We start from the raw sequence: 56190 nt of genomic DNA on the forward strand, positions 1-56190 counted from the left end.
TCGACTTCGTACCGGCGCAGCAGGTGCACGATCCCGCGCGGCGTGCACGGCAGCGGTGCGGGCTCGTTGAGCACCAGCCGGCCCAGATTGGTCGGGTGCAGACCGTCGGCGTCCTTGCCCGGGTCGATGCGCTCCAGCGCGGCGTTCTCGTCCAGATGCTTGGGCAGCGGCAGCTGCACGATGTAGCCGGTGCATTCGGGGTTGGCGTTGAGCTCGTCGATCGTCGCGTCGAGTTCGGCCTGTCCGATGTCGGCGGGCAGGTCGCGGCGGATCGAGTTGATGCCGACCTTCGCGCAGTCGGAGTGCTTACCGCGCACGTAGGCCTGGGAACCGGGGTCGTCGCCGACCAGGACCGTCCCCAGCCCCGGTGTGCGCCCCTGTTCGGTGAGCGCCGCCACCCGTTCCTTGAGGTCGACGAAGATCTCGTCCCGCGTGGCTTTCCCATCGAGCGTTATCGCACCCACGGCAGCCAGTTTGTCATGCGATTGTGGCAGGCTGCCGGTATGGACACCCAGCCCGATGTGTTCACCCCGGCCAAGCTCGGCCCGGTGACCCTGCGCAACCGCATCATCAAGGCCGCCACGTTCGAGGCGTCGACACCCAACGCGCTGGTCACCGACGACCTGATCCACTACCACCGGCTGCCCGCGGCCGGCGGCGTCGGCATGACCACGGTCGCCTACTGCGCGGTGGCTCCCGGCGGGCGCACCGACGGATGGCAGATCTGGATGCGCCCCGAGGCGATTCCCGGACTGCGCCGCCTCACCGACGCGGTCCATGCGGAGGGCGCGGCGATCAGCGCGCAGATCGGGCACGCCGGCCCGGTCGCCAACTCGCGCACCAACAAGGCCAAGGCGCTGGCGCCGGTGCGGTTCTTCAATCCGCTGTCGATGCGCTTCGCCAAGAAGGCCACGCGGCAGGACATCGCCGACGTCACCGCCGCGCACGCCAACGCCGCTCGCCTGGCGATCGACTCCGGATTCGACGCCGTCGAGGTGCATCTCGGCCACAACTACCTGGCGAGCTCGTTCCTGAGCCCGCTGATCAACAAGCGCAGGGACGAGTACGGCGGATCGCTGGAGAACCGGGCCAAGGTGGCGCGCGGTGTGGTGCGGGCCGTGCGGGACGCGGTCGGCAACCAGATCGCGGTCACCGCGAAACTCAACATGACCGACGGTGTGCGTGCCGGGATCCCGCTCGAGGAATCATTGCAGACCGCCAAGTGGCTCGAGGAGGACGGCGGCCTCGACGCCCTGGAGCTCACCGCGGGCAGCTCGCTGGTCAACCCGCTCTACCTCTTCCACGGCGACGCCCCGGTCAAGGAGTTCGCGAGCGCGTTCAAGCCGCCGCTGAGCTGGGGCATCCGGATGACCGGCAAGAAGTTCTTCCGCGAGTACCCGTACCGCGAGGCGTTCCTGCTGGACAAGGCCAGGAAGTTCCGCGCCGAGCTCACGATGCCGTTGATCCTGTTGGGCGGCATCACCAATCGCGAGACCATGGACCTGGCGATGGCCGAGGGGTTCGAGTTCGTCGCGATGGGCCGCGCCCTGCTCGCCGAACCCGACCTGATCAACCGGATCAAGGCCGAATCGACCCCCGGCTCGGTTCGCTCGGCGTGCACCCACTGCAACAAGTGCATGGCGACCATCTACAGCCACACCCACTGTGTGGTGACCGGCGCCCCCGATTCGCTGCCCGTGCTGGGCTGAACCCCGTGGAGGCGGCCAGCGACGCCATGGTCACCTACCGCTACGTGCGGGTGGGCCTGGTCGCGCTGGTCGTCTTCCTGCTGGTCTCCGTCGGCCTCACCTGGCAGCAGACCTGCCTGCAGAGTTCGATCAGCGCGTTCTTCTACACCCGCACGCACGCGGTGTTCGTCGCCGCGCTGTGCGCCGCGGGCATCTGCCTCATCGCCTATCAGGGCAGCCGGCTCGGCGAGGACGCGCTGCTGAACTTCTCCGGCTTCCTGGCGTTCGTCGTCGCGTTGATCCCGACCGACGCCGAGGGCCTGTGCCGGCCGTGGCTGCCGACCGAGGCCGATCCGTTCGGCGCGGTGGCCAACAACATCGTCGCGCTGTTCACCGCCGCGGCCACCGGGTGCGCCCTGTACCTGGCGTTGCAGCGGTGGCGTGCGCCGCAGCCGGTGCCCACCGCCGAACCCGACGAGTGCGCGTCGGCCGCCTCGGTGTGGAAGCGCATCGCCGCGGTGCTGCTGCGCGTCGAGCCGTGGCTGCCCAAGGCGCTGTTCGCGATCGTCGTCGCCGGTGCGCTGCTGTCGTTGTGGGACTGGTTCCTCGACCGGGCCCACATCATCGCCGCGGTCGCCTTCTTCCTCGGCATCGTGCTGGTGGCCGTCTACCACGCCTGCTACGCCCGCGCCGCCAGCCGGCACCGGCGGGCCCGCTTCTACGCCGCGCTCGCGACATCGATGCTGGCGACCGTCGTGCTCGCGGTGGTGTTCCTGCTGGCCGATGTGAGGTTCGGCGTGTTCATCGTCGAGTTCGCCCTGATCGTGGAGTTCGCCGTGTTCTGGGGCGTGCAGACGTGGGATGTGTGGGACGCCGGCGACCGCTACCCGGCTGCCGCGGTGCCCAGCCTCGCCGACGCGAGCTGATCATGAGCCGGCATCGCCCGCGCTACCTATACAGTTGGTCCCGATGAGCCGACCGTCCCCACCTGCGCTGACCGTTCGGTACGAAGGATCCACCCGCACATTCGCCCCTGGCAACGACGTTGTCATCGGCCGTGATCTGCGGGCCGACGTCCGTATCGCCCACCCCTTGATCTCGCGCGCGCACCTGGTGCTGCGATTCGACCAGGGCCGGTGGGTGGCCATCGACAACGGCAGCCTCAACGGCATGTTCGTCAACGGCAGGCGCGTGCCCGCCGTCGACATCCGCGACGGGCAGAGCCTCAACATCGGCAACCCCGACGGCCCGCAGCTGACGTTCGAGGTCGGCCGCCACCAGGGTTCGGCGGGACGGCCACCGCAGACCACCGCGGTCCCCGTGGCGCGGGCCGCCACCGGGGGCTGGACACCATCGGCGCCCCCGCCACCCCCGGCGCCTCCGATGTCGCGGCCGCAGCCGCGCTATCCGACAGGGGCGCAGCCGCACTATCCGTCCGGGCCGCAGCCACACCATCCGTCCGGCCCGCAGCCGCGCACGCGCCCACCGGCCCCCGGCGCCGCCATGTCGCCGCCGTTGTCGCCGCCGTTGTCGGAGCACGCCGCGCTCGAACCCGTCACCCGGATGGGCCCGACGGCCGCCCCGCGGTCCGGTGACGCCGGCAACCTCGCGACCAGCATGCTCAAGATCCTGCGGCCCGGCCGGGCGCCGGAGGCACCCGCCGGAGCGATCAAGATCGGCCGCGCGAGCGACAACGACATCGTCATCCCCGACGTGCTGGCCTCCCGCCATCACGCCTCGCTGGTTCCCGCGGCCGGCGGCACCGAGATCATCGACGCCCGCAGCATCAACGGCACCTTCGTCAACGGCGCCCGGGTGGAGTCAGCGCTGCTGCGCGACGGCGACGTGGTCACCATCGGCAACATCGACCTGGTCTTCAGCGGCGGCACGCTGGCCCGGCGGACGGAGACCGCCGCCGCCACCGCCACCGGCGGCCTCGACGCGCGCGCCGTCACGTGGACGATCGAGAACAACAAGACGCTGCTGGACAACATCTCGCTGACCGCCCGCCCCGGCACGCTGACCGCGGTCATCGGGCCGTCCGGCGCAGGCAAGTCGACGTTCGCGCGCCTGGTCGCCGGATACACCCATCCCACCGCCGGGTCGGTGACGTTCGAGGGTCACAACATCCACGCGGAGTACGCCTCACTGCGTTCCCGGATCGGGATGGTGCCCCAGGACGACGTCGTCCACGGTCAGCTCACCGTCAAACAGGCGCTGATGTACGCGGCCGAACTGCGGCTGCCGCCGGACACCACCAAAGAGGACCGCGAACAGGTCGTCATGCAGGTCCTCGAGGAACTCGAGATGACCAAGCACCTCGAGACCCGCGTGGACAAACTGTCCGGCGGCCAGCGCAAGCGCGCCTCAGTGGCCCTGGAACTGCTGACCGGCCCGTCACTGCTGATCCTCGACGAACCGACCTCCGGGCTCGACCCCGCCCTGGACCGCCAGGTCATGACCATGCTGCGGCAACTGGCCGACGCGGGCCGCGTCGTGCTGGTGGTCACCCACTCGCTGACCTATCTGGACGTCTGCGACCAGGTGCTGCTGCTGGCGCCGGGCGGCAAGACCGCGTTCTGCGGTCCGCCCAGCGAGATCGGCCGGTCGATGGGGACGACGAACTGGGCCGACATCTTCAGCTCGGTGGCCAGCGATCCGGAGGGTGCCAACCAGCGGTTCCTCGCGCTCAACGGCCCGCCACCGGACCAGCTGGCGACCGAGGACGAACCCAGCAACCTCGGCGAACCCTCGAAGACAAGCCTGCGGCGGCAGTTCTCGACGATCGCGCGGCGCCAGATGCGCCTGATCGTCTCCGACCGCGGCTACTTCGTCTTCCTGGCCCTGCTGCCGTTCATCATGGGTGTGCTGTCGCTGTCGGTGCCCGGCACCGTCGGCTTCGGGGTGCCCGACCCGATGGGCGACGCCCCGAACGAACCCGGCCAGATCCTGGTGCTGCTCAACGTCGGCGCGATCTTCATGGGCACCGCGCTGACGGTCCGCGACCTCATCGGCGAGCGTGCGATCTTCCGGCGCGAACAGGCCGTCGGCCTGTCCACCACGGCGTACCTGCTGGCCAAGGTGTGCATCTACGCGGTGTTCGCGATCCTGCAGTCCACCATCGTCACGGCGATCACCATCGCGGGCAAGGGCGCACCCACCCAGGGGGCGCTGACGTTCCTGAGCCCGACCGCCGAGCTGTTCGTCGTGATGGCCGCCACGACGGTGACCGCGGCGATGGTCGGTCTGGCGCTGTCGGCGCTGGCGAAGTCTAACGAGCAGATCATGCCGCTCCTGGTCGTCGCGGTGATGAGCCAGTTGGTGTTCTCCGGCGGCATGATCCCGGTGACCGACCGGCTGGTGCTCGACCAGCTGTCCTGGATCACGCCTGCCCGCTGGGGATTCGCCGCGTCGGCATCCGCCGTGGACCTGATCAAGCTGGTCCCCGGTCCGCTGACGCCGAAGGATGCGCACTGGGAGCACACCGGATCGGCGTGGTGGTTCGACATGGGCATGCTCGCCCTGCTGAGCGTCGCGTACGTCGGGTTCGTTCGCTGGAAGATCCGGCTCAAGAGCGCTTGATTTCGGATTCAACAAGATTCGGGCAAATTTTCGCGTTCCCGCCATGAGTGTGGTTATGGTGTGTCCCGTGCGCGGCTGACCTGATGATCGAGCGGCCGCCGTGGAAGGGGGCCGAGTGCGGACACACACCGAGTCCCTGGTCCGCCGGGCGTCGTGGGCCACGCCCGACCTCGCGGAGGCGCACGGTCTCCTGCAGGCCGATTACGGCGCCAGCCTGGTGTTGCGCGAGTCGCGGACCGCGGCCCGCCGGCTCAGTGTCGAGCGTCGTCAGACCTCCACGTTCGAATGTCACGATGTGCGGTTGCCCGCCACCCTGCAGTTCGACGTCGAGGACTACGGCGGCGTCGTCATCGCGGCGCTGCAGGCCGGCACGGTGACCGCGAACGGCGACGCCCACGGCGTCTCCTATCGGCGCGGCGACGTGTTCATGTCGAACTTCCCCGGCGCGCGTTACCGGTGCTACGCCGATCACGCCTGGTCGCACACCGTGACGATCCCGGTTCGGGTGCTGGCGCAAGCCGCGGGCGTCGCACCGTCGTCGCTGCGGTTCATGTCGGGCAACCCCGTGAACGCCGCCGCCGCCGCGAAGTGGCTGGCCACGCTCGAGGCCGTCGAGGGGTTGCTCGACGATCCGGACACCGCCAATCCGATCGTGCTGGGCAAGGCCGGCCGCATGCTGGCCGCCCGGGTGCTCGAGGTCTTCCCCGTCACCAGGACACCCGGCACCGAACACCCCGGACGGCTGGTCCCCAACTTCCTGCGCCGGGCCATCGCCTACATGGAGGACCACGCCGGCGCGGACATCAGCGTGGCCGATATCGCCGCCGCGGTCGAGCTCACCCATGACGGGGTGATCTACCTGTTCCGGCGTCACCTCGGAGTGGGTCCGCTGGACCATCTGCGCCGCATCCGCCTCGACCGGGCCCACCGGGACCTGCTCGACGAGGACCCCGAGTCGACGTCGGTGTTCTCGATCGCGGCCCGTTGGGGCTTCCCGCACCTGCCGACGTTCGAGGAGCTCTACTGCGGCTCGTACGGACAGAATCCGCAGGAGACGCTGCACGCCGGCTGACCGGTAGATTCGCAAGGTGGCACGTGCCCTGGGAGCGGTCGGACGCCGCCTGGCCGACGCGCCGGCGACCTTCATGTGGCTGGCCGTCCTCGCGGTCACCACGCGGGTGCAGCGGGCCGCGGGTGGGTCGCGCGCACAGCTGCTGCGCAGCCAGTCGACCAATCTGAACCACCTGTCGGAGGAGCCGACGCGGGTGCTGGCCGCGAGCCTGTTCTGGCTCGACGGCAGGAGGTGGTGGCCGTACGTCCCGCCGTTCGCCGCCGTCCTCGCCCCGGCCGAACGCCGCCTGGGCACCCTCCGGTGGCTCGTCGTGGGCACCGCGGCGCACATCGCCGGCACATATCTCGGGCAGGGGTACCTGCGCCGATCCATCCGCACCGAACAGGCACCGCCACGGCTCGCCGATGCCCACGACGTGGGGGTCAGCTATTTCCTGCTGGGCGTCGCGGGGACGCTGTCGGCGTACCTGCCGCGGCGGCACCGGGTCCGGGTGCGCGCCGCCGGCGTCGCCGTCCTCGCCGCCAACGCGGTCGTCCGGCCCACCTTCACCGAGGTCGGCCACCTGAGCGCCTTCCTCACCGGCCTGGCGCTGAGCCCGCTGGCGATCGACCGTGACCGACACCCGTATCCGGGTACACAGGGACATGCGCGCCACTGAGATCAGGGCCCTCGGCGAGGTCGCCGCCGAGGGCGTCACCGTCCTGCACGACATCGTCCGGGGCATGCACACCGGCATCGCGAGCCGGGTGTTCGCCTCCGTCGGCCCGGCCGCCCGTCCGGTCGAGATGGTCCACGACGTGATCGCCCAGGCGGTCTACACCGCGATCGGCACGACCGGGCAACGCGTGCCCCAGGCGGTCGGCGCCCTGGCGGCGACGCGGTTCGACGACGACACGCCGTTGGATCGGACACCGGCGGTCGCGGAGGCGATCGCGGCGCTCAACGGCATCTACGGCGACGAACTCGCCGCCCGCGGCAACGCGCTGGCCACGACGATGTCGGTGCGGGTCGACGGGCGCAGCGTGGATCCGGCGCCTGCGCCGCTCGCCGAGGCGTTCCCCGATGCGACGAACCGCATCGTCGTCTTCGTGCACGGCCTGTGCCAGACCGAATCGTCGTGGCGCCGGCCCCCGCGTCCGTCCGTCGAGGCGCCCGACCCGCGGCCCTACGGTGCGCGGCTGCGCGACGACCTCGGCTTCACGCCGGTCGACGTGCGGTACAACACCGGCCTGCACATCTCGGACAACGGGCACGCGCTCGACGAACTCCTGGTGTCGCTGACCGAGGCGTGGCCGGTCCCGGTGTCCGACATCGCGTTGGTCGGGCACTCGATGGGCGGGCTGGTGGTGCGCAGCGCCTGCCACTACGGCGACGAGAACGGCGACGACTGGACCCGGCGGGTGCGCCAGGTGGTGTGCCTGGGCTCACCGCACCTGGGCGCCGACCTCGAGAAGGGCGTCAACGCCGCGGCCTGGGCATTGGCCCGCCTCCGCGAGACGCGTGCCCTGGCGGACTTCCTCAATCTGCGCAGCGACGGGATCAAGGATCTACGCTTCGGCGCCTGCCTGGACGACGACTGGGCCGGGGCCGATCCCGACGAGTTCCTGCGCGACCGCTGCAACGAGGTGCCGTTCCTCCCCGGTGCGTCGTACCACTTCGTGGCGACGTCGGCGGCGCCGCGACCGGTCGGCCTCATCCTGGGCGATCACCTGGTCCGGCCGAAAAGCGCATCCGGGCGGGGACGGCATCGCCGGATCCCCTTCGACGCGGACAACGGCCTGGTGATGACGGGTCTGCACCACTTCGACCTGCTCAACCACCCCGAGATCTACGCGCGGCTGGTGCACTGGCTGGGCGTCACCGCAGAGTGACGAGGTCGGACACCGAATCCCGCGGGAGCTCACCGTCGACGACCGCGGTGACCGTCATCTTCTGCAGGGTGATCGACCCGTCGTGGTTGTCGAGGAACGCGGTGTCGGCGGCGTCACGTCCGGTCGCGATGCGCACCATGGACTGCCGGGGCGCCAGGCAGGTGGCGTCCACCACCCGCCACTGTCCGTCGACGTGGGCCTCGGCGACGGCGTGGAAGTCCATCGGACTGCATCCGGGCGCGTAGACCGAGACCAGGCGGGCCGGGACGTTGAGCGCGCGCAGCATCGCGATGACGAGGTGGGCGTAGTCGCGGCAGACGCCCGCTCCGGCCAGCAGGGTGTCCGCGGCCCCGTCGATGGGATCGCTCGATCCGGGAACATAGTCCAGACGCGCGCCCACCCACGACGACACCCGCTCCAGCAGGGCGCCGGAGTCGGTGACGTCACCGAATTCCGTTGCGGCGAAGCCGAAGAACTTGTCGGCCTCCGCGTAACGACTCGGTCGCAGATAGGTGGACAGATCGATGTCGCGGACCTCGGGCGGCCCCGCGAGGCCCCGGATCGTCGCCTCGTAGGACGCTGTCACCGTGCCCCGCGCGGCGGCGAACCTGTGGATGCGGGTGCCGTGTTCGCCGATCAGTTCCCGCGCCTCGACCGGTGAGCCGTCGTGACGGAACGTCAGCACCTCGCTCACGTCAGCGCCCGGATGCGCGGCGAGCGCGATCTGGAACTCGAGCGTGGTGGGTGCGGTGACCTCGATCTCGAGTTCGGCGCCGACGGTGCGGCTCATGGTGTCCCGGGGCATCGGCCCAGTCTGGTGCCGATCGGGTGTGGGCGCAGCGCGAGAGACGGTGACGCGCCGGGTGAATCACACGCGTGTCGACGTGGCGGGATTTGATCGAAGCGGTGTTCGAACGATCACGTCATCACATCCGTTCCTCGGTTCAGCGGACCGCACCGGAGATCGAACCGTTCCCTGACCGTGTCGAGGGCGCGGCGCTGGTGGTCGCGATGCCTGCGGTGGGTCAGCATGAACCTGGCCGTCGCCGCCATCCTGCGCGGCAGCGGGTACCAGCGGTCGAAATCGAGCCCGCACTCCGCGAACACCTTCGCCGGCAGTGCATCGGCCATGAGGCTGAGGTTGTACTGCGCGAGGGTCAACAGCGTGTACGGGAACGCCGTTCGCGACTTGTTCGTCAGGTCCTGTACGTCGAGTTCGTACAAAGGGGTGTCGCGCAGCCGGTCGAGCATCAGCATGTGCGTCATGAAGTACCCCATGAAGGAGCTCAGATGCATTGTCGCCGAGCGTATCTGGATCGACAACACCGACCCTCCCGCGGACGCGTAGGGCTCGTACGGATCATCGCGGTTGGTGACGTAACCGGTGCAGTTCACGATCCAGCTCCCGGGTGCGACGGGGGTGGTCTCACCGCTGCGGAACCTCATCTCGACTCCGTCGCCTCGATCGACGGCGTCGACGAAGTAGTCCATGGTCACCGAGCGCAGACCGTCGGCGATGGTTCGGCACTCGGCCTTCGACAGCACGCCCAGCAGGAAGTTCGCGGTGGCGGGAGTGAGCCACGTGCCGTACCGCGCGCGGTGCCACTGCCACACCTCGTCCTCGTTCGTGCCGTCGAACCGCCGGGACGCCTGAACTCCCAACGTGCTGACGAGGGTTCCGCCGACCCACCTCCGGACGCCGGTGGGGAAGAACGTGTCACGGCACTGGAAGAACGTGCCGCCACCGGCGACCAGGTTGACCTCCCGTCCAGGGCATTGGGTGATCAGCGCGTGGGCGGTGTCCATCGCGGTCTTCCCGCCGCCGATGATCCAGACCGGCGTTGTGCTGTCGGCGATCTCGCCGACGCGCACGTCGCAGTGGTCCGGGGACACCGAGTGCACACGCCCGGTCGAGACCGGCAGCGGATCGTTCGGTGTGATCCGGAAACCGTAGGCCTTCACCAGCTTCGCGGCGTCGATCTCCAGCGAGGCACCGTCGGCCGAGCGGCAGGCGACGCGGACGCGGCCGTCGGCCTCCACGGCGTCGACCATGTCCCAGCCGTAGAACTCGTCGACCCGCACACGCCGGCGGATCTCGTCGAGACAGTGCTGCAGGTGGTCGAGCACCTCGTCCTTGGTCGCGAGGTAGGACCGCTCGCGCCCGAGCGTCCAGGCGATGTCGCCCGCGGTGAACATCCCGTGCGGCTGGTGGAGACGGACGTAGGGGTAGGTGTCGACCCACATTCCGCCGGCACGGCGCCTGCGGTCGACGAGGACGATGCGCTGATCCGGGGCGAGGTGCCGGCTCGCGGCATAGAGCGCGTTGAGGCCGGCCAAGCCGGCACCGACGATGCAGACGTCACAACTCTCGGTCATGAAGACCTCCTCGACGGTCCCAGTATTCGCCGTCCGAGTGTGAGAAAGCCAGAGTCCGTTGAGTCGTCAAGCTCCTCGCCGGGCGAGGATCTTTATTTCGTTTTTGTTCGTCAATATCCGGCAAACGAAACCGCATCGTCATAAGCTTCTCACTGCACGGCGTCTTCAACGGGGAGGAACGGCCATGCGAATTCTGCGACACTGCGCGGCCTTCGGCGCGGCGATGGTGACGGTCGTGCCGTCGTACCTGATCCTCACCGCCCCGCCCGCTTCCGCCGAGTGCACCGAGACCGGTGGAATCACGATGTGTCAGAACGAAGTTCGCCGCGCAGAGACCGGACCTGCCGGTCAGGACCTGTGGTATCCGTACCCTTGCGAGCTCGACTACCTCTGCGACGACGGCGTATCGGTCTTCGACTACGACTCGGACAATGACGTCAGGCCGCCCGACACACCGGGTCGGCCCGACATCGGTCTGCCCGGCCGTCCCGGTGACCGACCCGACCGACCCGACGGGCCGGGAGGCGGCGGAGGCATCGGCGGGCGGTGAAACCCAGCCTCTTCGAGAGGAGTGACATGACGATCAGATTCCGCGCTGTCGGCGCAACGGTCGCGGTCGGCGCGGCCGTCGCTGCGGCGCTCGTGACCGGTGGCGCCACCGCTTCCGCGCAACCGCCACCTCTGCCCCCACCGCCGCCACCGGGCTGCACGGCGGCAGATATGTCCGGCGTCGCGGCGGGTGTCACCGCGGCGACGTCGACTTACCTGTTCACCCACCCGGAGGTCAACGCGTTCTTCACCGGCCTGAAGGGCCTGCCGAGGGAAGAGGTGCGCGCGCGGGTCGCCGAGTACGCCGACGCCAATCCGCAGGTGAGGGCGGACCTCCAGGGTATCCGGCAGCCGATGGTCGACTTCCGGAATCGTTGCGGCGTTGCAGCGCAACCAAACCGGTAACGATGCGGGTGATGCGACGCCGGCTGGCCGTGGGAGCCACCGGCGTTCTCCTGCCCTTCGGCGCACTCGCGTCGGCCGCCCCGGCGCTCGCGGACTGCACGAATGCCGGTGGGGTGACCGTCTGCGCGCAGGGTGACGTGCGCGGCTCCGACACCGGCGGCACGGTCGGCTCCACCGGTCCCTACTACCCGTACCCGTGCGAGTACGACTATTACTGCGACGACTGGGGAGTCGACCTGATCCTCGACGTCGATCCCCCCGGTGGCGATTTGGGCCGGCCGGGCGGGCCCGGCGCCCGGCCGGACAACAGTCTGCCCGGCGGCCGGCCCGGCGGCGGCGGGCGCGGCGGACGCCGCTGAGGCGCTCCCGTCACTCGCCGTGGACGTCGAGTCCCTGCGCCGCGGCGTAGGCCAGCGCCTGTTCGACGTCGATACGGGCGCCGCGCAGTGCGGCGGTGGTCCAGAACGTCGGGTCCACCCGGGCGCCTCGCAAGTCCGCGTTCTCGAGGCGCGCGCTCTGCACACGGACACCCTGGAGGTCTGCTCGTCGCAGCGCCGCCTCGCGCAGGTCCGTGCCCACCAGGTTCGCTTCGCGCAGCCGGCAGTCCGACAGGTCGACGCGGCGCAGATCGCACCCGCCGAGCACCGCGAGCGTCAGATCCACCTCGATCAGCGTCAGCGGGCGCAGCCGGCATTCGGTGAAGACCGAACCCAACATGCTGCAGTGGCGGAAGGTGCTGTGCCACAGGGACGATCGACGGAAGACACAGTTCCGGAACGCGGAACCGACATGCTCGGACTCGGACATGTCGACTCCGCTGAAGTCGCATCCGTCGAACACCACCCGCTCGGTGCGCAGCCGGCTCAGATCCTCGTCGCGGAAGTCCCGGTCGATGAACTCCTCATCGGTCCACTGCGCCACGGTCAGCCCGGCAGCGCGGAAAGACAGTCCAGGGAGTACTCGGTGATCGCGATGAGCGCGGCCTTGGCCGATTCGCGGTTCCTGGCGTCGACGGTGATGACCGGGGTGCGTTCGGACAGGGCCAGCGCCTTTCGCACCGCATCCGTGGGATGTCTTGGCGCGCCGTCGAACTCATTGATGGCGACGAGGAACGGCAGGTTGCGGGCCTCGAAGAAGTCGACAGCGGCGAAGCTGTCCTGCAGCCGGCGCACGTCGACGAGGACGATCGCGCCGATCGCGCCGCGCACCAGGTCGTCCCACATGAACCAGAACCGCCGCTGTCCCGGCGTGCCGAACAGGTACAGCACCAGGTCGTCGCCCAGCGTGATGCGGCCGAAGTCCATCGCGACGGTGGTCGTGCGCTTGTCGGGGGTGGCGTCGAGGCCGTCCACGCCCGCCGAGGCGTTGGTCACCAGCGCCTCGGTGCGCAGCGGCATGATCTCCGACACCGCACCCACGAACGTCGTCTTCCCGGCGCCGAACCCGCCGGAGACGACGATCTTCGTCGCGCTCGAGCGCCGCCTGTCAGAGTGCTCGTAAGCCACGCAGGGTCCTTCCTATGAGTTCGCGGCGTTCGTCGGAGGTCGCCGATTGGTCGAGGGTGGCGTGCACCCGTAGATAACCCTGCGTCACGAGGTCCCCCACAAGCACGCGCGCCACGCCGAGCGGCACCGATAAACGTGCAGCGATCTCCGCCACAGACGGCCGCTGGGCGCAGATCACGAGGATGTCCCCGCGCACGTCGCCGACCGGCCAGCGCGGCGGCCGGGACGAGTCGAGCGTCTCGATGGGCGCTTCCAGAGGGAGGTGGACGCGGGAGTCGGTGCGACCCGCGGTCAGCGTGTAGGGCCGTACCAGGCTGGGTCGGGCGGCGGATTCGGGTTCGTCCACGGCGCACTCACGAGTGCTGAGGGGTACGCCGCTGCGACTGGACCACCGTGCCGACCCGCTCGACGAGGATCGCCATCTCGTAGCCGATCTGCCCGATGTCGCAGGAGCGGGTGGCCAGCGTCGCCAGGTTGGAGCCGTCACCGACCCGCATCAGCAGCAGGTAACCGTTCTCCATCTCGACGACCGACTGCAGCACGTACCCGCCGTCGAACAACTGCGCGGCGCCGGTCGACAGGCTCGCCAGACCGGAGGCGACCGCGGCGAGCTGGTCGGCCCGTTCGACCGGCATGTGCTCGCTGGCGGCCATCAGCAGACCGTCGGCGGACACCAGCACCGCATGGGTGACTCCGGACACGTCGCGGGCGAATCGGGAGACCAACCAGTCGAGCGATTCGCGCTGCGTCGAACGTGCCGGGTAGGTCATTCGAGATCTGTTCCTCTGACTTCTCGGGAGTGGGCGCGGCCGGCGTGCACGCCACCGAAGTGGCTGCTCATGCTGGCCCGGATGGCCTCCGGATCGCGTCGGGGCGGGGCGTCGGCCCCGGCCGCCGATGCTACCTGCTCCTCGGTGTCGTCGCTGCGGTGCGCTCCGCCGCCGCTGCCCGGCACCAGCCGGGCTCCGGGATCGCGTACGGGCAGTCCCTCGTCGGTCCGTTCCCGCACCGGGGCCTCGTCCGCGGCGGCGGCCGCCGACCACCCGTGGTCCCACACCGACTTCCAGTCCAGGTCGGCGCTCTTGCCGAGCTCGGTCGGATCGACCAACCATTCCGAGAGCATCGACTGGTAGATCGCGTCGTCGGCGCCCGCGGTCGGCCTGGCCGCCGGTGCGGGTTCGGGCGCCGGCTCCGATTCGGGGCGCTCGTGCGCGCCGTTGGCGGCGGCCTGTGCCCGGGAGGCGAAGAAGGCGGACGTGTTCGTGGGGGTGGAGACCGGCATTCGCGGGTCGGTCTGCTCCCCCGCGGTGCCGGTGATCCCGCTGGCGCCGGGATGGCGTTGCGGCAGCCCGCCGGCCGCGAGTTCGCTGTGGCCGTTGAGTTCGCGGCCGGCCGGCTCGGGCCGGTGGTGACGCGAGTGCTCGCCGATGTCCTGCCGCGCGGGCGCGGCACCGTACGGTTCGGCAGGCGGCACGGACGTCGGTGCGGCAGTGTCGGTGTGCGCGAGCAGGGAGGCGGGGACGTACACGCCCGCGGTGGTGCCGGAGTCCGGTTCGTCGACGACGGTGCTGCGCAGCCGGACGACGAAACCGTGCTGGGCCGCGAGCCGTCCGACCACGAACAGGCCCATGTGGCGGGCGGTGTACGGGGTGACCTCGCCGCCGGACTGCAGGCGGGCGTTGGCCATCCGCAGATCGGCCTCGGCCATCCCCAGGCCGGTGTCGCTGACCTCGACGACGAGGCCGCCGTTGCCGGTGTGCACGGCCGACACCCGCACCTGCGTGATGGGGGGCGAATACCGCAGCGCGTTGTCGAGCAGCTCGGCGAGCAGGTGCACGAGGTCGCCGGCCGCGGCGCCGATGATGCGGCTGTCGGGCACGGAGGCCGTCACCACGCGGGCGTAGTCCTCCACCTCCGAGGCCGCGGCGTTGATGATCGTCGCGACCGGGACCGGCTCGGCCTGGTCCCGGGGGACCGACGCACCGGAGAGCACCAGCAGGTTGGCGCCGTTGCGGCGCATTCGGGCGGCGAGGTGGTCGAGCCGGAACAGGCTCTGCAGGCGTTCGGGGTCGTCCTCGTCGCGCTCCAGCCGGTCGATCAGCGACAGCTGCTGGTCCACCAGCGAGCGGCTGCGGCGCGACAGCGTCTCGAACATGTCGCTGATCTGCAGCTGCAGCCGCGCCTGCTCCCCGGCCAACAGCACGGCCTGCTCGTGCAGTTCGTCGACGGCGTGCGCGACCTGACCGACCTCCTCGGTGGTGTACACCGGGATCGGGGTGACCGGGGCGGGCTCGGCGCCGGCCCGGACCCGGTCGAGTTCTCCGGGCAGATCCTCGTGGGCGACCTTGAGGGCGCTGTCGCGCAGTCGGCGCAACGGGAGCACCAGCGAACGCGCCACCAACAGCACGAGAATCAGGGCGGCGACGAACACCAGCAGGATCAGCACCGCATCGCGGATCGCGGCGGACCGCTCCGCATCCGCCGCGCTGGTCACCGCCGCCGGGATGGCGTCGGTGGTGTCGGCGATCATGGTGTCCGCGATGCCGGCGGTCACGGCCTGGGACTGCAGCAGTTCGGGGTTGCCGACCAGGACCACGGCGGGGTTGGAGATCAGCGACATGCGCTTGACCATCTCGCTGCGCAGGGTGTTGGCCTCCTCCGAGGCGCCGCCGAGCAGTTCGGCCATCCCGTTCACCGTCGACGGCTCGGTGCCCGCGAGCGTGTTCATCGACGTGCGTAGTTCGGGTTCGGGGACGTCGGCGCCGCGGGTGACGAGCATCTGCTGCATCGCCATCTGACCGCGTGCGCCGATCGCCCGGGAGAGAGCTTCGGCCTGCAACTGGACGCGCTGTTCGTCGCCGCGGGCCGATCCGGTGATCGCCGTCTCGGCGGTCAGCAGCAGCGGCGCATAGGTCATCACCCGCTGGCGCAGGTCGATCGAATTCGCCATGACCTTGTTGACTAGATCCTGCCCGGGATCGAGCAGGTCGGTGACCGCCTGCCGGACGTCGGGTACGACGTCGGTGGCCGCGAGCTGTTGCCGTAACGCCGTCTTGGCGGTGTCGTACTCCGCGAGCGCAGGCTGCGTCTCACGCCCCTCGGTCGCGGCGACGACGGTGGTCTCCAGGGCGTCCATGTAGGCGTTGATGTCCGGGATGAGCTCGGCGCGCTCGGCGGCCAACCGCAGATCACCGGCCTGCCGCAGGTTGCCGGCGATACGCGAGCCGCCGAACACGCCGGCCAGGACCAGCGGGACGAGCACGATCGCGAGCACTTTCCAGCGCACCGGCCAGTTCGCCGGCGACCAGCGCGACGGCCGTTTGGGTGGCGCAGTCATCGGCGCCGGACCGCGTGGCCGGCCCAGGATGCGCGTGTCAGTACTGAAGCGTCATTCATGGAGGTTTCCTGCTGTTCGCACCTGTTTGCGGGACGCGGTATCGCGCCTGGTACGCCTGGCAATTCGACGAGTATGACAGCCGTCAGCTGGGGTTTCCACAATTCTTACTGAACAGACAGAGTTCGTGACCAGACCGATGCGCGTCCGTGTGGTGATCGAGCAAATACCAGCTAAGCGGGCCGCAGGATCGCCACGAGGAAGTCGGAGTCGTCGGCGAAGGGCCGGACATCCCACGTGGACAGCAGCAGATCGCGGACGAAGCCGGCATCCGCTGCGTTGCCGAGGAATTCGTCGAACGCATAGTCGCGGCCGGCGCCGAAGCCGATCACCGCCCGTCCGTCGTCGGCAAGGTGGGCCCGCAACCGGCGCAACACCTGGGTCCTGGTACTCGGCGCGAGGAACGTCATGACGTTTCCGGCCGACACGATGAGGTCGAACGGTTCGGGGACGCCGCGCGCGGGCAGGTCGAGTTCGGCGAGGTCCCCGACGAGCCAGCGCGGGCCGGGATGGTCCTGCTCGGCCGCCTCGATCAGGGCCGGGTCGACGTCGACTCCGACGACCCGGTGCCCGGCCGCGGCCAGATAGCCGCCGACCCGGCCGGGGCCGCAGCCGGCGTCGAGGATGTGGGCGCCGCGCGGCACCATCGCGTCGACGAGTCGGGCCTCGCCGACCAGATCGTCCCCGGCGCGCGCCATCGCCCGGAACCGCTCGATGTACCACCGCGAATGACCGGGATCGGCCGCGACCTTCTGCATCCAGAGACTGGGTTCGGCCATGCGAGCATTATCGCTGTGTTCAAGGTGATGTTCTATTCACCCCGGATCGCGCCCAACACCGGCAACGCCATCCGCATGGTGGCGGGCAGCGGCTGCGCACTGCATCTGGTGCGACCGCTGGGTTTCGACCTCTCCGAGCCCAAGCTGCGCCGCGCCGGGCTGGACTACCACGACCTCGCGTCGGTCACCGTGCACGACGATCTCCGCGCCGCGTGGGATGCGGTGCTGCCCGCGTCGGTCTACGCGTTCACCGCGCACGCCACCCTGTCGTTCGCCGAGATCGCCTACCGGCCGGGCGATGTGCTGATGTTCGGGCCGGAGCCCACCGGGCTCGACGCCGAGACGCTGGCCGACCCGCACATCACCGCGCAGGTGCGGATCCCGATGCTGGCCGGGCGGCGGTCACTGAACCTGTCGAACGCCGCGGCGGTCGCGGTCTATGAGGCGTGGCGCCAGCACGGGTTCACCGGGGCCGTCTAGACCCGCCTCACCACGCGTCCCAGTGGGTGAGCTGCTCGGCGGGAAGGCGCTTGGCCTTCTTGAAGTCGGTGCCCTTGGTGTAGGCGATCGGGAAGAGCCCGGCCTGGCTGTACTTGTCGAACGGGATGCCGAGCAGGTCGGCGGCCTGCTTCTCGCCCTCGCCCAGCAGGTGCAGCGTCGTCCAGGCCGAGCCGAGACCGCGGGAGCGCAACGCCAGCATGAAGCTCCAGGCGGCGGGCAGCAGCGAACCCCAGAACGAGGCGGACATGCCGGCGGGCGCGCCGTCGGGCCGGCCCTCGAGGCAGGGGATCATCATCACCGGTACCTCGTGGAAGTGGTCGTTGAGGTAGCGGGCGGAGTCGCTGACCAGCTCCATGCGCTCACCGCGCACGTCGTCGTAGTCGGGCTTGGGCAGGTCGAGGTAGGCGTTCGCGTTGACGCGGTAGATCTCGGCCAGCGCCTTCTTCTTGTCGGGGTCGGTGACGAAGACCCACTGCCAGCCCTGGGCGTTCGACCCCGTCGGGGCCTGCAGCGCGAGCTCCAGGCACTCCATGATCACCTCGCGCGGCACCGGCTTCTCCAGGTCCAGTCGCTTGCGCACCGAGCGGGTGGTGGTCAGGAGTTCGTCGACAGTCAGGTTGAGGGTCATGGGTCGAGGCTACCGAGTGGTTCACTAGCGGAAATCCCGCGACTTCGAGCCGACCCGCATGTCCAATCTGCCCAGCCGGTCGGCGACGACGGTGACCGCACCGGTGGCGTTCTGCACGATGCCGCGGATCACCATCGCCGGCGCGGTCTGCGCAAGACGCCGCTGACGCGACCAGAGTTGCGGTGAGCACACGACATTGACCATCCCCGTCTCGTCCTCGAGGTTGAGGAACGTCACGCCCTGCGCGGTGGCAGGGCGCTGCCGATGGGTCACCGCCCCGGCCACCAGCACGCGGGTGCCGTCGGGCACCTCCAACAGCCGGGCCGCGGGGACGACGCCCATCGCGTCGAGGTTGTCCCGTAGGAACTGGGTGGGATAGCTGTCCGGGGACACTCCGGTGGCCCACACGTCGGCGGCGGCCAGTTCCAGTTCGCTCATCCCGGGCAGCGACGGGATCTGCCCCGCCGAACCGACACCGGGTAGCCGGTCGGGCCGTTCGGCGGCGGCCGCACCCGCCGCCCACAGCCCCTCACGGCGGGTGATGCCGAAACAGCCCAGCGCACCGGCGGTCGCCAACGCCTCGGTCTGCGGCACCGACAGCTGCACCCGGCCGGTCAGGTCGAGCAGATCAGCGAACGGCCCGTTGGCTTTTCGTTCCTCGACGATACGCTCGGCGAGGTCGTCACCGATGTGGCGGACCGCGGCGAGCCCCAGCCGCACCTCGGTCCCGGCGTTCTCCAGCGTCGCGCGGGCCAGGCTGGCATTGACATCCGGGCCGTGCACACTGACGCCGTGCCTGCGCGCATCGGCCACCAGCGACTGCGGTGAGTAGAAACCCATCGGCTGCGCCCGCAGCAGCGCCGCGCAGAACGCCGCCGGGTGATGCAGTTTGAACCACGACGAATAGAACACCAGCGACGCGAAGCTCAGCGAATGGCTCTCGGGGAAGCCGAAGTTCGCGAACGCCTCCAGCTTCTCGTAGATCCGGTCGGCCACCTCGCCGGTGATGCCGTGGCGCTGACGCATCCCGTCGTAGAACCGGCCCCGCAGCCGGCGCATCTTCTCCGTCGACCGCTTCGACCCCATGGCGCGGCGCAGTTGGTCGGCCTCGGCGGCGGTGAACCCGGCGCAGTCGACGGCCAGTTGCATCAACTGCTCCTGGAACAGCGGCACCCCCAGCGTCTTGCGCAGCGCGTTCTCCATCGACGGGTGGTCGTAGGTGACGGGCTCCTCCCCGTTGCGCCGCTTGATGTAGGGGTGCACCGACCCGCCCTGGATCGGCCCAGGCCGGATCAGCGCGACCTCGACGACCAGGTCGTAGAAGACGCGGGGTTTCAGCCGCGGCAGCGTGGCCATCTGCGCGCGGGACTCCACCTGGAACACGCCGACCGAATCGGCGCGCTGCAGCATCTCGTAGACGGCCGTCTCGGACAGGTCGAGCCTGGCCAGGTCGACGTCGAGGCCCTTGTGTTCGCGGACCAGGTCGATGCAGTAGTGCAGCGCCGAGAGCATGCCGAGCCCGAGCATGTCGAACTTGACCAGGCCGATGGCCGCGCAGTCGTCCTTGTCCCACTGCAGCACGCTGCGATTGGCCATGCGGGCCCATTCCACCGGGCACACGTCGGCGATCGGCCGGTCACAGATCACCATGCCGCCGGAGTGGATCCCCATGTGCCGCGGGAGGTTCGAGATCTGCAACGCCAGATCCACCACCGGCTCCGGGATGCCCTCGACGTCCGGGGAGTCGGCCAGCCCGTTCCACTTGCTGAGCTGTTTGCTCCAGGCGTCCTGCTGTCCCTGCGAGAAGCCGAGCGCGCGGGCCATGTCCCGGATGGCGCTGCGCCCGCGGTAGGTGATCACGTTGGCGACCTGGGCGGCGTAGTCACGGCCGTAGCGGTCGTAGACGTACTGGATCGCCTGCTCGCGCAGGTCGGATTCGATGTCGATGTCGATGTCGGGTGGCCCGTCGCGGGCCGGAGACAGGAACCGTTCGAACAGCAGCTCGTTGGCGACCGGGTCGACGTTGGTCACCCCCAGCGCGTAACAGACCGCGGAGTTGGCCGCCGAGCCGCGCCCCTGGGCGAGGATGCCGTTTTCCTTGCAGAACCGCGTGATGTCGTGGACGACGAGGAAATAGCCTGGGAAGGACAGCTTTTCGATGACCCGCAGTTCGTGTTCGATCTGGGCGTAGGCCTGCGGGGCCCGTTCCGGTGGACCGTAGCGGTGGCGGGCGCCGAGCATCACCAGGTGCCGCAGCCAGCTGTCCTCGGTATGGCCCGGCGGCACGTCGAACGGCGGCAGCTGCGGGGCGATCAGCGCCAGCCCGAACGCGCACTGCTCCCCCAGGTCGGCGGCGGCGGTGACGACCTGCGGGCAGTGCGCGAACAGCCGGGCCATCTCCTCTCCCGAGCGCAGATGCGAACCACCGAGCGGGGCCAGGTAGCCGGCGGCCTCGTCGATCGAGTGGCGGGCCCGGATCGCGCCCATCGCCATCGCCAGCCGGCCGCGTGACGGTTCGGCGAAATGCGCTGCGGTGGTGGCCACGACGTGCAGACCGAAGCGCGGTGCCAGTTCGGCCAGCGCGGCGTTGCGCTCGTCGTCGAAGGGGTGGCCGTGGTGGGTGAGCTCGACGCTGACCCGGTCGGCGCCGAACCGGTCGACCAGATCGGCGAGGGCCTTCTCGGCCGCTTCGGGACCCCCCTCCGAGAGCGCTTGGCGGACATGGCCTTTGCGGCATCCGGTGAGGATGTGCCAGTGCCCTCCCGCGGCCTCGGTGAGCGCGTCATAGTCGTAGCGGGGCTTGCCCTTCTCACCCCCGGCCAGGTGCGCCTTGGCGATCTCGCGCGACAGCCGCCGGTACCCCTCCGGCCCGCGGGCCAGTACCAGCAGGTGCGGGCCCGGTGGGTCGGGCACTTCCGTACGAGCCGTGTTACCCAGCGACAGCTCGGCGCCGAACACCGTGCGCATGTCGAGTTCCTTGGCCGCCTCGGCGAACCGGACGACTCCGTAGAGCCCGTCGTGGTCGGTCAGCGCGATGGCCCGCAGGTCAAGCCGGGCGGCCTCCTCGACGAGTTCCTCCGGCGTGCCGGCCCCGTCGAGGAAGCTGTACGCCGAATGCGCATGCAGTTCGGCGTAGGACACGGAACCGCCCGACCGCGGCAGATTTGGAGCCTGGTAGGCGCCGCGTTTGCGCGACCACGCCGGGCTGTCCCCGCCGTCTCCGGGAGGTTCGCGCAGGGACTCGCCGGCCCGCCGGGGCTTGCCGTTCAGCACCCGCTCGATCTCCGGCCACGTCGGCCCGTTGGAGAAACCCACCCCACGAGTGTACCGAACATCCGTTCGATGAAGGGAGGGGTCGCGGCTCCCTCCCACTCTCAATCTATAGCGCGACCGGGGGCTTGCGGCAAGACCCGGGGTGTGCTGCACACTCGCTGGCCGAAGCTGTCACCTGCACATATGGAGGTCGAATGACGGATACCGAGGTGATCGTCGTTGGCGCGGGCCCGACCGGTCTGATGCTGGCCGCGGAACTGCGCCTGGCGGGGGTGCGGACCCTGGTACTGGAGCGGCGCCCACAGATCGACGACGTCGCGAGGGCCGGTGGACTGGGCGGGCAGATCCTGCACGTGCTGCGCTACCGGGGACTGCTCGATCGCTTCGAGGCCGCCAGCGGCCAACCCCGGCCCACGCCGCGCTTCCCCTTCGGCGGTCTGCAGGCCGACTTCACCCGCCTGGCCGATCCCCCGATGGAGGCCCTGCTGCTCCCCCAGCCTCGGATCGAGGCGGTGCTCGAGGAGTACGTGCGCGATGCCGGCGCCGAGGTCCGCCGCGGACACGAGGTCGTCGGACTGGCCGAGGACCCGGGGTCGGTGACCGTGGACGTCGACGGGCCGCGTGGCCTCTACCGGGTGACCGCGCGTCACGTGGTGGGCTGCGACGGTGTCCGGAGCCGGGTCCGCGAACTGGCCGGGATCCCCTTTCCCGGGACCACCTATCCGGAGGTCAACCGCCTCGCGCACGTCGGCAGGCCCGGGGCGGTGACATTGCGCGCGGACGGCGACTACGAGATACCCGGCATCGGACACCTGCCCGCGGGCTATACCCAGACCGAGCGCGGCGCGTTCGCGATCGCCTCGATGACTCCGGACGAGCTGACGATCTACACCAGCGAGGACGATCCGGGCGGCTACGACGACGAGACACCGATGACGGTGAGCGAGCTCGCGGACAGCATCCGCCGTGTGCTGGGGGCCGACGTCCCGCTGGGCGAGCCGACCCGGATGACGCGCTTCACCTACCACGCCCGGCACGCCGAAACCTACCGCGCCGGAGGGGTTCTGATCGCCGGCGACGCCGCTCACCAGTTCCCCGCCGGGGGCGTGGCCGTCAACGCCGGGATGCTCGACGCGGTGAATCTCGGCTGGAAACTCGCCGCGCACGTCGCGGGCTGGGCACCGCGGGGTCTGCTGGACACCTACCACGACGAACGTCACCGTGCCGCTGCGCGCACGCTGCTGCACACCCAGGCACAGGTGGCCCTGCGGCGCGGCGCCGACCCGGCCGCCGAGGCGCTGCGTGAACTGGTGGGCGAACTACTCCTCGACGAGCAACCGTTGCACCGCATCGGCCGACTCCTCGCGGGCGACGACGTCACCTACCCGACCCGCCCCGGAATCCATCCGCTGACGGGGACGTTCGTCCCGGACCTTGCGCTGGACCTGCACACCGGGCGACCGGCGTTCCTCGACCTCGCCGATCGGGACGACCTGCGTGCCGCGGCGGACGGCTGGAGTCACCGGGTCGACATCCTCACCGCTCGAACCGATCCGCGGCCCGCGGATGCGCTGGTGGTCCGCCCGGACGGCTACATCGCCTGGGCCGCGGGTGTGGACGAGGCGGTCGGAACCGCGGGTCCGGCGCTCCTCGCCGCGCTCACCGACTGGTTCGGTGCCCCGCGCGGCGCGGACTGACTGCGCCGCGCTGCCGAACGCCGCGGTGACCTCTACGATGTCTTTGCCTAAGGAAGGGACTCGGGGAATGGCGTCACAGAAATACATCGGCTACGTCGGCGGACTGGCGGTCGCAGTCGGTGTGGGCGCCGCGGTCGCGGTCGCCGGCCAGGGCACCGCTCATGCGGAGACCGAGTCGCCCTCGACCGCCTCGGAATCCGCGAGCGATTCACCGTCCGCGGGCGCCGTCGACGCCGGCCCGAAGAAGCCGGACGCCGAATCGGACAAGAAGGCCGACGACAAGCCGTCGCTGAGCAAGAAGCTCAGGCAGTCGGCGAAGCAGTTCGAGGCCGAGCAGGTCGAGAAGCTGCGCGCGGTGTTCACGCCCCGCGACGTCGAGAAGGATGACGACGAGCCGCCGGCCAAGCGCGACAACGCATCCGACGACGACACCGAGGTGTCGGCGGCGCAGGCCCGGCTGGTCCGGGAGCCGGTCGACGAGCCCGTCGCGGAGCCGGTCGACGAACCCGCCGCAGCGGCTGCCGCGGCGCCGGTGCCGTGGAGCCCCGACCCGTTCCGGCCCGACGATCCGGATCCCGACGACATGCCCGACGCGGTCCTCACTCTGCGTGACCTGCTCGTCGGCGCGGCCGGCCCGGAGTTCCGGCCCTACATCCGCGAGGGCGTCGAGGCGGTGTACCGCGGCAGCCAGATCGTGCCGTGGGTCAACGTCGTCGTGCCCGCGTACAAGATCGTCCCGGCCTTCATCGAAGCCGCGCAGGGCAACAGGGTCGGCGCGCAGGTCATCATCAACGAACTGCTCAAGACCACCGGCCCGGTGTCACTGCTCTACTACGGCTACGACCAGATCGCCGACCTGGCCAACATGGAGTACGAGGCCCGCCTGCTCAAGGAGCAGTTCTACAGCACCGCGTGGGACACCCTCGACCCGCTGGCGCTGTTGCACGAGTACGGCGACCACGGCCTGCGTTAGGGCAGATCCTCGGGCGTGAGCTGATCACGCGGGATGACCACCATCGGCACGTGCAGGACGCGCAGCATCTTGGCGGCGGTCGACCCGAGGAACAGCCGCCGCGGTGCGCTCAGCCGGCTCGAGCCGACCATGATGAGGTCACCGTCATGCCAGTCCAGCTTGCCGACCGCGTCCTCGACGCCGCGTCCGTCGACGATCGTCGAGGTCACCGGAATGTTCTCGGGGAGGCCGTGTTTCGCCGCGTCCAGCGTCTGGGAGGCGTGTTCGAGCGCCCGGTTGCGCACCGCGTCGACGTCGCCGCGCAGCACACCGAACGTCGGGTCGAGCGCCACGAGTGAGACCAGCCGCAACGGTGTGCCCGCCGCCGAGCTGAACCGGACCGCATGCTCGAGCAACAGGTCCGCGCCCTCACGGCGGCCGATCGCGCACGTCACCTCACGGACGCGCTCGACCGGTGACTCGCGGATCCCGCGCGGCGCCACCGCGACCGGCATCGGCGCCGAGTGCAGCAGCTGGTTGACCACCGATCCGAGTGTGTAGCTCCCGGCCAGCCCGCCGCCCGATCCGCCGACCACGATCGCATCGGCGCCGAGCCGTCCCGCCTCGGTGATCAGTCCGTCGGCGGCGGAGTCGGTGAACACGATGTGGCTGTGCGCAGACACATCGTCGGGCACCGACGCCATCGCTTCGGCCAGCCACTTCTCCGCCTGACTGCCGAGCAGATCGTCGTGCTCCCCGGTCGGCACCATGGCGGGCAGCGCCCGGTCGGACGGCAGGATCATGCAGACGTCGAGCTCTGCGCCGAGCGTGCGAGCCAGGCGGACACCCAGTGCGAGCGCGTCCGCGCCACCGGGGGTGGCGAGATAACCGACGACCAACCTCATGACCGAACCACCGCCCATCTCGCACGCCCGGCGAACGCCGCGGATTCCAATCCTGTCAATCCGACGCGGTTTTCACCGGCGCTTCAGCGAAATCAAGGTCGATACCGGGCGGTGCCGTCCTCCAGCACCAGCCGGGTGGCGGATCCGTCCGGGGCGGACGCCTCGGTCCGGAAGACCGCCTCCCCCTCGGCGGTGCGCCACACCGACGTCGTCAGCGTCTCGCCCGGGAACACCGGCGAGGTAAAGCGGGCGCCGACGGCGGTGATGCGCGTGGCGTCGCCGTCGCCGAGCGCAGCCACCAATGCCCGTCCGGCCACCCCGTAGGTGCACAGCCCGTGCAGGATCGGGCGCGGGAACCCGGCCAGCTCGCGGGCGAACCACGGATCGCTGTGCAGCGGGTTGCGGTCTCCGGAGAGCCGGTAGAGCAGGGCCTGATCTTCGCGTGTGGGCAGCGCGATGCGCGCGTCGGGATCGCGCTCGGGGATCTCCGGGGCCTGCGGTCGCGTCCCCGGCTGCCCGCCGAATCCGCCCTCGCCCCGGATCACCGCCGTCGAGATCGTCTCGGCGACCACCTCGCCGGTGTCGGGGTCGGTGCCCGTGCCCTTGAACACGAGGATGGCGTTCTTCCCCTCGCCCTTGTCCTGGATGTCTGCCACCTCGGACACCACGCTCAGCCGCCCGGCCGGTTTGAGCGGTGCGAACAGCCGGATCTGCTGCGACCCGTGCAGCAGCTTGCTGAAGTCGAACGAGCCGACGGCGCCCACCGCGCCCCAGGCCGGGGAGGCGATGACCGCATAGGTGGGCAGCACCTGCTGCTCGACGTCGTGGCTGTTCTCGGTGGTGAACGCCAGGTCGGCGGTGCCCGCCCCGACGCCCAGCGCGTAGAGCAGCGTCTCCCGGTCGGTCCACTCGTGGAGCACCGGCTCGGACGTGCGGCCAACGGCATCGGGATCGATCGGCATGGGCATTCCCTTCTCGGCGTGAATTCGGACCCTATCTTTCCGGTTGAACGGCGCAATTGTGGATACCGAATAGGCCATGGCCGAACCCGCGGGCTGGCAGGCGATGCGCTCGGTGCTGTTGCTCTGCCGGTCGATGACGGCGGTCGTCGACCAGGAACTCAAGGACGGCTTCCGGCTCCGGCTGATCGACTTCCAGATCCTCAAGCAGCTGCAGTCCACCGACACCGGAACGTGTCTGCTGGGCGAGGTGGCCCGGGAATTGTTCGTGCACGCCACCACGGTCAGCATCGCCACCGAGCGGCTCACCGAGCGCGACCTGGTCGTGCGCCATCCCCATCCGACCGACCGCAGGGCGACGCTGGTGAGCATCACCGACGATGGACGGACAGTGACGGACGCGGCCACGGCGACGCTGGCGGCCGCCCAGTTCGGATTGGCCGGCCTGACCCCTGACCAGCTGGCGGCCTTGAGCCGCGTCGAGCGCCGCGCCCACACCGCGAAGGGGTGACCGGAGCGGGCGTATCCTCTGCCCGTGACCACCCCACGCAGCGAGTCTTCCGCTCCGATACCGGTTTTCGCCGATGTGGACACCGGGGTCGATGACGCGATGGCGCTGGTGTACCTGCTCGCCAGTGCGGACGCCGATCTGATCGGGATCGCATCCACCGCAGGCAACGTCGGGGTGGACCAGGTCTGCCACAACAACCTGGGTCTGCTCGACTTGTGCGGGGCGGGGGGCATTCCCGTCTCACGCGGCGCCGAGGGCCCGATCGCCTCGGCGCTGCGCACCGCCGAGGACACCCACGGCCCGGAGGGGTTGGGCTATGCGCACCTGCCGTCGAGCGGGTCGAAGGTGACGACGTACGACGCCGCCGAGGCGTGGGTGCGCGCCGCCCGGGCGCATCCCGGTGAATTGGTGGGCATCGCGGTGGGCCCCCTGACCAACGTTGCGCTGGCGCTGCGCGCCGAACCGGCGCTGCCGACCCTGTTGCGCCGGTTGGTGATCATGGGCGGCGCGTTCGACTACCGGGGCAACACGACGGCGGTGGCGGAGTGGAATGTCAGCGTCGATCCGGAGGCCGCCGCCGAGGTGTTCACCGCGTGGAGCGCATCGGGTCTCACCCCGCCGATCGTGCTGGGCCTCAATCTGACCGAGCACATCGCGCTGACCCCCACACTGCTGACCAGGCTGGCGGCCGCCGCTCAGTCCCCGACCGCGCCGATGAGCGTGCTGGACGACCGGGGCACCCGTTCGACGGCCGCCAACCCGTTGATCCGCGTCCTGGAGGATGCGCTGCGGTTCTACTTCGAGTTCCACTTCGACCAGGGCGAGGGGTACCTCGCGCATCTGCACGATCCGCTGGCCGCCGCCGTCGCCCTCGACCCCGATCTGGTGCAGTACCGGCCCACGACGGTGGACGTCGAGCTGACCGGGACGCTGACGCGCGGGATGACGATCGCGGACTGGAGCGGGCGGTGGGGCCGACCGCCGAATGCCCTGGTCGGCATCGGCGTCGACGCAGGCGTCTTCTTCGAGCGGTTCATCGACCGGGTGGGGCCCTTCGCCCGCCGGCTGGGCTGACGTCAGTCGTCGGTGACAGTCACGGCGACGTCGATGTTGCCGCGTGTGGCGTTGGAGTACGGGCACACCTGATGCGCCTTGTCGGCGATCTCCCGAGCGGTCTGCTCGTCGACGTTCGGCAGCGCCACCTCCAACTCCACCGCGAGCCCGAACCCGCCGTTGTCGAGCTGGCCGATCGAAACCCGGGCGCCCACAGTCGAATCGGAGACGTCGACCTTCTCCTGACGGGCCACCAGGCGTAGCGCGGAGTGGAAGCAGGCCGCGTAGCCGACGGCGAACAGCTGCTCGGGGTTGGTGCCGTCACCGCTGCCGCCCATCTCCTTCGGGATTGCCAGGTCGAAGTCGAGGCGGCCGTCGGAGCTGCGGCCGTGGCCGTCGCGGCCTTCGCCGGTCGCCAGTGCTTCTGCGGTGTAGAGGGCTTTCATGTGGGTTCCTTCCGGTGGATGAGCACGTCGTTCAACTGACGGACGGCGTCGCGCAACCGCTCGGCGTCCGCGACGGACAGGCCGGTGGTCCGGAACAGTTCCTCGGGGATGCACTGGGCGCGTTCCTCGAGCGCCCGCCCGGCGTCGGTGAGGACGATCTCGACCTGGCGCTCGTCGGCGCGCGACCGGCGCCGCTCGAGAAAGCCGTTGGCCTCCAGCCGTTTCAGCAGCGGCGAGAGGGTGCCGGAATCCAGGTGCAACCGCTCACCGAGCCGGCCGACCGTCACCGGCCCCTCCTCCCACAACACCAGCAGCACCAGATACTGCGGGTACGTGAGGTTCAGCTCCGTCAACACCGGCCGGTAGGCCGCCGTCATGGCACGCGTCGCCGAGTACAGCGCGAAACACAGATGCTGATCGAGGCGGAGCGCGGCCATACCCAAACCATAGCGCGCAATTGAGTTGTGCACAATCTTATTGTCAGCTACTCATAGGCGCCCTCCACATACCAGCGGCGCTGCCGGTAGCACAGCAGCAGCGCCGCCTGTCCGGCGCTCCCGTCGAGCAGCACCTGCGCCCTGGCGGTGCGACCCTTGGCGCGGTCGGGATCCCACCACCGTTCGTCGACCGGCCAGGGCCCGGCCCACCAGGCCAGATCACCGCGGTATCCGCCGCCGTCGAGGCGCGTCGGCGGGCCGGAGAACAGTCCGCGGTGGGTCACCCGCACCGGATTGCCCTCGGCGTCGAGCACCTCCACCGGATCGTCGAGCAGCACCGCGGGCGACGGTTCGGGCAGTTGCCCGGGCCACGGTTGGCGCGGATCGGCGTGCGTCACCGGCTCATCCCCGAAGGCGGTGAAGGTGATCCGCTCGGCGGGACCGCGCCCGCCGCTGAGCACCGGGACCTGGACCGCCTCGGGTCCGAGCAGGCCCTGGACGCGCACCAGTGCGCGGCGGGCCCGCAACCGGTCCTCCTCGCCAACGCCGCCCCACAGCGGCAGCTGCAACGCTTCGGCCGAGATGACCTCGACCGGCCGCAACCGCAACACGGTGATCGGCGCGGTGGGCCGGTCGTGGGGGTTGCGCCGGTTCAGCCAGCCGTCGAGTTGCCAGCGCACCCGGTCGGCGGTGGCGTCCTCGGTCAGCGGTTCTGCGCACCGCCAGACCCGTTCCAACTCCTTGCCGTCCTCGGTGACGGCGTGGATGGCCAGCCGGGTGCAGCCCACCCCCGCCGACTCGAGGCTGCGGTGCAGTTCCCCGGCCAGCGACCTGCCGGCGAACGCCGCGGCATCCACCCGGTCGATGGGCGGGTCACAGTTCATCACCGCATCGAGCTCGGCCGGTGGTTCCCGCCCCGACGGACCACGATCCGGCTCCCCCCGGGCGAACCGGTGCGCGGCGACGGCGTCCGCCCCGAACCGGGAGGCCACATCCGTGCGGGACAGCGCCGCGAACCGGCCGATGGTGCGAACACCCATGCGCCACAACAGGTCCGCGAGCTCATCACGGCCGGGGGTGGCCAGGCTCGGCTCGGTGGCGAGCTGGCGGATCGACAGCGTCGACAGGAAGTCGGCGTCCTCACCGGGCGCCACGATGCGGCCGGCCCGTGCGGCGAACACCGCGGTGGGCAGCTGATCGGCGATACCGACCTGACACTCCACCCCGGCCGCGGCAACCGCGTCGACCAGCCGCTCGGCGGCGGCCTGTTCGGAGCCGAAGTACCGGGCCGCGCCGCGCACCGCCATCACGAGCAGCCCCGGCCGCAACACCTCGGCCCGCGGTACCAGGTCGTCGACCGCCGCCGTGACGTTCTCGAAGTGGCGGGCATCGCGGGCCGGATCCGCCGCGGCGACGTGCAGATGCGGACACCGGGCCTGCGACTCCCGGCGTCGCAGCCCCCGCCGCACCCCGGCCGCCCGCGCGGATGCCGAACACGCGATGACCCGGTTGGCCAGCGTGACCGCCACCGGCGCCGTCGGGTCCAGATTCGCCGCTGCGGCGGCGGCGACCGCGGGCCAGTCCATGCACCAGACGGCCAGCACCCGGGACCGAGCCACGCTACTCACCGACCGCACGGGCGGGGCCGTGGCCCCGGCCCCTCGCCCGCATCGCCAACCGGACCCGGCTGATCCGCCCGCACCCCGGCGTCGGGGCACCGGGCGGACCGGCGCCGGCCACCTCGTAACCACACACCCGGGCCTCCAGCCGGGCCGCCGCCCCGGGCCAGTCGCCGTGGGTGACAAGCAGGGTGCAGCCCTTCTGCCGGGCCCGGGCCGTCACCGCGCGGGCCCGGCCCGCGGGGACCGACCGACCGCCCAACCCGAGCACCACCAGATCCATCCCGTCCATCAGGACCGCCGCCACCTCCACCGGATCACCGCCCGGGTCCGGGATGACGGCCAGCCTGCTGAGGTCCGCCCCCATCTCCACGGCAGCCAGCAGACCGGCATCGGGCTGACCGACGATGGCGGCGTGACCGCCGGCCGCCGTCGTCGCCGCGACCATGCCCAGCGCCAGGGACCGGGCGCCCGAGAGCACCGCGACCGTGCCGCGCGGCAACGACCTCGGCAGCTGCTCAGCCAGCGATTCGGGCAGCGGCAGCAAACTTTCAGAGACCGGCGTGGGGTCGGTGGCCGGGGTCGGTCCCCGCCTGCCGGCCCCCACCTTGCCCGCCACCGCGGCCATCTGTTTGCGTAGGTGTTCGACCTGCTCAGCGCGGGTACGCTGGGTCAGGCTGAGGTCGGCAGCAGCTGTCACAACCGCACCTCCAACATCACCAGGAACACCCGTCATTCGAACTCATGTTCGATACAATCAGTAAACACCGACCCACCGACAAGCGTCAAGCCCGGCAGGGTGTCCCCGCCGGGCTTGTGCGTCAGGTCGTCGCTGTCCCTATTCCCACTCGATGGTGCCGGGCGGCTTGCTCGTGACGTCGAGCACGACGCGGTTCACCTCGGGCACCTCGTTGGTGATGCGGGTGGAGATCCGTTCGAGCACCTCGTAGGGCACCCGGGTCCAGTCCGCGGTCATGGCGTCCTCGCTGGACACCGGTCGCAGCACGATCGGATGTCCGTAGGTGCGGCCGTCGCCCTGCACCCCCACCGAGCGGACATCGGCCAGCAGCACCACCGGGCACTGCCAGATCTGGTTGTCCAGGCCGGCCGCGGTGAGCTCCTCACGGGCGATCGCATCGGCGTGCCGCAGCGTCTCCAGCCGCCCGCGCGTCACCTCACCCACGATGCGGATACCCAGACCCGGGCCCGGGAAGGGTTGGCGCGCAACGATGTCCTCGGGCAGGCCGAGTTCGCGCCCCACCGCGCGGACCTCGTCCTTGAACAGCAACCGCAGCGGTTCGACGAGCGTGAACTTCAGGTCGGCCGGAAGGCCGCCGACGTTGTGGTGGCTCTTGATGTTCGCCGTACCCGACCCGCCGCCGGATTCGACGACGTCGGGATACAGCGTGCCCTGCACCAGGAATTCGACCGGCGCTCCGCTGTCTCCCACGATGTCGACCACCGCGCCGTCGAAGGCGCTGATGAACTCGCGGCCGATGATCTTGCGCTTGCCCTCCGGGTTGGTCACCCCCGACAGTTCCTCGAGGAACCGGTCGGCGGCGTCGACGGTGACGAGGTGGGCGCCGGTGGCGGCGACGAAGTCGCGTTGCACCTGGGCCCGCTCCCCCGACCGCAACAGGCCGTGATCGACGAACACGCAGGTCAGCCGGTCGCCGATGGCGCGCTGCACCAGCGCGGCCGCCACCGCGGAGTCCACCCCGCCGGACAGCCCGCAGATGGCGCGGCCGTCCCCGATCTGCTCACGCACCTGTTCGACCAGAGCGTCGGCGATGTTGGCCGGGGTCCATTTCGCGCCGATGCCGGCGAAGTCGTGCAGGAAGCGGCTGAGCACCTGCTGGCCGTGTGGCGAGTGCAGCACCTCGGGGTGGTACTGCACGCCGGCCAGCCGGCGTGCCCGGTTCTCGAAGGCCGCGACCGGCGCACCGGCGCTGGTGGCCACCACCTCGAAACCGGACGGCGCCTCGGTGACCGCGTCACCGTGGCTCATCCACACCGGCTGGGTGGCGGGAAGATCCGAATGCAGTTCTCCGCCAGCGACTTTGAGTTCGGTTCGGCCGTACTCACTGGTGCCGGTGTGCGCGACGGTGCCGCCGAGCGCCTGCGCCATGGCCTGAAAGCCGTAGCAGATGCCGAACACCGGGACGTCGAGGTCGAACAGCGCCGGGTCGAGTTGCGGGGCACCGTCGGCGTAGACGCTCGCCGGACCGCCGGACAGCACGATCGCCTGCGGGTCCTTGGCCTTGATCTCCTCGACGGTGGCGGTGTGCGGGACGACCTCGGAGAAGACCCGGGCTTCGCGGACCCGGCGCGCGATCAGCTGCGCGTACTGCGCGCCGAAGTCGACCACCAGGACCGGCCGCGGGGATGGGGAATTCACCGCCTCAGTCTAGTGGCGGCCCGATTTCGCCCATCACGTTAGTGTCGGGGCGGCAATGGTTACCCCAGCGGGGAACCAATCCGAGGAAGCGAGGTCCGCTGTGCTGGGTCTGCCCGAGCGGATAACCGCCTGCCTGTTCGACCTCGACGGTGTGCTCACCGATACCGCCAGCGTCCACACCCGCGCGTGGAAGGCGATGTTCGACGACTACTTGCGAACCAGGGCGCAGCGCACCGGTGAGCCGTTCGTCCCGTTCGACGCGGGCGCCGACTATCAGCGTTACGTCGACGGCAAGCGCCGCGAGGACGGCGTCCGGTCGTTTCTGGTCAGCCGCGGAGTCGAGCTGCCCGACGGTCACCCCGACGACCCGCCCGACGCCGAAACCGTGCACGGGCTGGGCAACCGCAAGAACGAGATGTTTCATGAAACGTTGCGCCGCGACGGCATCGAGGTGTTCGAGGGCTCACGCCGCTACCTCGAGGACGCCAGCGCCGCAGGCCTCGGCATCGCCGTCGTCTCGTCGAGCGCGAACACCGAGGAGGTGCTCGACATCACCGGGATGGCGCGCTACGTCCAGCACCGCGTCGACGGGGTCACCATGCGCGAGGAGCACATCGCGGGCAAACCCGAGCCGGACTCTTTCCTGCGGGCGGCCGAACTGCTCGGTGTCACACCGGCTCAGGGCGCGGTGTTCGAGGATGCCCTCGCCGGGGTGGCGGCGGGACGGGCCGGGAAGTTCGGCTATGTGGTGGGCGTCGACCGCGTGGGACAGGCAGAGGAACTGCGGCGCAACGGCGCCGACATCGTCGTCACCGACCTCGCCGAACTGCGGGAGACCACACCGTGATCCCCTACGACGTCTTCCCCGTCGAGCCGTGGCAGGTCCGCGAGACCCGGCTGGACGTCGACCTCATCGACGAGTCCGAATCGCTGTTCGCACTGTCCAACGGGCACATAGGGTTTCGGGGCAACCTCGACGAGGGCGAACCGCACGGCATGCCCGGTACGTATCTGAACTCCTTCTTCGAGGTCCGGCCACTGCCCTACGCCGAGGCGGGCTACGGCTACCCCGAGGCGGGTCAGACGATCGTCAACGTCACCAACGGCAAGATCGTGCGACTGCTGGTCGACGACGAACCCTTCGACGTCCGCTACGGCGAGCTCATCGACCACGAACGGATCCTCGATCTGCGGGCAGGCACCCTGAGCCGTCGGGTGCACTGGCGGTCACCGGCGGGCAAGCAGGTGAAGGTGTTGTCCACCCGCCTGGTGTCGCTGTCGCAACGCGGCGTCGCGGCCATCGAGTACATCGTCGAGGCGATCGACGAATTCGTTCGTGTCACAGTGCAATCCGAGCTGGTCGCCAATGAGGACCAGCCCGAGGAGTCGGGCGACCCACGGGTGGCGGCGGTGCTGCGCAAACCCCTCGAGGCGGTTCACCACGAGCAGACCGACCACAGCGCGCTGCTGGTCCACCGGACCCGGGGCAGCGCCCTGATGATGGCGGCCGCGATGGACCACGAGGTCGACGTGCCCGGACGCGTCGAGATCAGCACCGACGCCCGCGAAGACCTCGCCCACACCACCGTGATCTGCGGGCTGCGCCCGGGCCAGCGCCTGCGCATCGTCAAGTACCTCGCCTACGGGTGGTCGAGCCTGCGTTCCCGTCCGGCACTGCGTGATCAGGCCGCGGCCGCGCTCACCGGCGCACGCTACGTCGGTTGGCAGGGGCTGCTGGACGCGCAACGCGAATACCTCGACGAGTTCTGGGATTGCGCCGATGTCGAGGTCGAAGGCGACCCCGACCTGCAGCAGGCGGTGCGGTTCGGACTGTTCCACGTGCTGCAGGCCAGCGCCCGCGCCGAACGTCGCGCCATTCCCGGCAAGGGCCTGACCGGCGCCGGGTACGACGGCCACGCCTTCTGGGACACCGAGGGTTTCGTGCTCCCGGTGCTCACCTACACCAAACCCTCCGCGGCCGCCGACGCGCTGCGTTGGCGGGCGTCCACCCTGCCGTTGGCCAGAGAGCGCGCGGCGCAACTGGATCTGAAGGGCGCCGCGTTCCCGTGGCGCACCATCCGCGGTGAGGAGTGCTCGGCGTACTGGCCTGCGGGGACCGCGGGCTGGCACGTCAACGCCGACATCGCCATGGCCTTCGACCGCTACCGCACCGTCACCGGCGACGACTCACTCGAGGACGAATGCGGCCTCGCGGTGCTGGTCGACACCGCCCGGCTGTGGATGACGATCGGCCACCACGACCGTCACGGCGTCTGGCATCTCGACGGCGTCACCGGTCCCGACGAGTACACGGCGGTGGTGCGCGACAACGTCTTCACCAACCTGATGGCCGCCCACAACCTGCGGGTGGCGGCCGAGGCCTGCGAGAGGCGCTCGGAGATCGCCCGGGACATGGGGGTGACCACCGAGGAGACGGCGACGTGGCGGGAAGCGGCCGCGGCCGCGCACATCCCCTACGACGAGGACCTCGGCGTGCACCCGCAGTGCGAGGGGTTCACGACGCTGGCCGAGTGGAACTTCACCAAGAACACCTCGTATCCCCTGCTGCTCCACGAACCGTATGTGCGGCTCTACCCAACCCAGGTGATCAAACAGGCCGATCTGGTGCTGGCGATGCAGTGGCAGAGCCACGCCTTCACCAACGAACAGAAGGCCCGCAACGTCGACTATTACGAGCGTCGCACCACGCGCGACTCGTCGCTGTCGGCGTGCACACAGGCGGTGATGTGCGCGGAGGTCGGACATTTGAACCTCGCCCACGACTACGCCTTCGAGGCGGCGATGATCGACCTGCGCAACCTGCACCACAACACGCGCGACGGGTTGCACATGGCGTCACTGGCCGGCGCGTGGACGGCGCTGGTCGCCGGATTCGGCGGACTGCGCGACGACGAGGGCGTCCTGTCGTTGAACCCGCACCTGCCCGACGCGCTGTCGTGCCTGCGATTCCGGTTGCGCTGGCGCGACTTCCGGCTGACCGTCCACGCGCGACACGACGAGGTGACCTACACGTTGCGCGACGGGCCGGACGGCCGGCTGGCGATCCGGCATGCCGGGGAGGAGATCGTCCTGTCCACCCAGGAGCCGACGACGGTCAAGGTGCAGCACCGCACACCACTGTTGCCGCCACCGTCGCAGCCGCCGGGCCGCGAACCGCTGCGGCGCCGCCTGACCGAACCGCGCTAGCGGTCAGGCGCCCTGGGCCTCGGCGGTCGTGGGATCGCGCCGGTTGACCTCGTCGCGGCTGGCGTTCCAGTCCAGCGCCGCGGGCGCGCCTGCGGGCACCGTGGGGTGCGCGGGCCGGATCGGGTCGAGGCGTCGGTAGCCCTCGCCCTGAGCGGGCCGCAGATCCTCTTCGCCCTTGTTCGGCCACAGCGAGGCCGCCCGTTCGGCCTGTGCGCTGATGGTCAGCGACGGGTTCACCCCGAGGTTGGCCGAGATGGCCGCCCCGTCGGTGACGTACAGCGTCGGATAGTTGTAGACGCGGTGATACGGGTCGATGACGCCGTGTTCCGGGTTGTCGCCGATGGCGGCGCCGCCGAGGAAGTGCGCCGTCAGCGGGATGTTGAACAGTTCGCCCCAGGTGCCGCCCGCGACGCCGTCGATCTTCTTCGCGATCCGCCGCGTCACCTCGTTGCCCACCGGTATCCACGTCGGGTTGGGCTCGCCGTGGCCCTGTTTGCTCGTCAGCCGGCGGGTGCCGAGCTTGGTGCGCTTGGTGAACGTGGTGATGGAATTGTCGAGGTTCTGCATGACCAGCGCGATCAGGGTCCGCTCGCTCCACCGCCGGACGTTGAGCAGCCGGACCGTGCCACGCGGATCCTGGCGCGCGTTGACGAACAACTGCTTCCACCGCGGGACGTCGGTGCCCTCCGGGCCGGAGCCGTCGGTCATCAGCGTCTGCAGCAGCCCCATCGCGTTGGAACCCTTGCCGTAGCGCACGGGTTCGATGTGGGTGTCGGACGTCGGGTGGATCGACGAGGTGATGGCCACGCCGTGGGTGAGGTCGAGGTCGTCGGTGGCCTCGAAGCGGCCCGCGCCGACGATGGACTCGGAGTTGGTGCGGGTCAACATGCCGAGCCGGTCGGAGATCTCGGGGAGTTTCCCGGCGTCACGCATCTTGAACAGCAGCTTCTGCGTGCCGAACGTGCCCGCCGCAAGGACGAGATTGGTGGCGGTGAAGGTGCGTTTCCGGCGCCGCACCTTGCGTCCGGTGCGCACGGTGGTCACCTCCCAGACCCCGTCGTCGCGCTGTTCGAAGCTGGTCACGGTGGTCAGCGGATGCACCTCCGCGCCCGCCTGCTCGGCGAGGTAGAGGTAGTTCTTCACCAGGGTGTTCTTGGCGTTGTGGCGGCAGCCGGTCATACACTCGCCGACCTCGATGCAGCCCCTGCGGGCCGGGCCTGCGCCGCCGAAGTACGGGTCGGGGACCGTCTTGCCCGGGGTCTTCTGCCCGTCGGGTCCGAAGAACACCCCGACCGGTGTGGGTACGAAGGTGTCGCCGACGCCCATCTCCTCGGCGACCTCTTTCACGACGCGGTCGGCGTCGGTGAACGTCGGGTTGGTCACCACGCCGAGCATCCGTTGAGCCTGCTCGTAGTGGGGCAGCAACTCCTCGTTCCAGTCGGTGATGTGCTTCCACTGCGGGTCGTTGAAGAACGGCTCCCGCGGCACGTAGAGGGTGTTGGCGTAGTTGAGCGATCCGCCGCCGACGCCGGCGCCCGCCAGGATGAGCACGTCGCGGAGCAGGTGGATGCGCTGAATGCCGTAGCAGCCCAGTTGCGGCGCCCACAGGAAGTTGCGCAGATCCCACGAGGTTTTCGCGAAATCCTCGTCGGCGAAGCGGCGGCCCGCTTCGAGTACGCCTACCCGGTAGTCCTTCTCGGTGAGCCGCAGCGCGGTGACGCTGCCGCCGAACCCCGAACCGATGATGAGGACGTCGTAGTCAGGCTGCATGACACCAGTATGGGTTACCAACGGGTAACGAGCTAGACAGGTGCGCCTAACCCGCGAGCAGACACAGAATCGCGTTGCTGAGCGCCTCCGAACGCGATTCTGCGTCTGCTCGCGGGCGTTATCCACAGGCGCGGCTCTGACCGCTACCGAAGGCCGGGTGAATACCCGAGAGTCGACAACCATGGATTCGGCGGTGCGGGACCTACTTCGTGGGCTCGGCGGCCTGGCGACCGCGCGGGAGTTGCTCACGGTCATGACGCGTCAGCAACTGGACTGGTGTGTGCGGCGCGGCGAGTTGGTCCGCGTGTGGCACGGCGTCTACGGCGACCACCACCCCGACGTGCGAGGCCGCCTGCGCGGACTCGACCTCTTCCTCGGGGAGGAGGCGGTCGTATGCCTGGGCACCGCGGCGGGGCTGTACGGCTTCGATGTCGAGAACACCGCGGCGATCCATATCCTCGATCCCGGCAGGCGGGTCCGCCCGGCGGTCGGACTGTCCGTCCACCAACGGGTCGGCGCACCGCTGCAACGGGTGGCCGGCCGATTGGCCACCGCACCCGCTTGGACGGCGGTCGAGACCGCCCGCCGACTACCCCGGCCGCGTGCACTCGCAACCCTGGATGCCGCTGTCCACTCCACCTGGTGCGACGTCGCCGAACTGCAGAGGGCCGTCGACGAGCAACGCGGACGCCGCGGCATAGTCGCCGTGCGCGAGTTGCTTCCCCATGTCGACGGGCGTGCCGAATCGGCGATGGAGAGCGAAGCCCGACTCGTGATGATCGACTACGGGCTCCCCCGACCGGTGCTGCAGTACGAGATCCGCGGGGCCGACGGCGAGGTCTGGCGGGTCGACTTCGCCTGGCCGGAAGTGCGGGTCGTCGCCGAGTACGAAAGCGTGGAATGGCACGTCGGCCGTCGCGAGATGATCAGGGACAGAAAGCGCGTCGCGGCGATTCAGGACATGGGTTGGACGGTGATCCCGATGGTCATCGACGACGTCCGACAGTATCCCGATCGGCTGGCCCAGCGCATCGCACACCACTTGTCACTGTCCCGACTGGCCGGCTGACTCGCGAGCAGACAGAGAATCGCGTTCCGACACCCCGAAAAACGCGAATCTGTGTCTGCTCGCGCCCAGAGCCCAGAGCCCAGAGCCCAGAGCCGAGCGCCTACGCGCCGACCGTCAGACCGACCTTCTGAAACTCCTTGGGGTCACAGTAACCGGCCTTGGCCATCGAGCGGCGAAGCCCGCCAACGAGGTTGAGCGATCCGAACGGATCGTCCGACGGCCCGGTGAGCACCTGTTCGAGCGACGGCCGCTCGCCGAGCGCCACCTGCAGCAGTGCACCGCGGGGCAGCGACGGATGCGCCGCGGCCGCAGGCCAGAACCAGCCACCGCCCAGCGCTTCGGCGGCGCTGGCCAGCGGTGTGCCGAGCACCACCGCGTCGGCGCCGCAGGCGATGGCCTTGGCCAGATCACCCGAGGTGTGGATGTCGCCGTCGGCCAGCACGTGCACGTAACGTCCGCCGGTCTCGTCGAGGTATTCGCGGCGCGCCGCAGCGGCGTCGGCGATGGCGGTGGCCATCGGCACGCTGATGCCCAGCACCTCGTCGGACGTCGTCACCCCGGACGTCGAGCCGTAACCCACGATCACGCCGGCCGCACCCGTGCGCATCAGGTGCAGCGCAGTGCGGTGGTCCAGCACGCCGCCGGCGACCACCGGCACGTCGAGTTCGGAGATGAACGTCTTGAGGTTGAGCGGTTCGCCGTCGGACGCGACGCGTTCGGCGGACACGATCGTGCCCTGGATGACGAGCAGGTCGATGCCCGCCTGCAGCAGCGCCGGGGTCAGCGCCTGGGCGTTCTGCGGGCTCACCCGCACCGCCGTCGTCACCCCCGCATCGCGGATGCGGGACACCGCCGCACCGAGCAACTCCGGGTCGAGCGGCGCGGCGTGCAACTGCTGCAGCAGCCGGATCGCCGCCGACGGTTCAGAGGACGCGGCCGCGGCCTTCTCCACGACCTGCTGGATCTTCTCCTCGACGTCGGCGTGCCTGCCGATCAACCCTTCGCCGTTGAGGACGCCGAGCCCACCGAGGCGGCCGAGTTCGATCGCGAACTCCACCGACACCAACGCATCGGTCGGATGCGCCACCACGGGGATCTCGAACCGGTAGGCGTCGAGCTGCCACGCCGTCGACACGTCCTGCGACGAGCGGGTGCGGCGCGACGGCACGATGTTGATGTCGTGGAGTTCATATGTACGGCGGGCGGTGCGGCCCATACCGATTTCGACCATGTCTCGCACAGTGCTGTTTCCCAGTCCGTCAGCGGGCGTAGTAGTTGGGCGCTTCGACGGTCATCGTGATGTCGTGCGGGTGGCTTTCCTTGAGCCCGGCCGCGGTGATCTGCACGAATTGCGCCTGCTGCAACGCCTCGATGGTGGGCGACCCGGTGTAGCCCATGGCCGCGCGCAGACCGCCGGTGAGCTGGTGGATCACCTGTGCCAGCGGTCCGCGGAACGGTACCCGGCCCTCGATGCCCTCGGGCACCAGCTTGTCCTCGGAGAGCACGTCGTCCTGGAAGTACCGGTCCTTGGAGAACGATCCGCGGGTGGCACCGGCCGCGTTGCGTCCCTGCATCGCGCCGAGCGACCCCATACCGCGGTAGCTCTTGAACTGCTTGCCGTTGACGAAGATCAGATCGCCGGGCGCCTCGGCGGTGCCCGCCAGCAGCGAGCCCAGCATGGCCGTGGACGCCCCCGCGGCCAGCGCCTTGGCGATGTCGCCGGAGTACTGCAACCCGCCGTCGGCGATCACCGGCACACCCGACGGCGCGCACGCCGCGACGGCCTCGAGGATCGCGGTGATCTGCGGCGCCCCCACGCCCGCGACCACGCGCGTGGTGCAGATCGAGCCGGGACCGACCCCGACCTTGACCGCGTCCGCCCCGGCCTCGACGAGCGCGGCGGCTCCGGCGCGGGTGGCGACGTTGCCGCCGATGACCTCGACGCGGTCGCCGAGCACGGTCTTGATGCGGTGCACCATGTCGAGCACGCCGCGGTTGTGCGCGTGGGCGGTGTCGACGATCAGCACGTCCACGCCTGCGTCGGCCAGCGTCATCGCGCGGGTCCACGCGTCGTCACCGACGCCCACCGCCGCGCCGACGAGCAGCCTGCCGTCGGAGTCCTTGGTGGCCAACGGGAACTGTTCGGTCTTGACGAAGTCCTTGACGGTGATCAGCCCGGTCAGCTTGCCGTGACCGTCCACGATCGGCAGCTTCTCGATCTTGTGACGCCGCAACAGCCCGAGCGCGGCCTCGGCCGAGACACCTTCCTGCGCGGTGATCAGCGGCGCCTTGGTCATCACCTCGGAGACCGGTTTGGACTGGTCCACCTCGAAGCGCATGTCGCGGTTGGTGATGATCCCGACGAGCGCGCCGTGGTCGTCCACGACCGGCAGACCGGAGATGCGGAAGCGCGCACACATGGCGTCGACCTCGGCGAGCGTGTTCTCCGGCGAGCAGGTCACCGGATCGGTCACCATCCCGGCCTCGGATCGTTTGACGGTCTCGACCTGGCCGGCCTGTTCGGCCACCGGCAGGTTGCGGTGCAGCACGCCCATGCCGCCGGCCCGCGCCATCGCGATGGCCATGCGGGATTCGGTGACCGTGTCCATCGCGGAGCTGACCAGCGGCACCCGCAACCGGATCCGCTTGGTCAGCTGACTCGAGGTGTCGGCCGTGGCGGGCACGACGTCGGAGGCGGCGGGCAACAACAGGACGTCATCGAAGGTCAGCCCGAGCATGGCCACCTTCGTCGGGTCGTCGCCGCCGGTCGGCACCGGTACGGCGATGGGAACGCTGCGTTCAGCGATCGACATGGGCGGGGCCTCCATAGGCACTTGGGCGGATACTCAATCCTATCGGTTGCGGCGGTGGCGGCTCGGCCCCGCACACCGGTCGCCACACCGGTGACGGCTGGCGTGATCACAGGGGGGCTGCGTAATGTGGGACCCGTGCGAGACCATCTGCCACCTGGTTTGCCGCCCGACCCGTTCGCCGACGATCCCTGCGATCCCTCGGCGGCCCTCGACGCGCTCGAACCCGGTCAGCCGCTGGACCCGCAGGAGCGCACTGCCGTCGAGGCGGACCTCGCCGACCTCGCGGTTTACGAGGCGCTGCTCGCGCACAAGGGAATTCGCGGTCTGGTCGTCTGCTGTGACGAATGCCAGCAGGACCACTACCACGACTGGGACATGCTGCGGGCCAACCTGCTGCAGCTGCTCGTCGACGGCACGGTCCGGCCCCACGAGCCGGCCTACGATCCCGAACCCGACGCCTATGTCACGTGGGATTACTGCCGTGGCTACGCCGACGCCTCGCTGAACGAAGCGACGTCGGACTCAGACGGCTACCGCTGAGCGGTTCGTCACTCTTCTGCTGCAGCGTCTGCCGCGTCACCCGGCAGCGGTAGGAGCACCGTGGTCGTGACCACGGGCGCCACGGCCTCGGGCCGCTCGACGGTCGGCGCCGGCTTAGTCGGCGCCTCCACCTCCACCTCGGATGCCTCCACCTCGGATTCGGCCACCGGCGGCGCAACCGTCGTGGCCGGCGCGACCGTGGTCGGCGCGAGTGACGTGGTGGGCATCGTCGTCGTCACCGGTGCAGACGACGGCGGGAGCTCGACGGGCGCCCGGGGGGTCGTCGTGACCGGCGGCGCCGAAGCGGGCGACGACGGCGCCAGCGTGGGCGCCGTCGGCGAGGTGGCTGACGGCACAGGCGGCGACGACGTGCTCGGCGGCGGGGTCGAAGAAGCGGGCGGAGTCGTCGTCGGCGGAACCGACGGGTCGGTGGACGACGGGGGTGTCGTGGCCGGCGCGGTGCTGTCGGACGGTGGCGTGGCATCCGGCGAGAGCAGCGCGGGCAGCGGCAGATCCGAGGGCACCTCGGGCAGCACCACGGGCGGAGCGTTCGGCGGCACGGTCGCGTCGGGATCGCGGGTCTCCACCTTCACCGACAGCTGCTGCCACTGGTCCACGAGCTCCTGCTGGCGGCTGGTGTCCCCGACCGCGGCGACGGTGGTCGTGAGCGTCTGCAGCTTGTCCTGCGCGGCGGTCCACTCGCCCTGCTCGATGAGCTGCTGCACCTCGGCCATCTGGGTCTGCGCGGCCAGCGCGACCTGATCGTCACGGGTGGTGGTCTGTTCGCCGAAGAGCATGGTGCGCACGCCGTACAGCGGATCGCCCGGCCCGGCGCCGTACACCACCGAGCCGAAGCCACCGAGACACAGCACCGCCGCGGCCACGGAGCCGACGACGGCCAGCGAGAACCGGCGGCGTGCAGTGGTCGTGGTGGCGCGGTCCAGCGCGATCGCCGCATCCCGCGGTGTGACCACGGACGCCATCGGCGGCTGCCGGACCTCGTCACGCCAGCCGGCCAGCAGGTACGCCAATTCGGCCTCGCCGGAGTCGTTCGAGTACACCGGCTGTTCGGTGGAGAGCGCGTCGAGGAAACGGTCGGTCTGATTGATCTCGGGCAGCGACGGCTCGCCCCCGTTGAAGGATCGGCGTGTGAAGTCAGGCATGGTCGTGCCCCGTTGCGATGATCTCGGCCTTGAGCCGCGCCAGGGCGCGGTGCTGCGCCACGCGCACCGCCCCCGCGGTGCTCCCGACCGCCTCGGCGGTCTCCTCGGCGCTCATGCCGACGACGACGCGCAGGATCAGGATCTCGCGCTGCTTGTCCGGCAGCACACCGAGCAGCTTCTCCATCCGCGCCGAGGACTCGGCGTTGATGGCCAACTGTTCGGGCCCCGCCTCACCGGAGAACCGTTCGGGCACCACGTCGGTGGGGTCCGACTTGTTTCGGCTCGCCGCTCGGTGGGCGTCCGCGATCTTGTGCGCTGCGATGCCATACACAAAGGCGAGGAACGGTCGTCCCTGGTCCTTGTAGCGCGGCAGCGCCGTGATGGCGGCCAAGCACACCTCCTGCGCAACGTCGTCTGCGGAGAGGCCACTTCGTTCCGTCGCGCCGATCCTGGCTCGGCAGTACCGCACGACGATCGGTCGAATGGTCTCCAGCACTTCCCGGAGTGCATCTCGATTGCCCGCCACTGCCTCAGCGACGACAGCATCGAGACGATCTCCCGAAAGTGTCATCGTGGGTGTGCTCTCCAACGTTACGAACGGCGTATCCGACGGTCTGGCTCAGCTAAACAATAACGATGCCTACGGGCGCCACCCGGACTAGCGAACAGACCACACACCGCCCCTGTGTCGGACAGTATCTGCGCTGGTGTCGCGAAAGTCCGTGACCTGGCCCGGCGTGTACTGCGCGCTCCCGATGTCGGCGAGCAGGCTGGCGAGCGCCCAGCGCAGCGGCACCAGTCCCAGCGCGTCCGCCCGGTCGAGTGCGGCGTCGGCGATCGCCCGGCAACGGTCGAGTTCGCCGTGACTGCACAGCGCCGCGGCGAGCACCACGTCGGATTTGACGCGATGCCGCACCGAGGTGAACGCCGCCGCCGCCGTGACGGCGCGTTCGGCGTGCTCGACGGCCGTCGCGCCGTCCCCCTGCACCATCGCGAGTTCCGCGCTGACCCACTCCAGGCGCACCGGCAGGCGGGCCTCGCCGGCGGCCTCGACGACCGTGGCCGCGCGCTCGAGCAGCCGCTGCGATGCCGCGAACCGGCCGACTCCGAGGGCGTCGGCTGCGAGGCCGATCAGCGCGTCGGCGACCGCGTCGTCGGTGTCCGCGGCCCGCAACGCCCGGCCGTCCCATCCCGCGGCCGGTCGGTGGCCGCCCAGTTGCCGCAGGAAGGACGCCGCGGTGCTCATCGCCAGAGAACGCGGGGCGGGCCCGGAGGACCGCGCCAGGGCGGTCAATTCGGTGTGTGCGACGGCGTAGCGGCCCTGACCGCCCGCGGCCACCGCACGCAGCCACCGGTCCCGCGAGCCGGCCGGCGGGGGTAGCGGCCAGAGATCGGGCCGGTCGCCGAACGCGGCGTCGAGGAGCGGGCTGGTCATGGCCTTGCGACGCTACCAACGCCGCGTCGGGGGGTTGAGTGGCAAATCACGATTCCGCGAAGGCCGTCGAGCGGTTAACTCTTTGTGCGCCTCGAGTTACGGCCACGTTAAGCAGCGGCCCGAAGCTGCCATTGGCCGATGGGCGCGAACTGGCTGAATGCCGTCGTCAGAGGCGGCGCCGCCTCGGCGGTTAGCACGTTTCGCGCCGACGGCAAGTCAGAAGGATGAACGTGACGTAAATTCTTGAGCTGCGGTTATGCGATTGAGCACATGATCGGGCTATTGACGGAAATTCTTTTGCCCTTCTACGTTGTGTGCACGAGTGGTCATCGGCGACAAGTGCTCGAATCTGTTCCACGACGCACGCTCTATTGCGTTCCCGAAATGGGTGTTTAGAGAGGGGTTTTCCCATGCCTCAGCCGCAGCAGCTGCCCGGACCCAACGCCGACATCTGGGATTGGCAGATGCACGGACTTTGCCGGGGTGTCGATTCTTCGATGTTCTTCCACCCCGACGGCGAGCGGGGACGCGCCCGCGCCCAACGCGAAATGCGCGCCAAGGAAATGTGCCGAAGCTGCCCTGTGATCGCCCAATGCCGCTCGCACGCTCTCGCCGTCGGCGAGCCCTACGGAATCTGGGGCGGATTGAGCGAATCCGAGCGGGAGATGTTGCTCAAGCGCGGTATCCGCCGGACCGCCTGACGACGCCACTCAGCGAACGATGAAGCCCCATCTCGGCAAACACCGAGATGGGGCTTCTCCGTCTGTGGACGACGAATTCCGGGGGTCGGCTCAGCGGGCGCCGGCCGCCAGCCATCGCTCGAACGTCGTCGAGGCGATGCGGGCGTTGTCCGCCGGCAGCAGGACGTTGCCGGCCATGGACAGATCCAGGGGTCCCGACCAGGTGGGCACCAGCTTGACCGTCCGCCCGCGGACGGCGTTGGTGCGCCTGGCCATGTCGACCAGGTCCTGGGTCTCGGGTCCGGCGACGTCGACATAGCGGCCCTGCGGCTCTCCGGCGGCGATCTCGGCCAGGACGGCGGCGATGTCGTCGGGGGCGATCGGCTGCACCAGCAGCGGGGCGATGGTGGCGACGCCGTCGTGTTCGGTCCAGCCGGCCGCCAGAGCCGCGAAATCGTGGAACTGCGTGGCCGGCACGATCGTCCACGGCACGGCGCCTTCTGCGACCAGGCGCTCCTGTTCCCGCTTGCCGTCGTAGTGCGCGGTACCGCCGTCGCTCATCCGGTCGATACCGACGATCGACAGCAGCACATGGTGGGACACCCCTGCCCGTTTCTCCGCCGCCAGGAGAGTCCTCGTCGTGGTCGCGAAATAGTCGCGCGTCTCGTCGGGGCTGATCGGTGGCGAACTGATCGCATCGACCACGGCGTGGACGCCGTCGAGCGCAGCGTCCAGACCGTCGCCCGTCAGCAGGTCGACGCCGAGCGAGCGACTTATACGGACGACCTCGTGCCCGTCCCGCTCGAGGAACGACGCCGTGCGGGCACCGATGTTGCCGGTCGCGCCGGCCACCGCGATTCGCATCGTGACCTCCCCGATCACGGTAACCGAGCGGCCTAGCGTGCCGCCAGGTCTCGCAGCACCATCTCCGTCGTGGGCCAGTCCATGCACTTGTCGGTGACCGACTGCCCGTAGGTGAGCGGCCGCGACTCGGAGGACTGCGCGCCGCCGACGAGGAAGCTCTCCAACATCACGCCGCTGACCGGAAGCCCGTCGCGGATCAGCTGTGCCACCTCGGCGGCCACGCCGGCCTGGCGGACGTGGTCCTTCCCGGAGTTGGCGTGGCTGCAGTCGACGACCACCCGGCCGGGTAGTCCGGCGGCGGTCAGCTTGGCGGCCGCGGCCTGCACCGCATCCGCGCCGTGGTTGGGCCCGTCCGTACCGCCGCGCAGGATCACGTGGCAGTCTTCGTTGCCGTCAGTGCTGACCACCGCGCCGCGGCCGGAGTCGTCCATCCCGAAGAAGACATGCTGGGCGGCAGCCGCTTTGACCCCGTCGACGGCCACCTGGATGTTGCCGTCGGTGCCGTTCTTGAAGCCGACCGGCATCGACAGGCCCGAGGCGAGCTGGCGGTGCACCTGCGATTCGGTGGTGCGGGCGCCGATGGCTCCCCACGCGACCGCGTCCGCGATGTACTGGGGGCTGGTCGGTTCCAGGAACTCGCACCCGACGGGCAGGCCGATGTCGATGATGTCGAGCAGCAGTTGGCGGGCGGTGCGCAGGCCGCGCGACACGTCGAAGGTGCCGTCCATCCCCGGATCGTTGATCAGGCCCTTCCAGCCGATCGTCGTGCGCGGCTTCTCGAAGTACACGCGCATGACGATCTTGAGCCGATCGCCGAGTTCGTCGGCCACCTTGGCCAGCCGGCTGGCGTAGTCCAGTGCGGCGACCGGATCGTGCACCGAACACGGCCCCACCACGACCAGGAGGCGGTCGTCACGTCCGGCGAGGATGTCGGCGATCTCGGTGCGGTCGCGGGCGACCCGCTCGGCGCGCCGGGCGCCCAGCGGGAACTCGGCGAGCACCTCATGCGGGCTGGGAATCGCGCTGAAACTGCGGATGCGCCGATCGGACGTGGCCGGCGGGGTGGCGATCTGCGCCAGGTTCATTTCTCGAGGTGCCTTTCTGGACACGGGCACCTGCGTGGGGTTCCGGTGCCCTTGAATGACGAAAGGCAGCGACCGAGTGGTCACTGCCTGGGCTCCGGGTGGATGCGTGCTTAGCGCTGCGCTTTATCGGCTCCGCCCGGAGCCTCGATAAAGAGCCAATAGCCGGCGCGCACACCAATGGTCACGCGGACAGGCTACACCACCGGTCGGGGTCACCTCGGCCGGGGACTTTCGCCTCTGGCAGATGGCCGTGGGCCGCGAAGGATGGGGGTATGCCTCCGCACTGCGATTCTCTCGACGGTCCGGTCGTCACCGCTGCCAAGGCGGCCCTGGTGGAAGCGAATGTCGACCTGGTCCTGCCGTTCGTCCCGGAAGGCGCCGAACAGGAGGTGCGGGACGCGTTCGAGCGCACCCGCGCCGCTCAGGCCGAAGGCGGGCACGTTACGCACGAGGTGGCCGATCTGTACTTTTTCGGCACCGTGGTCCGCCTGCATCGAGCAGGTGAGGGTGCACCGTTCACCGGGCTCAAACCGGCCGGTCTCGACGTGGGACCGGTGATCCCGATGGCGGAGCGGGCGATCGAGCAGCGATCCGTCGACGATCTGCACGCCTTCCTGTCCGCCGAACTGCGCAAGGAGCTGCAGAGGCGCCTCGACAGGATCAAGGCGCTCAGCGCGGGGGTGACGACGGCCGAGCGTCGCGAATACGTCGAAGCGGTTCTGGGCCTGCAGGTGTACAGCCACCACCTGTACAGGTTCATGCGACGCGATCCGCACGAGGGTTGACCGTTCGGCTTCTCGGCCAGCGCCTGCGTTTCATCCGGGGTGGGCGGCCAACCATTCGAGAAGGAGGTCTGCGACCGCGTCCGATTGCTCGTCGAGCAACCAGTGTGATCCCGACAGTATCTTGAAGCGATACTCGGCACTGACATGGTCGCCGGTGAGCCGGGCGCCCTTCTCCACGAGGCCGGCGTCGCGGTCACTCCACACGAACATCGTTGGGACAGTGATCTTTCTGTTGATACGAGGAATCCCGGACAGCGGGATCGCGCGGTACCAGTTCAGCGCAGCGGTGAGCACACCTGGCTCACTCATGGCGCGGGCATCGCGGTCGGCGGCGTCCTTGGGCTGCCCCGCCTTCGACTGCATGAACCTCGACATCCTCGAGCCGCTCCCGTCGCCGCTCAGGAGATATCGCTCGGGGATCCCAGGAATCTGGAAGAAGGAGATGTACCAGGAAGCGAATGCCTGTCTGCTTGTCGGCATCGCTCTGAGGAACGCCGCGGGGTGCGGCACGGACATCGCGGTCAGCGAAGCGAGGCGCTCGGGCATGTCGGCGGCGAGAGCCCATGCCACAGTGGCACCCCAGTCGTAGCCGACCAGGTGTACCCGCGCCGCACCGCTGGCGTCGATGAGGGCGAGGATGTCGGCGACCAGCTCGGAGATCCGGTAATCCCGCCGGCGCGCGGGACAATCGCGCTACCCACTCCCCTCGGATCAGCTCCCGTTCACGGTTGTCAGGCGTAATCTGTCGCGACATCGGAGCTCACAGGGGAGCAGGAGATGGCACTTGTTGACTTTTCAGGAATCTTCCTGCGCCGGTTGGCCGTTGCCGTCGTTGTCACCGCCGTGACGCCGGGATTGGTCGCACTCGGGGCCGAATCAGCGCCCGCGAGAGCGTTTTCCAGTCCGGACCTGCCCGTCGAGCAACTCGACGTGCCGTCCGCAGCGATGAACCGCACCATCAGGGTGGAATTCCTCAGCGGTGGGCCGGGTTCGCACGCCGTGTACCTGCTCGACAGCATGGAGGCGCCCGAAGACGTCAGCGGCTGGGACCGCAATACCGCCGCGTTCGACATCTTGAACGGCTCGGGACTCTCGGTGGTCATGCCGGTGGGCGGCGAATCCAGCTTCTACAGTGACTGGTATCAGCCGGCGGTGGGCAACGGGCGGACAGTCGCTTACAAGTGGGAGACGTTCATCGCCCGCGAGTTACCCGCGTGGCTTGCGGCGAACAAAGACGTCGCCCCGACAGGCAACGCGGCGGTGGGCGCGTCGATGGGTGGTTCGGCGGCGCTGACACTGGCCGCCTACTATCCGGAGCAGTTCGTCTATGCCGGATCGCTGTCCGCATTCCCCAATCTCTCCGAGGGGCCATGGCCCGGGCTGGTCAACCTGTCGATGAACTGGAACGGCGGTTTCGACTCCGCCGCCATGTGGGGCCCGCCCGGCGACCCGGCATGGGCGCGGAACGACCCGACCGTGAACGTCGCCCGGCTCGTCGCGAACAACACCCGGATCTGGTTGTACTGCGGCAACGGTTCGCCCACCGACGTCGCCTACGCCAACCCCGCTCCGGTGGCCGGCGAGGGATTCCTCGAAGGCTTCGCGATCGAATCGAACCAGAGATTCCGCGATCGCTACGTCGCCGCGGGCGGACGCAACGGCGTGTTCAACTTCCCGTCGAACGGCACCCACAACTGGGGTTACTGGGCTCAACAACTCCAGGAGATGCGGCCGGATCTGCAGCGAAGGCTCGGATAGCGGATCCCACCAGAACCGGTCTTGTGGCCTGCGCCGAATAAGTCGGCTGTCACCGCGATCGCCGGCGCAGTACGGACACACCCGGTCCGTCCAGCTCGCCGAAGACCGGAACCCGTCCCACGGCGGCCATCAACAACATGCCCGCTCGCCCGCGAATGTTCTGTCCCGCACCCCATTCCCGATCCATGTCGGTGGCTCGCAGGCGAAGACCGCGTAGGCGCAGCAACGGCACCAACCCGATCGGAACCGGCCCGGCGAGAAAGTCGAGTGCCACCGCGGTTCGCCGCGGATCAGGCGCGAAGTCGAGCCCGAGCGGAATTCTCATGTCACCGCTGTGCGCCATCACCTCGGCGAGCAGCCCAGGAGCTTGCGGTGGAGGTCGCCAATACCGGTGGTCTGCAAGGCTGCGCAACCCTGCGGCGATCTCACCGGCGGGCAGCTCGGCTTTGCGGCGCGCCAGCTCGTCGATGGCGCGATCCGGACTGCCGCGTCGCACGCCCAGCAGCGTCATCTTGAGCGTGCCCTCGACGAGGAAGCTCAATAGATGGGCGCCGACTGTCTTCACATCCCAGCCGGCGCAGAGGCTCGGGGTCGCCAACTGACTGTCGTCCAGTTCGTCGAGGAGGTCGGCCACACGACGACGTTCGTCCGCTACCGCGGCGAAGATCTGATCGCGGTCCATCACAGAAGAATACGGCCGTCGCGCACAACGAGTTCCGAAAACGGAAGGTCGAGCACCTGGTGGGCGTGGCCGCGGCGACCGTGCCCGTGATCCTGGTCCCCGGTCGGTGAGCCCGAGCGGTCGGGTAGTCAGGGCGTCGACAGTCTGACTGGCGGTGAAGATGGCGTCACCGGTGGTCTTAGTGAGCTGCTCGACGCGTGCCCCGACGTTGACGGTGTCGCCGATCAACGTGAACTCGAGCGAAGTCGTTGCCGCTCAGCGCATACCGGGCCAGATTGCGGCGACAACAGTGATCGGCACACCGATACACAGCGTCAACGCAGAAGCGATCACGACGGACAACGCCGGCGCATCACCCAACCGCTCCAGGACGAATGCCAGCAGAACACTGAGAAGGGCGAACACGAACGCGACTCCGAGGATGGACAGGTTGGTCCACGCGGCGAAGGTCGGACGTGAGCGAGGCAGCGAGTCACCGAGGCTGGTCTCACCTGAGATGGCGATCCTGGCCGGCGCAGCATTCCTTCCACGACGCTGTTGCAGCGTCGTGAGCAGACTGGCACCTCCGAGAGCGGCGCCGACGATCGCCACCACCGTTCGCACGCGTGCGTCGCGAGCCCAGGAGTAGGTCGCCTCGAGCGCCCTTGCAGGATCGACTCCCTAACCGGCAGCAGCAGCGCGAACGAGACGGCGCAGATCATCCATGAGTGTCTCGCTCCGTACCGGTCCCACACCCACTGCCAGATTCGGTCCATACCGACGACAAAACACCCCCGGCCCAACAGGACCGGGGGTGTTTGCGTGGAACTCCGAACTAGTGGGCGTGGCCGTGATGTCCGTGCCCGTGATCCTCGTCCTCGGCCGGCTTGTCGACGACCGCAGTCTCGGTGGTGAGCACCATCCGGGCGACCGACGCGGCGTTGAGCACCGCGGACCGCGTCACCTTGACCGGGTCGACGACACCGTCGGCGAGCAGGTCGCCGAATTCGAGCGTCGCGGCGTTGAAGCCTTGTCCCGCAGGCAGTTCGCTGACCTTGTTCACCACGACCGAACCGTCCAGGCCGGCGTTGGTGGCGATCCAGTACAGCGGAGCCGACAGCGCCGAGTTGAACACCTCGACACCGAGCGCCTCGTCGCCGGACACCGACCCGCGCAGTTCCGCCAGCGCCTTGCGGGCCTGCACCAGGGCGGCGCCGCCGCCCGTGACGATGCCCTCTTCGACCGCTGCCTTCGCCGCGGCGACCGCATCCTCGACGGCTTCCTTGCGCTTCTTCAGGTCGGTCTCGGTGGCCGCCCCGACCTTGATCACCGCGACGCCGCCGGCGAGCTTGGCCAGCCGCTCCTCGAGCTTCTCGCGATCCCACTCGGAGTCGGTCGCCTCGATCTCGGCGCGCAGCTGCTTGGCCCGGTCGGCGATCGCGTCGGCGCTGCCGCCGCCGTCGACGATCACGGTGCTGTCCTTGGTGACCACCACACGGCGCGCGGTGCCCAGCACGTCCAGCCCCACCTCGCGCAGCACCAGGCCGACGTCGGGGTTGATCACCTGACCGCCGGTGACGACGGCGAGGTCGTCGAGGAACGCCTTGCGGCGGTCACCGAAGAACGGCGCCTTGACCGCGACGGCCTTGAGGGTCTTGCGGATCGCGTTGACGACGAGCGTGGACAGCGCCTCGCCTTCGACGTCCTCGGCGACGATCAGCAGCGGCTTACCGGCCTCGGCCACCTTCTCCAGCAGCGGCAGCAGGTCGGGCAGCGAGCTGATCTTCTCGCGGTGCAGCAGCACCAGCGCGTCCTCGAGCACCGCTTCCTGGGAGTCGAAATCGGTGACGAAGTACGCCGAGATGAAGCCCTTGTCGAAGCCGACACCCTCGGTGACCTCGAGTTCGGTGTTCAGGGTCGAGGACTCTTCGACGGTCACGACTCCGTCGTGGCCGACCTTGGTCATCGCCTCACCGACCAGCTCGCCGATCTGCTGGTCGCGGGAGCTGACCGTGGCGACCTGGGCGATTCCGCTCTTGTCGTCGACCGGGGTGGCCGCGGCCAGCAGCGCCTCGGACACGGCGTCGGCGGCCTTGCTGATCCCCGCACCCAGGGCGATCGGGTTGGCGCCGGCCGCGACGTTGCGCAGACCGGCCTTGACGAGCGCCTGCGCCAGCACGGTGGCGGTGGTGGTGCCGTCGCCGGCGACGTCGTTGGTCTTGGTCGCCACCGACTTGACCAGCTGTGCGCCCAGGTTCTCGAACGGATCCTCGAGGTCGATCTCGCGGGCGATCGTGACACCGTCGTTGGTGACGGTCGGGCCGCCCCACGATTTGGCCAGCACGACGTTGCGACCGCGCGGGCCGAGCGTCACCTTCACCGCGTCGGCGAGCTTGTCGACACCGACTTCCATTGCGCGGCGCGCAGTTTCGTTGAACTCAATCTGCTTGCTCATATGTGTCTTCCTGTTTTTGGCATGCAACGCATGCCGCCCCGGACATCACCCGTACGTGACGGGGATCTCCGGGGCGGACACGGGCGCTTACTTGTTGACGACAGCCAGCACGTCGCGGGCCGAGAGGATCAGGTACTCCTCGCCGTTGTACTTGATCTCGGTGCCGCCGTACTTGCTGTAGATGACGGTGTCGCCCTCGGACACGTCCAGCGGAATCCGCTTTTCACCCTCGTCGTCCCAGCGGCCGGGGCCGACGGCGACAACGGTGCCCTCCTGCGGCTTCTCCTTGGCGGTGTCCGGGATGACCAGACCGGAAGCGGTCGTGGTCTCGGCCTCGTTGGCCTGGACGAGGATCTTGTCCTCGAGTGGCTTGATGTTCACGCTCGCCACGATGGAGCCCTCCACTAGTTCGGTGTAGGTCCAGGTGGTCCCGGACCTGAATGTTTCCAGCGTTTACAGATGCTCGGCATGCGTCCGGTCCCGAGCGCCGTCGTCGCGGGTGCCGACACAGGGTTGGCCGCCTGCCACCTAGCACTCTATACATGCGAGTGCTAGCACTCAAGGGTGGGTGGGTGCCTGTCCGCCGAAGTCATGCGGGTTGATCAAAAGATGCGCCGAGACGTCCCCGACGTGCTCCACGTCGACCTCACGCGCGGTGAAGTACCAGCCTGCCCCGTCGCGGGCGAAGGTGTCGCGGTAACGCCCGACGACGATCGGCTGCAGCGGCACCGTCTCGGTCGCCTGCACGACGCAGAAGGTCGACCGGGCCGCCGCGGTGTCGCCGTCGAGTTCCACGACGGGGTTGAGCACGAGGTGACGCGTGCGCGGGGTGTTGCCCTGCTCGGGGTACCGCCTGGTCGTGGCCGTGAACAGCGTCGCGATCGGGCCGGCGCCGGCCACGCCCGCGAACGAACCCCGCTCGAGCAGCCGCCCCACCCCGTCGAAATCCCCGGCGTCGACCAGCTCGGCGTAACGGTAGAGCAGCTCGTGGATCGCCAGGACGTGCTCGGCCCTGTTCACGCGACCTGGCTCCGCACCACCGGCAGCCCCGGATCACTGGCCGCATCGAGCGGTGAGGCCGGCGCTCCGGCAGCGATCAGGTGGGCGGCGAACGACGCGATCATCGCGCCGTTGTCGGTGCACAGCCGCGGCCGCGGGATCCGCAGGGTCAACCCCGCCTCGGCGCACCGCTGCTCGGCCAGTTCCCGAAGACGCGAATTCGCCGCGACCCCGCCGGCGATGAGCAGTGTCGACACCCCGAGATTCTCGGCCGCCCGCACCGCCTTCCGAGTGAGCACGTCGGCCACCGCCTCCTGGAAGCCCGCCGCCACGTCGGCCTGCGACGCCTCGGGATGACTCTCCACGTACCGGGCGACCGCGGTCTTGAGACCCGAGAAGCTGAACGCGTGGGGGTCATCGCGTGGTCCGGTCATGCCGCGCGGGAACACGATGGCGTCGCGGTTCCCTTCCCGCGCCAGGTCGTCGAGCACCTTGCCGCCGGGATATCCCAGTCCGAGCAGCCGGGCCACCTTGTCGTAGGCCTCGCCTGCTGCGTCGTCGACCGTGCTGCCCAGCTCGATGATCGGCTCCCCCAGCGACCGCACGTGCAGCAGGTGGGTGTGGCCGCCGGAGACCAGCAGGCCCACACTCTCGGGCAGCGGACCGTGGTCGTAGACGTCGGCGGCCAGATGTCCACCGAGGTGGTTGACGCCGTAGAACGGAACCTGCCAGGCTGCCGAATACGCTTTGGCCGCAGCGACTCCCACGAGCAGTGCGCCGGCCAGTCCGGGTCCGATCGTGGCGGCCACCACGTCCGGCTTCCGGACGCCCGCCGTGTCGAGCGCGCGCCGCATGGTCGGGCCGAGCGCTTCGAGGTGGGCTCGGGAGGCGATCTCGGGCACCACGCCCCCGAAGCGCGCGTGCTCGTCCACGCTGGAGGCCACCTCGTCGGCCAACAACGTCACCGTGCCGTCGTCGGACAGTTCGGCGATGCCGACACCGGTCTCGTCGCAGGAGCTCTCGATGGCCAGGATGATCACGGCACTTCTCGTTTCGCAACGCCGGGTGGGTCTCGCCTCATCGTATAGGCGTCCGCACCGCTGACCCGGTAGTACCGCTTGCGCAGCCCCACCCTGGTGAACCCGACGCTCTCGTACAGCGCGATGGCCGGTTCGTTGTCGGTGCGCACCTCCAGGAAGATCACGCACTGACCGGCCACCTCGAGCAACGACTCGAGCATCCGGCGGCCGATCCCCCGACCCTGGTGGGCGGGGTCCACTCCGATGGTGTGGATCTCGTACTCGTACGGCTCGTTTCGTCCCAGCCGCGCGATGCCGCCGTACCCGACGAGGATGCCGTCGACGCGTGCCGCGACGTAATGGTTGTGCGGGGCGCTCAGTTCGGCGAGGAACGCCCGTGCGGGCCAGGGATCGTCGCCGGGGAAGAGCTCGGCTTCGAGATCGGCGCAGCGGGCGGCATCGTCTTCGGTGAGCGTGCCGTAGGTGACGCTCACCGGCGGGTCTGTTCGGCGCGCGGTATCGCGTCGGGCCGGCGCAGGTACAGCGGCACCAGCGCGTCCGGTTCGGCGGTCCAGTCGGTGACGGCGCGAACCAGGCCGTCGACCGACGGATACCGGGGGCCGACGACGGTGAGGTCGAAAAGACCTGCGTGGTCCGGTGATCCGGCCGCGACCGAGGCGCCGGGCGGCACGTCGGCCGCTGCATTGACCGCGGGACCGTCGACCCGGACGCCGTCGCGGTAGCGCGCCCAGTACACCTCACGGCGACGTGCATCGGTCACGACGAGCGCCTCGCCGGAGGTCGCGACCCCGATGGCGTCGAGGCTGCACACCCCGTGCACCGGGATGCCCAGCGCGTGTCCGTAGGCGGCGGCCGTGGCCATTCCGACGCGCAGGCCGGTGAACGGGCCGGGCCCGCACCCGACCACCACGGCGGTGAGATCGCCGACGGTGATGCCGGCGTCGCCGACGGCGGCCAGGACGTTGGGCGTCAGACGCTCGGCGTGCGCCCGAGGGTCCACCGTCACCCGCTCGGCGAGCACGGTGAGCCCGTCGTCCTCGCGACGCACCACTCCGGCGGTGACGGCGGGTGTGGCGGTGTCGATGGCCAGGATCAGCGCGCTCACTGTCCGCTCCACTGCCAGATCGCGGTGCGCGCCTCGGTGTCGACGCCGCGTTCGAGCCGGATGTCGAGGTGGTGGTCGGAGAGTCGCTCGGCGACGCCTTCACCCCACTCGACCACGACGACCGCATCCTCGAGATCGGTGTCCAGGTCCAGTGAGTCGAG

The 56190-nt window shown here is 69.7% G+C and carries 56 protein-coding genes and 2 pseudogenes (2 of these 58 running past the window's edge); 21 read left to right on the forward strand and 37 right to left on the reverse strand.

The annotated features are described in order from the left end of the window. Positions 1–464, reverse strand: the 5' portion of a protein-coding gene (locus AU196_RS07740) for a bifunctional methylenetetrahydrofolate dehydrogenase/methenyltetrahydrofolate cyclohydrolase (RefSeq protein ID WP_197415730.1). The gene continues 394 nt to the left of window position 1, outside the view; only the first 464 of its 858 coding nucleotides appear in the window; it begins with the start codon at positions 462–464; the stop codon falls past the left edge of the window. Positions 465–503: 39 nt separating this feature from the next. On the opposite strand from AU196_RS07740, the gene AU196_RS07745 reads away from it, so the two are divergent. The 6 genes from AU196_RS07745 (at position 504) to AU196_RS07770 (ending at position 8213) form a co-directional block, all read left to right on the forward strand. After that, complete coding sequence (locus AU196_RS07745) at positions 504–1709, forward strand: NADH:flavin oxidoreductase (RefSeq protein ID WP_059094574.1); 1206 nt, start codon at positions 504–506, stop codon at positions 1707–1709. A gap of 5 nt (positions 1710–1714) precedes the next feature. After that, on the forward strand, positions 1715–2614 hold the full coding sequence (locus AU196_RS07750; protein WP_059094524.1) for a hypothetical protein: 900 nt from the start codon (positions 1715–1717) through the stop codon (positions 2612–2614). Between the two features lie 43 nt (positions 2615–2657). After that, positions 2658–5270 (forward strand): FHA domain-containing protein, encoded by a 2613-nt coding sequence (locus AU196_RS07755; RefSeq protein WP_059094525.1) that lies wholly within the window; start codon positions 2658–2660, stop codon positions 5268–5270. Between the two features lie 115 nt (positions 5271–5385). Continuing rightward, positions 5386–6342: a helix-turn-helix domain-containing protein gene (locus AU196_RS07760; RefSeq protein WP_059094526.1), complete on the forward strand. Its 957-nt coding sequence runs from the start codon at positions 5386–5388 to the stop codon at positions 6340–6342. Positions 6343–6358: 16 nt separating this feature from the next. Then, positions 6359–7000, forward strand: a complete 642-nt coding sequence (locus AU196_RS07765; protein ID WP_059094527.1) for a rhomboid-like protein — start codon at positions 6359–6361, stop codon at positions 6998–7000. Further along, positions 6987–8213: an esterase/lipase family protein gene (locus AU196_RS07770; protein ID WP_059094528.1), complete on the forward strand. Its 1227-nt coding sequence runs from the start codon at positions 6987–6989 to the stop codon at positions 8211–8213. The genes AU196_RS07765 and AU196_RS07770 overlap by 14 nt, the downstream gene beginning before the upstream one ends. On the opposite strand, the gene AU196_RS07775 is transcribed toward AU196_RS07770, so the two are convergent. Together AU196_RS07775 and AU196_RS07780 are read right to left on the reverse strand one after the other, a co-directional pair. Next, complete coding sequence (locus AU196_RS07775; protein ID WP_082695649.1) at positions 8200–9018, reverse strand: transglutaminase-like domain-containing protein; 819 nt, start codon at positions 9016–9018, stop codon at positions 8200–8202. The genes AU196_RS07770 and AU196_RS07775 overlap by 14 nt on opposite strands. Positions 9019–9131: 113 nt before the next feature. Further along, positions 9132–10589 carry an FAD-dependent oxidoreductase gene (locus AU196_RS07780; RefSeq protein ID WP_059094529.1) on the reverse strand — a complete coding sequence of 486 codons (1458 nt, stop codon included), beginning with the start codon at positions 10587–10589 and terminating at the stop codon, positions 9132–9134. A 184-nt stretch (positions 10590–10773) separates the two neighbouring features. On the opposite strand from AU196_RS07780, the gene AU196_RS07785 reads away from it, so the two are divergent. From AU196_RS07785 to AU196_RS07795, 3 genes are read left to right on the forward strand one after another with little or no spacing between them, the layout of a single operon-like run. Continuing rightward, positions 10774–11139 carry a hypothetical protein gene (locus AU196_RS07785; protein ID WP_059094530.1) on the forward strand — a complete coding sequence of 122 codons (366 nt, stop codon included), beginning with the start codon at positions 10774–10776 and terminating at the stop codon, positions 11137–11139. Positions 11140–11165: 26 nt separating this feature from the next. Further along, on the forward strand, positions 11166–11543 hold the full coding sequence (locus tag AU196_RS07790) for a heme-binding protein (protein WP_059094576.1): 378 nt from the start codon (positions 11166–11168) through the stop codon (positions 11541–11543). Positions 11544–11554: 11 nt separating this feature from the next. Further along, positions 11555–11902 carry a hypothetical protein gene (locus tag AU196_RS07795; RefSeq protein WP_502687228.1) on the forward strand — a complete coding sequence of 116 codons (348 nt, stop codon included), beginning with the start codon at positions 11555–11557 and terminating at the stop codon, positions 11900–11902. A 10-nt stretch (positions 11903–11912) separates the two neighbouring features. Here AU196_RS07795 and AU196_RS07800 read toward each other — a convergent pair whose 3' ends face one another. The 6 genes from AU196_RS07800 to AU196_RS07825 all read right to left on the reverse strand — a co-directional run bounded on the left by AU196_RS07800 (position 11913) and on the right by AU196_RS07825 (position 17221). Beyond that, positions 11913–12464, reverse strand: a complete 552-nt coding sequence (locus AU196_RS07800) for a pentapeptide repeat-containing protein (RefSeq protein WP_059094532.1) — start codon at positions 12462–12464, stop codon at positions 11913–11915. Positions 12465–12466: 2 nt separating this feature from the next. After that, positions 12467–13048, reverse strand: coding sequence for a GTP-binding protein (locus tag AU196_RS07805; RefSeq protein ID WP_059094533.1), 582 nt, complete (start codon positions 13046–13048; stop codon positions 12467–12469). Further along, on the reverse strand, positions 13029–13394 hold the full coding sequence (locus tag AU196_RS07810) for a DUF742 domain-containing protein (protein ID WP_059094534.1): 366 nt from the start codon (positions 13392–13394) through the stop codon (positions 13029–13031). Before AU196_RS07810 ends, AU196_RS07805 begins: the two co-directional genes overlap by 20 nt. Positions 13395–13401: 7 nt before the next feature. Beyond that, positions 13402–13818, reverse strand: coding sequence for a roadblock/LC7 domain-containing protein (locus tag AU196_RS07815; protein WP_059094535.1), 417 nt, complete (start codon positions 13816–13818; stop codon positions 13402–13404). Continuing rightward, the gene (locus AU196_RS07820; RefSeq protein WP_059094536.1) at positions 13815–16385 is read right to left on the reverse strand and encodes a HAMP domain-containing sensor histidine kinase; all 2571 of its coding nucleotides are present in this window, start codon (positions 16383–16385) and stop codon (positions 13815–13817) included. Before AU196_RS07820 ends, AU196_RS07815 begins: the two co-directional genes overlap by 4 nt. Positions 16386–16615: 230 nt before the next feature. After that, positions 16616–17221 carry a class I SAM-dependent methyltransferase gene (locus tag AU196_RS07825; RefSeq protein WP_059094537.1) on the reverse strand — a complete coding sequence of 202 codons (606 nt, stop codon included), beginning with the start codon at positions 17219–17221 and terminating at the stop codon, positions 16616–16618. A gap of 27 nt (positions 17222–17248) precedes the next feature. Between AU196_RS07825 and AU196_RS07830 the strand changes: the two genes are divergently transcribed. Continuing rightward, positions 17249–17701 (forward strand): tRNA (cytidine(34)-2'-O)-methyltransferase, encoded by a 453-nt coding sequence (locus AU196_RS07830; RefSeq protein WP_502687229.1) that lies wholly within the window; start codon positions 17249–17251, stop codon positions 17699–17701. Positions 17702–17708: 7 nt separating this feature from the next. Here the strand turns inward: AU196_RS07830 and AU196_RS07835 are convergent, their stop codons facing one another. Beyond that, positions 17709–18350, reverse strand: a complete 642-nt coding sequence (locus AU196_RS07835; protein WP_059094539.1) for a nitroreductase family protein — start codon at positions 18348–18350, stop codon at positions 17709–17711. Between the two features lie 24 nt (positions 18351–18374). After that, complete coding sequence (locus AU196_RS07840; protein WP_059094540.1) at positions 18375–21665, reverse strand: error-prone DNA polymerase; 3291 nt, start codon at positions 21663–21665, stop codon at positions 18375–18377. Between the two features lie 152 nt (positions 21666–21817). Between AU196_RS07840 and AU196_RS07845 the strand changes: the two genes are divergently transcribed. Both AU196_RS07845 and AU196_RS07850 read left to right on the forward strand, forming a co-directional pair. Then, on the forward strand, positions 21818–23320 hold the full coding sequence (locus AU196_RS07845) for an FAD-dependent monooxygenase (RefSeq protein WP_059094541.1): 1503 nt from the start codon (positions 21818–21820) through the stop codon (positions 23318–23320). A 67-nt stretch (positions 23321–23387) separates the two neighbouring features. Next, on the forward strand, positions 23388–24293 hold the full coding sequence (locus AU196_RS07850) for a hypothetical protein (protein WP_231737455.1): 906 nt from the start codon (positions 23388–23390) through the stop codon (positions 24291–24293). On the opposite strand, the gene AU196_RS07855 is transcribed toward AU196_RS07850, so the two are convergent. After that, complete coding sequence (locus tag AU196_RS07855; RefSeq protein WP_059094578.1) at positions 24290–25177, reverse strand: universal stress protein; 888 nt, start codon at positions 25175–25177, stop codon at positions 24290–24292. The two genes, AU196_RS07850 and AU196_RS07855, sit on opposite strands and share 4 nt — an antisense overlap. 92 nt (positions 25178–25269) lie before the next feature. Continuing rightward, on the reverse strand, positions 25270–26139 hold the full coding sequence (locus AU196_RS07860; RefSeq protein WP_059094542.1) for a MaoC/PaaZ C-terminal domain-containing protein: 870 nt from the start codon (positions 26137–26139) through the stop codon (positions 25270–25272). 76 nt (positions 26140–26215) lie between these two features. Between AU196_RS07860 and AU196_RS07865 the strand changes: the two genes are divergently transcribed. Both AU196_RS07865 and AU196_RS07870 read left to right on the forward strand, forming a co-directional pair. Further along, complete coding sequence (locus AU196_RS07865; RefSeq protein WP_059094543.1) at positions 26216–26647, forward strand: MarR family winged helix-turn-helix transcriptional regulator; 432 nt, start codon at positions 26216–26218, stop codon at positions 26645–26647. 99 nt (positions 26648–26746) lie between these two features. Next, a complete protein-coding gene (locus tag AU196_RS07870) occupies positions 26747–27721 on the forward strand; it encodes a nucleoside hydrolase (protein ID WP_231737458.1) in 975 nt (324 codons plus the stop codon). A 2-nt stretch (positions 27722–27723) separates the two neighbouring features. Here the strand turns inward: AU196_RS07870 and AU196_RS07875 are convergent, their stop codons facing one another. The 5 genes from AU196_RS07875 to guaA form a co-directional block, all read right to left on the reverse strand. Next, complete coding sequence (locus AU196_RS07875; RefSeq protein WP_059094545.1) at positions 27724–28146, reverse strand: organic hydroperoxide resistance protein; 423 nt, start codon at positions 28144–28146, stop codon at positions 27724–27726. After that, positions 28143–28583 carry a MarR family winged helix-turn-helix transcriptional regulator gene (locus AU196_RS07880; RefSeq protein WP_059094546.1) on the reverse strand — a complete coding sequence of 147 codons (441 nt, stop codon included), beginning with the start codon at positions 28581–28583 and terminating at the stop codon, positions 28143–28145. Before AU196_RS07880 ends, AU196_RS07875 begins: the two co-directional genes overlap by 4 nt. 47 nt (positions 28584–28630) lie before the next feature. After that, a complete protein-coding gene (locus tag AU196_RS07885; protein WP_059094579.1) occupies positions 28631–30169 on the reverse strand; it encodes a DNA polymerase Y family protein in 1539 nt (512 codons plus the stop codon). A 34-nt stretch (positions 30170–30203) separates the two neighbouring features. Beyond that, a complete protein-coding gene (imuA', locus tag AU196_RS07890) occupies positions 30204–30902 on the reverse strand; it encodes a DnaE2-dependent mutagenesis accessory factor ImuA' (protein WP_059094547.1) in 699 nt (232 codons plus the stop codon). A gap of 138 nt (positions 30903–31040) precedes the next feature. Beyond that, positions 31041–32600, reverse strand: a complete 1560-nt coding sequence (gene guaA / locus AU196_RS07895; protein ID WP_059094548.1) for a glutamine-hydrolyzing GMP synthase — start codon at positions 32598–32600, stop codon at positions 31041–31043. Between the two features lie 55 nt (positions 32601–32655). Here guaA and AU196_RS07900 point away from each other — a divergent pair, with 55 nt between their 5' ends. Continuing rightward, positions 32656–33447 carry a beta-phosphoglucomutase family hydrolase gene (locus tag AU196_RS07900; protein WP_059094549.1) on the forward strand — a complete coding sequence of 264 codons (792 nt, stop codon included), beginning with the start codon at positions 32656–32658 and terminating at the stop codon, positions 33445–33447. Then, positions 33444–35807, forward strand: a complete 2364-nt coding sequence (locus tag AU196_RS07905; protein ID WP_059094550.1) for a glycoside hydrolase family 65 protein — start codon at positions 33444–33446, stop codon at positions 35805–35807. The genes AU196_RS07900 and AU196_RS07905 overlap by 4 nt, the downstream gene beginning before the upstream one ends. Before the next feature lie 3 nt (positions 35808–35810). On the opposite strand, the gene AU196_RS07910 is transcribed toward AU196_RS07905, so the two are convergent. Beyond that, entirely contained in the window at positions 35811–37577 is a 1767-nt protein-coding gene (locus AU196_RS07910; RefSeq protein WP_059094551.1) for a GMC oxidoreductase, read from the reverse strand. A gap of 181 nt (positions 37578–37758) precedes the next feature. On the opposite strand from AU196_RS07910, the gene AU196_RS07915 reads away from it, so the two are divergent. Next, entirely contained in the window at positions 37759–38646 is an 888-nt protein-coding gene (locus AU196_RS07915) for a type IV toxin-antitoxin system AbiEi family antitoxin (RefSeq protein ID WP_059094552.1), read from the forward strand. 100 nt (positions 38647–38746) lie between these two features. On the opposite strand, the gene AU196_RS07920 is transcribed toward AU196_RS07915, so the two are convergent. Together AU196_RS07920 and guaB are read right to left on the reverse strand one after the other, a co-directional pair. Further along, positions 38747–39877, reverse strand: a complete 1131-nt coding sequence (locus AU196_RS07920) for a GuaB3 family IMP dehydrogenase-related protein (protein ID WP_157546127.1) — start codon at positions 39875–39877, stop codon at positions 38747–38749. Positions 39878–39905: 28 nt separating this feature from the next. Continuing rightward, on the reverse strand, positions 39906–41459 hold the full coding sequence (gene guaB, locus AU196_RS07925; protein WP_059094580.1) for an IMP dehydrogenase: 1554 nt from the start codon (positions 41457–41459) through the stop codon (positions 39906–39908). Between the two features lie 135 nt (positions 41460–41594). Here guaB and AU196_RS07930 point away from each other — a divergent pair, with 135 nt between their 5' ends. Continuing rightward, complete coding sequence (locus tag AU196_RS07930) at positions 41595–41999, forward strand: DUF5319 domain-containing protein (protein WP_011768106.1); 405 nt, start codon at positions 41595–41597, stop codon at positions 41997–41999. Positions 42000–42007: 8 nt separating this feature from the next. On the opposite strand, the gene AU196_RS07935 is transcribed toward AU196_RS07930, so the two are convergent. The 3 genes from AU196_RS07935 to AU196_RS07945 all read right to left on the reverse strand — a co-directional run bounded on the left by AU196_RS07935 (position 42008) and on the right by AU196_RS07945 (position 44597). Continuing rightward, positions 42008–43162, reverse strand: a complete 1155-nt coding sequence (locus AU196_RS07935; protein ID WP_059094554.1) for an anti-sigma-D factor RsdA — start codon at positions 43160–43162, stop codon at positions 42008–42010. After that, entirely contained in the window at positions 43155–43733 is a 579-nt protein-coding gene (locus AU196_RS07940; protein WP_011854882.1) for a sigma-70 family RNA polymerase sigma factor, read from the reverse strand. Before AU196_RS07940 ends, AU196_RS07935 begins: the two co-directional genes overlap by 8 nt. Positions 43734–43820: 87 nt before the next feature. Then, positions 43821–44597 (reverse strand): hypothetical protein, encoded by a 777-nt coding sequence (locus tag AU196_RS07945; protein ID WP_059094555.1) that lies wholly within the window; start codon positions 44595–44597, stop codon positions 43821–43823. A gap of 410 nt (positions 44598–45007) precedes the next feature. Here AU196_RS07945 and AU196_RS07950 point away from each other — a divergent pair, with 410 nt between their 5' ends. After that, the gene (locus AU196_RS07950; protein WP_059094556.1) at positions 45008–45298 is read left to right on the forward strand and encodes a WhiB family transcriptional regulator; all 291 of its coding nucleotides are present in this window, start codon (positions 45008–45010) and stop codon (positions 45296–45298) included. Between the two features lie 90 nt (positions 45299–45388). Here AU196_RS07950 and AU196_RS07955 read toward each other — a convergent pair whose 3' ends face one another. Then, on the reverse strand, positions 45389–46141 hold the full coding sequence (locus AU196_RS07955; RefSeq protein WP_059094581.1) for an SDR family oxidoreductase: 753 nt from the start codon (positions 46139–46141) through the stop codon (positions 45389–45391). A gap of 32 nt (positions 46142–46173) precedes the next feature. Further along, positions 46174–47226, reverse strand: a complete 1053-nt coding sequence (locus AU196_RS07960) for a 3-deoxy-7-phosphoheptulonate synthase (RefSeq protein WP_059094557.1) — start codon at positions 47224–47226, stop codon at positions 46174–46176. A 272-nt stretch (positions 47227–47498) separates the two neighbouring features. Between AU196_RS07960 and AU196_RS07965 the strand changes: the two genes are divergently transcribed. Continuing rightward, the gene (locus AU196_RS07965) at positions 47499–48011 is read left to right on the forward strand and encodes a DUF6448 family protein (protein WP_157546130.1); all 513 of its coding nucleotides are present in this window, start codon (positions 47499–47501) and stop codon (positions 48009–48011) included. A 30-nt stretch (positions 48012–48041) separates the two neighbouring features. Here AU196_RS07965 and AU196_RS07970 read toward each other — a convergent pair. After that, a pseudogene (locus AU196_RS07970) lies at positions 48042–48674 on the reverse strand (alpha/beta fold hydrolase); the annotation flags it as partial. 114 nt (positions 48675–48788) lie between these two features. Here AU196_RS07970 and AU196_RS07975 point away from each other — a divergent pair. Next, complete coding sequence (locus tag AU196_RS07975) at positions 48789–49769, forward strand: esterase family protein (protein ID WP_059094559.1); 981 nt, start codon at positions 48789–48791, stop codon at positions 49767–49769. 49 nt (positions 49770–49818) lie between these two features. Here the strand turns inward: AU196_RS07975 and AU196_RS07980 are convergent, their stop codons facing one another. From AU196_RS07980 to tsaE, 10 genes and pseudogenes are all read right to left on the reverse strand, one after another. Then, complete coding sequence (locus AU196_RS07980; RefSeq protein ID WP_059094560.1) at positions 49819–50451, reverse strand: maleylpyruvate isomerase family mycothiol-dependent enzyme; 633 nt, start codon at positions 50449–50451, stop codon at positions 49819–49821. A gap of 96 nt (positions 50452–50547) precedes the next feature. Then, positions 50548–50691: pseudogene (locus AU196_RS26420) on the reverse strand (adenylate/guanylate cyclase domain-containing protein); the annotation flags it as partial. Between the two features lie 15 nt (positions 50692–50706). Further along, positions 50707–51045, reverse strand: coding sequence for a hypothetical protein (locus AU196_RS07985; protein WP_059094561.1), 339 nt, complete (start codon positions 51043–51045; stop codon positions 50707–50709). Between the two features lie 220 nt (positions 51046–51265). Beyond that, positions 51266–52885 (reverse strand): chaperonin GroEL, encoded by a 1620-nt coding sequence (gene groL, locus AU196_RS07990; protein WP_059094562.1) that lies wholly within the window; start codon positions 52883–52885, stop codon positions 51266–51268. An 87-nt stretch (positions 52886–52972) separates the two neighbouring features. Then, positions 52973–53275 (reverse strand): co-chaperone GroES, encoded by a 303-nt coding sequence (gene groES / locus AU196_RS07995; protein WP_041310041.1) that lies wholly within the window; start codon positions 53273–53275, stop codon positions 52973–52975. A 168-nt stretch (positions 53276–53443) separates the two neighbouring features. Continuing rightward, positions 53444–53905 (reverse strand): nuclear transport factor 2 family protein, encoded by a 462-nt coding sequence (locus AU196_RS08000; RefSeq protein WP_059094563.1) that lies wholly within the window; start codon positions 53903–53905, stop codon positions 53444–53446. Beyond that, on the reverse strand, positions 53902–54924 hold the full coding sequence (gene tsaD, locus AU196_RS08005) for a tRNA (adenosine(37)-N6)-threonylcarbamoyltransferase complex transferase subunit TsaD (RefSeq protein WP_059094564.1): 1023 nt from the start codon (positions 54922–54924) through the stop codon (positions 53902–53904). Before tsaD ends, AU196_RS08000 begins: the two co-directional genes overlap by 4 nt. After that, on the reverse strand, positions 54921–55397 hold the full coding sequence (rimI, locus tag AU196_RS08010; RefSeq protein ID WP_059094565.1) for a ribosomal protein S18-alanine N-acetyltransferase: 477 nt from the start codon (positions 55395–55397) through the stop codon (positions 54921–54923). The genes tsaD and rimI overlap by 4 nt, the downstream gene beginning before the upstream one ends. Further along, positions 55394–56029 carry a tRNA (adenosine(37)-N6)-threonylcarbamoyltransferase complex dimerization subunit type 1 TsaB gene (tsaB, locus tag AU196_RS08015; RefSeq protein ID WP_059094566.1) on the reverse strand — a complete coding sequence of 212 codons (636 nt, stop codon included), beginning with the start codon at positions 56027–56029 and terminating at the stop codon, positions 55394–55396. The genes rimI and tsaB overlap by 4 nt, the downstream gene beginning before the upstream one ends. Next, positions 56026–56190, reverse strand: the 3' end of a protein-coding gene (gene tsaE / locus AU196_RS08020) for a tRNA (adenosine(37)-N6)-threonylcarbamoyltransferase complex ATPase subunit type 1 TsaE (RefSeq protein ID WP_059094567.1). The gene runs 303 nt beyond the window's last position; only the last 165 of its 468 coding nucleotides appear in the window; its start codon lies off the right edge, out of view — the gene reads right to left on this strand; the stop codon is at positions 56026–56028. Before tsaE ends, tsaB begins: the two co-directional genes overlap by 4 nt.

The organism is Mycobacterium sp. IS-1742, assembly GCF_001500125.1.
GTDB lineage: Bacteria > Actinomycetota > Actinomycetes > Mycobacteriales > Mycobacteriaceae > Mycobacterium.

Excerpts from the sequence above, each read along its gene's own strand:
- AU196_RS07745 (WP_059094574.1), top strand. The coding sequence starts at position 504 with ATGGACACCCAGCCCGATGTGTTCACCCCGGCCAAGCTCGGCCCGGTG.
- AU196_RS07755 (WP_059094525.1), top strand. The coding sequence starts at position 2,658 with ATGAGCCGACCGTCCCCACCTGCGCTGACCGTTCGGTACGAAGGATCC.
- AU196_RS07770 (WP_059094528.1), top strand. The coding sequence starts at position 6,987 with ATGCGCGCCACTGAGATCAGGGCCCTCGGCGAGGTCGCCGCCGAGGGC.
- AU196_RS07775 (WP_082695649.1), bottom strand. The coding sequence starts at position 9,018 with ATGCCCCGGGACACCATGAGCCGCACCGTCGGCGCCGAACTCGAGATC.
- AU196_RS07780 (WP_059094529.1), bottom strand. The coding sequence starts at position 10,589 with ATGACCGAGAGTTGTGACGTCTGCATCGTCGGTGCCGGCTTGGCCGGC.
- AU196_RS07785 (WP_059094530.1), top strand. The coding sequence starts at position 10,774 with ATGCGAATTCTGCGACACTGCGCGGCCTTCGGCGCGGCGATGGTGACG.
- AU196_RS07790 (WP_059094576.1), top strand. The coding sequence starts at position 11,166 with ATGACGATCAGATTCCGCGCTGTCGGCGCAACGGTCGCGGTCGGCGCG.
- AU196_RS07795 (WP_502687228.1), top strand. The coding sequence starts at position 11,555 with ATGCGACGCCGGCTGGCCGTGGGAGCCACCGGCGTTCTCCTGCCCTTC.
- AU196_RS07815 (WP_059094535.1), bottom strand. The coding sequence starts at position 13,818 with ATGACCTACCCGGCACGTTCGACGCAGCGCGAATCGCTCGACTGGTTG.
- AU196_RS07820 (WP_059094536.1), bottom strand. The coding sequence starts at position 16,385 with ATGACTGCGCCACCCAAACGGCCGTCGCGCTGGTCGCCGGCGAACTGG.
- AU196_RS07825 (WP_059094537.1), bottom strand. The coding sequence starts at position 17,221 with ATGGCCGAACCCAGTCTCTGGATGCAGAAGGTCGCGGCCGATCCCGGT.
- AU196_RS07830 (WP_502687229.1), top strand. The coding sequence starts at position 17,249 with ATGTTCTATTCACCCCGGATCGCGCCCAACACCGGCAACGCCATCCGC.
- AU196_RS07835 (WP_059094539.1), bottom strand. The coding sequence starts at position 18,350 with ATGACCCTCAACCTGACTGTCGACGAACTCCTGACCACCACCCGCTCG.
- AU196_RS07845 (WP_059094541.1), top strand. The coding sequence starts at position 21,818 with ATGACGGATACCGAGGTGATCGTCGTTGGCGCGGGCCCGACCGGTCTG.
- AU196_RS07850 (WP_231737455.1), top strand. The coding sequence starts at position 23,388 with ATGGCGTCACAGAAATACATCGGCTACGTCGGCGGACTGGCGGTCGCA.
- AU196_RS07855 (WP_059094578.1), bottom strand. The coding sequence starts at position 25,177 with ATGAGGTTGGTCGTCGGTTATCTCGCCACCCCCGGTGGCGCGGACGCG.
- AU196_RS07860 (WP_059094542.1), bottom strand. The coding sequence starts at position 26,139 with ATGCCGATCGATCCCGATGCCGTTGGCCGCACGTCCGAGCCGGTGCTC.
- AU196_RS07865 (WP_059094543.1), top strand. The coding sequence starts at position 26,216 with ATGGCCGAACCCGCGGGCTGGCAGGCGATGCGCTCGGTGCTGTTGCTC.
- AU196_RS07870 (WP_231737458.1), top strand. The coding sequence starts at position 26,747 with ATGGCGCTGGTGTACCTGCTCGCCAGTGCGGACGCCGATCTGATCGGG.
- AU196_RS07875 (WP_059094545.1), bottom strand. The coding sequence starts at position 28,146 with ATGAAAGCCCTCTACACCGCAGAAGCACTGGCGACCGGCGAAGGCCGC.
- AU196_RS07880 (WP_059094546.1), bottom strand. The coding sequence starts at position 28,583 with ATGGCCGCGCTCCGCCTCGATCAGCATCTGTGTTTCGCGCTGTACTCG.
- AU196_RS07885 (WP_059094579.1), bottom strand. The coding sequence starts at position 30,169 with ATGGACTGGCCCGCGGTCGCCGCCGCCGCAGCGGCGAATCTGGACCCG.
- AU196_RS07900 (WP_059094549.1), top strand. The coding sequence starts at position 32,656 with ATGGTTACCCCAGCGGGGAACCAATCCGAGGAAGCGAGGTCCGCTGTG.
- AU196_RS07910 (WP_059094551.1), bottom strand. The coding sequence starts at position 37,577 with ATGCAGCCTGACTACGACGTCCTCATCATCGGTTCGGGGTTCGGCGGC.
- AU196_RS07915 (WP_059094552.1), top strand. The coding sequence starts at position 37,759 with ATGGATTCGGCGGTGCGGGACCTACTTCGTGGGCTCGGCGGCCTGGCG.
- AU196_RS07920 (WP_157546127.1), bottom strand. The coding sequence starts at position 39,877 with ATGGTCGAAATCGGTATGGGCCGCACCGCCCGCCGTACATATGAACTC.
- guaB (WP_059094580.1), bottom strand. The coding sequence starts at position 41,459 with ATGTCGATCGCTGAACGCAGCGTTCCCATCGCCGTACCGGTGCCGACC.
- AU196_RS07935 (WP_059094554.1), bottom strand. The coding sequence starts at position 43,162 with ATGCCTGACTTCACACGCCGATCCTTCAACGGGGGCGAGCCGTCGCTG.
- AU196_RS07940 (WP_011854882.1), bottom strand. The coding sequence starts at position 43,733 with ATGACACTTTCGGGAGATCGTCTCGATGCTGTCGTCGCTGAGGCAGTG.
- AU196_RS07945 (WP_059094555.1), bottom strand. The coding sequence starts at position 44,597 with ATGACCAGCCCGCTCCTCGACGCCGCGTTCGGCGACCGGCCCGATCTC.
- AU196_RS07950 (WP_059094556.1), top strand. The coding sequence starts at position 45,008 with ATGCCTCAGCCGCAGCAGCTGCCCGGACCCAACGCCGACATCTGGGAT.
- AU196_RS07955 (WP_059094581.1), bottom strand. The coding sequence starts at position 46,141 with ATGCGAATCGCGGTGGCCGGCGCGACCGGCAACATCGGTGCCCGCACG.
- AU196_RS07960 (WP_059094557.1), bottom strand. The coding sequence starts at position 47,226 with ATGAACCTGGCGCAGATCGCCACCCCGCCGGCCACGTCCGATCGGCGC.
- AU196_RS07965 (WP_157546130.1), top strand. The coding sequence starts at position 47,499 with ATGCCTCCGCACTGCGATTCTCTCGACGGTCCGGTCGTCACCGCTGCC.
- AU196_RS07975 (WP_059094559.1), top strand. The coding sequence starts at position 48,789 with ATGGCACTTGTTGACTTTTCAGGAATCTTCCTGCGCCGGTTGGCCGTT.
- AU196_RS07980 (WP_059094560.1), bottom strand. The coding sequence starts at position 50,451 with ATGGACCGCGATCAGATCTTCGCCGCGGTAGCGGACGAACGTCGTCGT.
- groL (WP_059094562.1), bottom strand. The coding sequence starts at position 52,885 with ATGAGCAAGCAGATTGAGTTCAACGAAACTGCGCGCCGCGCAATGGAA.